Raw genomic sequence first — 57,671 nt, 5'->3', positions numbered from 1 at the left:
GCGAGCGTGACCGCCGCGCTGTTGCCGACCGAGAGCCCCACCACCCCGATGCGCGCCCCCAGCAACCGGCGCTGCTGCGGCCGCTGGATCTTGCCGCGATTGCGGTCGGTGCGCACCAGCCGAAACTCCTCGCGCGGCAGCACGTGCACCAGGCGTCCCGACCACGGGTACCAGACCCACGAGCCGTAGGCCCACGGCTCGGCCCCGGCCAGCTGCTCCTCGATCCGGCGCTCCAGTTCGGCTCCGGCATAGCGGTGCTGGGGCTCGCGGCAGCCGATCAGTTCGGCCAACTGCGCGGTGATGGTGTCGTGCACCGCGTTCACCCGGCCCGATTCCAGCAGGTCGGTCATGGCCGCGTAGTCGTCGGCGCGATGCGGCTCGAACAGCACCGGCCGCCACGCGTCGGTCTCGCCGTGCCGCGCGGTCGCCAGAGCCGCTGGCACGTCCGGGCTTTCGCGCCGCGCCGCCGGTGCGGCGTCGAGATCGTCGGTCACCAGTAGCGGGAACTCGTCCCGCATCCGCGCCACCAGTTCGGTGTACTCGCCGGCTCCCGCGGCGGTCCGGTGCACCAGGATGACCACCTCTTCGGTGTACCGCTCGACGTAGCAGCGCGTCCCGGCCACGGGCGCGAACCCGAACCGGCCGTGGAAGTGATCCTGCCCGTCCCGGGTGCCGGAGGTGCCGATCATGAGCCGGGCGCCGAGGTGATGCGCCGCCCCGATCGCGACCGCGTTCAGATATGCCCCCAGCCCGAGCTTGCGCGCGCGCTGCTCGACCACCAGCCTGCTGTGTTCATAGGTGTCGCCGACCGCCGCGCCCTCCGCGGTCAGCAGCTGCTCGTACCGCGCCGCGCCCAGGTGGGCGCGGGACTGGAACAGCGCGCCGGTGTCCGGGGTGGAGAGCCGGATATAGCCGAGCACGGGTCCGTCCGGGTGCCGCCGCGCCACGAAATGCCAGGCACCGTAATCTAATTCCTGGTCGTCGACGTGGGCCCCCGCGTCGTCGCGGAACTCCGGCCGCCGGCCGTTGTCGTAGAGGATGCGGGCCCGCAGCTCACGTAACCGTTCCACCTGATCGGTGGACCCGGTTCCGTGGCGGGGTACGTGGAATGCGGAAACAAACCACTGCGGATCAGAATTGCGGTTCCGGATATCGCATCCGTCGACAGGCATACGAGATCCGCCAGATACCGACACGTGTATGGATCCTTTCCCGGAATTTGCTGGATGTACCACACCCGCGCAGGAGCCGTCGCCGGGTGTGGCAATGCCATCGCTAAACTGAACAGGAAGACAACGTGATTCGCGCGCCCTCGCGACTGACAATCAACGTTGCTGAATAGTAGCTGTGATGGGAATGGAATGACTAACCGGACAAATTGCCATCGGATAACAATGGCAATTTGTCTAGTTTGTTCAGTTCTGGACCGTCATCGATTCCGGGGTTCGAGCCAGGCCAGGGCGGCCGCGGTCAGAGCGGTGACGCCGGGGCCGATGGTGGGCTCGGCCAGCGGGGCGAAATTCGGCGAGTGGTTCATCGGCAGCTCCTGATCGGCCGTGCCCCGGCGCTGTGCCGCCGCCACTTTCGCCGGATCGGCCCCGCCGAAGAACCAGAAGGACAGCGGCGCACCGGCGGCCTCGGCCAGGATGCCGACGTCCTCGCTGGCCGGGAAGGCGTCCATGTCCAGCACCTGATCGGCCCCCAGGGCCGCGCGCAGCCCGCCGCATGTCTTGTCCAGTGCGACAGCGTCGTTGAAGGTGACCGGTAATCGGGTCAGGGTCTCGATGGTCGGGGTCCGGTCCGCGCCCGCGGCGGCGGCCTCACCGTGCACGATGCGCCGCACGGCCTCGAGCACCCGGGCGCGCGATTCGGGGGAGTAGGTCCGCACACTCAGCCCGAGCTCGGCCTGATCGGCGATGATGTTCTCCTTGGTGCCCGCGTGCAGGGTGCCGACCGTGATCACGACCTGATCGGTCGCGGCCACTTCGCGCGAGACGATGGTCTGCAGCCGCAGCACCGTCGCCGCCGCCATGACGATCGGATCGATGGTGGTCTCGGGCCGGGAGCTGTGCCCGCCGCGCCCGTGCAGGGTGATGCGCAGGCTGTCGTTGGCGGACAGGATGGCGCCGGGCCGGGTGGCGACCGTGCCCGCGGCGATCGGCAGGACGTGCTGCGCGAGCACGATTTCCGGCGTGCCGAAGCGGTCGAACAGGCCGTCCTCGACCATCGCCTGTGCGCCCCGGCCCACCTCCTCGGCGGGCTGGAACACCCCCAGCACGGTGCCGGACCACCGGTCCCGGGCGGTCGCCAGCGCGTCGAGCGCGCCGAGCAGGCACACGATGTGCATATCGTGCCCGCAGGCGTGCATGACCGGTTCGCCGCTGCCTGGGTCGGTGGCGGTCGAGGCGTAGGGCAGCCCGGTCTGCTCGCGCACCGGCAGCGCGTCCATGTCCGCGCGCAGCAGCACCAGCGGCCCGGGGCCGTTCGCCAGCCGGGCGACCACGCCTGTCCCGCCGAGCTTCTCGGTCACTTCGCACCCCAGCGCCTTGGCGCGCCGGGCGATGATCGCCGCGGTGCGATGTTCGGCGAAGGACAGCTCGGGATGCGCGTGCAGATCGCGGTACAGGTCCGCGAGATCGGCGGTGACGTGGGCGACTCGACTCTTGATCGACGACACCTCGCCAATGATCCACGGCCCGAAGCTGATCATGGCGATTTCTCAGTTTTCCCTTCAACCGTTGTGGAACCTCGTGATGACCAGGGGCCTGCCCGCGGGCCACGTGGGCGATCCGGACAGGCCCGCACGGGCAGCAATGGAACCGCAAGGGCCGCAATCCTTCCGAACGAAACCCCGTGGTCCGGTGCGCCGACGCCTTAGCCTGTGCATACAGGGTGTGATCGTTCCGGGCGAGTGAAGCGGGGTTCGATGGACAGGGTTTTCCCGCTGGATCAGCCGCACACCTCCCGAATCTACGATTACTTCCTGGGCGGCAAGGACAACTACGAGGCCGATCGCGAGGCCGCGGCCGAGATCCTGCTGGCCTGGCCGGACATCCGCACCGCGGCCCGGGCCAATCGCCAGTTCATGCACCGCAGCACGCGCTTTCTGGCCGAGGCCGGCATCAGGCAGTTCCTCGACATCGGCACGGGCATCCCCACCGAACCCAACCTGCACCAGATCGCGCAGGAGACCGCACCCGATGCCCGGGTGGTCTACGTCGACAACGACCCGCTGGTGCTGGCACATGCCCGCGCGCTCATGACCGGCGGCGCCCCGGGCACGACCACCTACATCGAGGGCGACGTCACCGATCCGCAATCCATCCTGGCCGCACCGGAACTGGGCAGGCTGCTGGACCTGTCCCGGCCGGTCGGAGTGAGCATGATCGCGCTGCTGCACTTCGTCGAGGCGGACGTCGACAAGATCGTGTCCGACATCCTGGCCGCCCTGGCTCCCGGCTCCTACCTCGTGATCTGCACCATCACAGCCGATTTCGCCCCCGCGCAGGTCGTGGCCGCCCAGGATGTCTACCGGGTCCGCCGACTACCCGCGCAGGTCCGCACCCGCGCCGAGGTCACCTCGTGGTTCGGCGGCCTCGAGCTGGCCACGCCGGGTGTGGTGCCGCCGCACAGATGGCGTCCCGTCGAACCCACCGACATCTCGCCCGCGCACGACGCCAGGGTCTCCTGCTACTGCGGCGTGGCGCGCAAACCGTGAACCTCGGCGCGGCGGCGCGCTGACATTTGTCATGGCCGAACCATGACGAACCGGCCGTACTTCGGTGACTGCGCGTACTACTGACGCCGAGCCGAATTCGCGACCGTTGATGGCGTGACCATCACCGATCAACGCCATTTCCAAAATCCACCGCCGAGCGCCGACGTCATCGTCGCGCACGGCCTGCGCCGCACCTACGGCAGCGGCAAGAACGCCTTCGAGGCGGTGAAGGGCGTGGACCTGCGGGTCGGGGAGGGCGAGGTCTTCGCGCTGCTCGGCACCAACGGCGCGGGCAAGACCTCCACGCTCGATCTGCTGGAAGGACTCGCCGCGCCGACCGGCGGCGGCGTGGAGGTCTTCGGCCTCGACCCGCGGCGCGACCGCGCCCAGGTCCGCGCCCAGGTGGGAATCATGTTGCAGTCCGGGGGTTTACCCGCGGAGCTGACCGTCACCGAGACCCTGGAGATGTGGCGCGGGACCTGCAGCGACCCCACCACCGTGGACGCCGTGCTGACCCTGGTGGATCTCGGCGGCCGGGCCGGGGTCCGGGTCGGCGCGCTCTCCGGTGGCGAGCGCAGGCGCGTCGATCTGGCCTGCGCCCTGCTGGGGCAGCCGCGCCTGCTGTTCCTGGACGAGCCGACGACCGGGCTCGACCCCGAAAGCCGCCGGGACACCTGGCGATTGCTCGCGGACCTCAAGGCCGCCGGGGTGACGATCGTGCTCACCACGCACTACCTCGACGAGGCCGAGGCCCTGGCGGACCGCATCGCGATCATGCACGGCGGCGCGGTCGCCCGCACCGGAACGCTGCGTGAGATCGTCGACGGCCACCCCGCCCGCATCGTCTTCGATCATCCCGGACTGCCGTTGCCGCACCTGCCGGGGGCGAGCGTGGACGCGGGGGCACGCGTCACCGTGTCCACCCACGATCTCCAGGGCCATCTGCTCACGCTGCTGGGCTGGGCTCGCGATCACGATGTGCGCCTCGGCGGACTGGAAGCCCGCGCAGCCTCGCTCGAGGCGGTCTTCCTCGACATCGCCGACGAATCGGCCCCCGCCGCAACGCCCGAACCGATCGGAGCCACCCGATGACCGCCACCTCGACCGCCGTCACCTCGGCCCCCGCCTTCCGGCGCCGGCCGCTCGCCGCGCTGGCCAAGGCCGAATACCTGCAGTTCCGCCGCAACAAGACGCTGGTCTGGATGGGCGTGCTCTTCCCGGTGGGCACGTCGCTGGCCACCTACTTCCTGTTGATCAGGGACGGGGAGCCGACCGCGGCCATCGCGGCCTCGACCCTGGAACTGATCACCCTGGTGTCCCTGCTGTTCGTGCAGTACTACTCGGTGCTCTCGATGATCACCACGCGGCGCGGGGAGGGCGTGCTCAAACGACTGCGCACGGGGGAGGCCGCGGATTGGCAGATCCAGACCGCCCCGGCCGTTCCCGGCGCCCTGCTGACCGTGGCCTCGACCGTCGCGGTGGCGGCGGTGGTCTACGCCACCGGTGCGCCGGCTCCGGTGAACGCGGCGGCGATGGCGCTGGCCCTGATCGCGGGCATCGTGCTGTTCTCGCTGCTCGCGCTGGCGACGAGCGCGGTCACCAAGAACGCCGAAGCGGCACAGATCACCTCGCTCCCGGTCATGACGGTCGCGATGCTCGGCATGGGCTGGCTGCGCGGTGCGCTGCCCGATCAGCTGGCGGCGGTGGCGGATTGGACGCCGTTCGCGGCCATCTCCGACCTGGTGTACCTCGGCGCTTCCGGGCGCACGGCGACCGCCGACAGCGCCGCCGCGACGCTCGACTTCGCGGGCACCTGCGCCGAGCTCGGCCGCCCGTTTGCCACACTGGCGATATGGACGGTCCTGGCGTTCGCGCTGACTCGCAAGAGCTTCCGCTGGGACGACCGCGGCTGATGGGCGTGCGGTCCTGGTGGCGGGGACTCTCGGCCGCCGCGAAGTTCCGGCTCTACAGCCGGGTCATCCTGCAGGTGGGCCTGGTCGTGGTGATCGTCGCGATGGCGGTCACCGCGGGGTCCTGGTGGTCCGCGGGCCTGATCGTGGCCGCGGGTGTCGCGGCCATCGCCGTGGTGGAGATCCAGCCGGACTTCGCCCCGGCCGCCGCGCCGCCGCCGCGCCCGTGGATCGTGCCGGCCGCCACCGCGATCCTGACCGGACTCTGGCTGGCCGCGATGGTGATCGCCCGCAGCGCGGACGAGGATCGGACCGCGACCCAGGCCGGAGTGGCGGGGATCTACATCGCCATCCTGGCCATGTTCTCGGTGATCTCCTTCGCCCGGCACCGGTGGTGGGCGGTGCTCGGGGTGAGCGTGGCGACCGGAATCGCGTTCGGCTCCACGCCCGCGGTGATGGCGGGCTTCGCGCTGATGACCTTCCTCTGCGGCGGATTCGTGGTCGGCACGACGATTCTCACGGTGTGGGGGCTGCGGGTCGTGGAGGAACTGGACCGCGCCAAGGCCGTGGAATCGGAATTGCGGGTCGCCCAGGAGCGTTTGCGCTTCGCGCGCGACCTGCACGACGTCGTCGGGCGCGGCTTCTCCGCGATCGCGGTGAAGAGCGAGCTCGCGGCGGTGCTCGCGCGTGCGGGCGCGGGCGAGCGCGCCGCGGCGGAAATGGACGAGGTCAAATCCCTCGCGGTCGAATCCATGGGCCAGATGCGCCAATTGGTGCGCGGCTACCGGGACATCGATCTGCGCGGCGAGGTCGCGGGGGCGCGCTCGCTGCTGTCGGCCGTCGGCTGCGAACTCGTCGTCGAGGGCGATCCGGCGAAGGTGCCCGCGCGCCTGCACGAGGTCGCGGCCTGGGTGGTGCGCGAGGGCACCACCAATATCGTGGAGCATTCCCGCGCGAGCACGGCGATCCTGGCGCTGGGACGCTCGGGCATGTCGCTGCGCAACGATCGCCCGCAGGGCGTACCGGGTGAGCGTTCGGGACTGCGCGGCCTCGCCGAACGGCTCGCGCCGGTCGGCGCGACCCTGACCGCCGAACTGCGGGACGATCGGTTCGTGCTCGAAATACAGTGGGAGGAAATGTGATTCCCGTCTTCCTGGCGGACGACGAGACACTCGTGCGCGCCGCGCTGGCCACCATGCTCGGCCTCGAAGCCGATCTCGAGGTCGTGGATCACGTCGGTTCGGGCGAGGAGCTGCTCGAGGTGTGGCGGTTGCGCGCCGACCGCGGCGAACCGGTCGCGGTGGCGGTGATCGATCTGCAGATGCCCGGCATCGACGGCATCGAGACCGCGATCGAACTGCAGCGGCTCACCCCGGGCGCGGGCACCCTGATCGTCACCAGTCACGGCCGGCCCGGATACCTCAAACGTGCTCTCGCAGCGGGTGTTCGGGGTTTTCTGCCCAAGACGACATCGGCCGCGACCCTGGCCGAGGTGATCCGCACGGTGCACCGCGGCGGCCGCTACGTCGATCCCGAACTCGCGGCCGAGGCCATCAGCGCGGGGGACACCCTGCTGACCGCCCGCGAGGCCGATGTGCTGGAATACGCCATCGACGGTGCGCCCGTGGAGGATATCGCCCGGCGCGCGCATCTGTCGCCGGGCACCACGCGCAACTATCTCTCCTCCGCGATGGCGAAACTGGGCGTTTCGAACCGCTACGAAGCCGCGCTCGAGGCGCGCAAGAGGGGCTGGATCTAGGCCGGCGGAAGGCGCTGTTGCAGTTGCAATTTCATTTGTAGCTTGCAGGTGTCGTTGTCGAGGACGTGCGGTGCCGAATAGCCGACGAGTTGTGCCATAAAGGGATTCGTGGGCAGAAAAGTTGCCCGGCGAGGATGACACTCGGGGGACGGTCCGTTGCGGGCCGTTGTCCAGATCGCCGGCAAGGGCACAGGAGCCGGCGGCCAACGTTCGTGTATGGAGGCGAGACCAGAGTATGAGGGCATCCGAAGAGGAGCGGCAGATCAGCGAGCTCGTCGACCGGCTGGCCGGCAAATTCCCCTACCTGGCGGCGCGCGTCGTCGGCGAGGAAGTGCGCGGAATTCACCGCGAATTCGACGGCCACCGGGTCCGGGAATTCATACCGCTGCTGGTGGAGCGGATCGCGGAACGACAGCTGAGCAGGCGGGTGTCGTACCAGCCGTCGGCGAAGATGGGCGATCCATTATGGGGTGCGTTGCGGCCCTCGTCCCCGATCTTCCTGTGACACATCGATTCGCGGCTCGCGCCGGCGCCGTGTACCCGGAATCCCGGGTACACGGCCCGGGTGCGCGCTACCGCCGGATCAGCCGAAGGTCGGCGTGATCAGCAGTTCGGCCCCGCTCTGCGAGGTGTTGGCGAACCAGCAGAACGCCTGGGTGCCCGAGGTGTCGACCGGCGTGCCGTAGAAGACGTTGTTGCCCACCTTCGGGGCGTCCTTCTTCCACCACGCGGCGGCGACCTGCGGGATCACCTTGTCGGTGACGGCGGTGTTGTAGTTGAAGACGTAGCCCAGCACCCAGGTCACCCCGCTCTTGTCCACGGCCGTGGTGAGCCCGACGATGGTGTTCCCGGGCTGGGCGTACGCGGTGACCGTGCCCGCGCCGTCACCGGTCAGCTTGAACCCGCTGTCCTGCGAAATCTCGGCCCGCCACGCGAGCGTCGCCTGCGAATTCGCCCACACCAGACTGAAATCGGCGGTCACGCCGATCGGCGCGGTGAAGGAGATGTCGTTCACCCCGACCGTCACCTTGCCCGGATACGACTGTTTGCCCGCGGGCGGCTGACTGCTGCTGGCGACATTGGTGATGACCAGCGCGATATCCGAACCCGAGTTCCAGGTCGAGTTCTTCGACAGCGTCAGGGTCAACCGGCCGTCGTCATCGTCGAAGGTCCAGCCCGGATAGTTGATGGTCATCTTGCTGATATCGGCGTCGGAGAAAAACGACGGCATATTGATCGTCAGCGTCGCGCCCGAACTCAGCGCGACATCGTGACCGGAGGTATTGGTGAGCGTGAGCTCCAGGGTCGCGGTTTCCTTCACCGCGATGGTGCCCACGCCGGTCGCCTTGTTGACCACTTTCAGCGTCGCGCGCCGGGGCCGGTCCCATGCGGTCTGCTTGGCCGCGAACGCCGCGATGACCCCGTCCGGGGTTTCCTGGTTATGCCGCAGCGGCAGGCCGATGCCCAGCGGGAATTGCAGTGACACACCGCTGAAGTCGAGTTCGGTGGTGCCCTCGGCCCGCTGTTGGATGTACATGAACCGAATGAACAGCACCAGCGCGTATTTGGTCGGAATGTAGAGATCGAGCAGCAGACCCGCGATGGCGCCGGTCACCGGCTTCTGGACCCAGAAGCTCAATTCCAGGCCCGCGCTGATGGAGAGCCCGCCCTTGATCGAGCCGCCCTTCCACACCCGGCCGTGGACCTGCGCCTCGTCCTTGAAATCGAAGACCACGTCGGCGCCCGCGAGCAGCCCGACGACCGCGCTCACCCCGGCGGAGACGCCGATGCCGAATCCGCGCAGGCCCTGGGGTGCGCCGGCGGTGAGGTCGAACGCGCCGTTGCGCGCGATCTGCCCGGCGATGTCGACGCTGAGCGGGTTGGGCTCGGCGCTCTCGAACGAACCCTCGAGCGCTTTCACATAGGCGACACCGTCCGGGCTGTCGAGGAACTCGACCGCGCCGTCCACCGCTTTGTCCAGGACGGCCTTGTGTTTGAGATAGACCTTCTGGCAAGCCTGTACCAGTTCCACATTGGTCGGTGTGCGTTTCGGAAACAGCTCTTCGGTTCCGACCGGACGGATTCCTTTTTTATCGAGCTTGGCGGCCCTGGCCAATTCTTCTTTGAATGCCTTGTCGAGAATACGAGTAGTAGGAGTGGACATGAATTTCCTCCTGGAGCGACTCATGACGCAGCCCCCCGGTGCACTATGCGCGTGCATGCTCCTCCGCGCCCGGGACCGGGTGTATTTCTGCCGACGTACGGCGCTCTCCGGTAGCGGGGTTTGTATCGATCGGCCCGCACTCGGTTCCCGCGCAATATGCTACTACCGCTTTCGCTCGATAGCGGTCCTATTGCGATGAATTCTTCTGCGCCGCCATGTATTTCGAATTCGCTAGAAGAATGGATAGAGCCGACTGGTCTCGATTGGCAATGCGAAAGTGTCGGCGGATTTGCGGTGGCGCGACGAAGATCGTTTCCGATCCCGTTGCTACAGGGGTGCGCCCGGCCACCACCGGTCGTACAGGTCGCTGCCGGAGGTCAGTCCGACGACCTCGATCCCGCAGGACGTGCGGTTGCCGCGATCGAAGTCGATCAGGAGCAGCCCCCTGTCGTTGCGCGTCCCCCAGATGATTCGCCCGGTGCCCGAGGGGCGCTGCCACTTCTGGTCGCCCTCGACCCGCATGCCGTTCAGCGGCTGCACGAGATATCTCTGGTCCACGCTCGTGCAGTTCATGGTGAGTCGCTCGACCGGGGCCGCGTCGCCGGTGCAGCTCACCCAGAACCTGTCGGGCAATTGCTCGGCGACGCTCACCGGTTGCAGCTCGCGATTCACCGCGGAACATCGTATGCCCTTGTAGCCCTGCACATCCTGGGTCTGCGGGAGCAGTCCGGTGAAGTAGGCGACCGTGTGCTGGTAACTGCCCCACGAGGTCGTCGCCGTGTTCTTCGCCGACGTGGTCATCGACGCGGCCGCGGTGGTGGAGGCGATCGGCGGCGCGGCGGCGGGTTCGCCGGACGGCTCGTGGCGCACCACGGCGATGGCCGCCGCGATTACCGCCGCGGCGATCGCGAGGCCGGCGAGAGCGATGGGCAGCCTCCGGTTCGGAAGGGGCGCTGCGGGATTCGGTGGTGAACCGAGCAGCGCCGCCCGTGTCGCGGCCGCCAGCGCGCCACAGGAGGAGAACCGCTCGCCCGGGTTCTTGGCCAGTGCCCGTCCCAGGACCGCGTCGATCTCCGGCGGCAGCGCGGGCACCCGGTCGGTGGCCCGGGGCGCGGGTGCGTAGAGGTGCCCGCGTACTACGTCATCGACCGTAGTCCCCGGAAAAGGCTTTGTGCCCGTAAGTAATTCGAACAGGGTGCAGCCCAGGCCATACACGGCGGTGCGAGCGTCGAGCGCCACCCCGGCCAGTTGCTCCGGCGCCGCATAGGCGACCGTCGCGGGCGTTGCGGCCGGTCCCGGGTTTCCCGCGATCCCGAAGTCGGTGACGAACACCCGGTCCCGCTGTCCCGCGGGTGATTCGATCAGAATGTTCGCCGGCTTGATGTCCCCGTGCAGCACCCCGGCGGCGGCGGCCGCGTCCACGCCCCGCGCCACCTGATCGACGATGTCCACCACCCGGGCGGTCGGCAGGGCGGCGGGACCGCGCCGGATCAGGGCGGCGGCGTCGACGCCGTCGACGAATCGCATGGCCACCCAGGCCCGCCCCTGGTCGATGCCTCGATCGTGCACCGCGACGATGTTCGGATGATCCAGCCGGGCAACGGCTTCGGCTTCGCGCAACAAGCGCGCCCGCGCCGCGGCGTCGGACGCGGCGAGCACCTTCAGGGCGTCCCGCCGCGGCAGCCTGGGATGGCCGGCCAGGTAGACGGATCCGGACTCACCGAGCCGGGATTCCACCGTGTATCCGGCGAAGACCATGCCCGGTAGCAGTTCGGCGGTCATTCCGGATCACGCTGCAGCAGCACGAATTGCGCGGCGATCTTCTGCCGGGCGTTCGACTCGTCGCGGCTGTGGACGAGCGCGAGGTACTTGCCTGCCAACAGCCAGCACGAGTAGTTGTTGGAGGTATCGACCGAAGCGAGATTCCGGATGCACTTGGCTTCGGGGACCCCCTGCGGCGCGGCGACCTCCTGAAAGCCCTCGTCGATACGGAAGTTCTCGACATAGGTCCGGCGGGCCACCGTCGCGGTCGCGTAGCGAAACAGGCTGGAGCTGCCGGCGAAGGCCATTGCTTCGGCACGATCGGTTCCGGGACGCGGCCCGCGCAACTGCACCGCGTGCGGACCGTAGACCACCCCGTTCGGCTGGCCCACCGATTCCCAGCCGGCATTCTCACCGATCCCGCTCTGCAATACCGCGGGCATCGGCCAATTCCCGGGGTCGTCGGCCACGAGCCGGCTGAGCATCCGGTCGCGATCGGCGCGCAGTGCCGCGATGTCACCGGCAGGGGTTGGACGGAAGTCGGCCAGGCGCGTTCGCTGCGCCTCGAACGCGCGTCCGGCGAGCGCGGCCATCGCGTTCACGTCCGTGCCGGTGTGCCCGACCAGCAGGCTGATGACGAACGAATCCTGCGCCATGGTCGCGGCGAGTGTCGGCACCGTGGGCCGCCAGTGCGCGTGCGCCTCCGGATGACCCGGAATCGGCACCGCCGCGTTCTCGGTACTGACTCCGGCGTCGGCGGCGTCCATCTCGTCGGCGGCCTGTCGCGCGGCGTCCGAATCCGGGAAACGCAGCAGGATGACGGTGAGCAGTCGACCGGTGCCCACGACCGGCGCACCGCCCTTGCTGTCCATCGCCACGGTGCTGAAGCCGGCGAGCATCCCGCGCTTGGTCAGCACGTCACGCACCGGTGTCGAGAGCATGCCCCGGGTCTTGCTCGGTGCCGAAATCGGTTGCGCTCCGCCGCCTGTCGGTCCGAAGGCCAGTGCCGGGTCGGCCGCGGCGGGATCGATCGTGGCCTCGCCCATGCGCACCGACTCCACGACCCGTCCGCGGGCTTCGTCGGGCTCGGTCGGCTCGGTCAGCGGCTCGATCGCGTAGTAACCGATGTCGAGGCCGGTCATGTCCACGGTCGCAGGCCGCGGCGACCCCGGTACCACGGCGCACCCGCACAGCAGCGCCGCGAGCGCGGCCGCGATGACCGCGGGTGCTTCGGCCCGGCGAATTCTCCGGGGCGAGATCCTCTTACGCCGGTACATCGATCCACCATCTGTCGTGTAGTTCGGCACCGGAGGTCTGGCTGGTGGCGCGCAGATAGCAGAACGCGCGGGCGGGATTGTCGAAGAAGACCTCGATGTATCCGGCGGTAACGTTCCTGACCGTCGTGTAGGTCCCCCACCGCGCGAAGCCGGTGCCGGTCGGCCGCGTCCACTTCTCCTCGCCTTCGACGACGTCGAGCGCGGGTTCCGGTGTCATGGCCGATCGATCGAGGTTGCAGTACACATCGAAGGCCAGCATCGGGTCGTTGTCGCCGCTACAGGCGATGTTGGAGACCTTCGGTGATTTGTCGAACGGGGCGTTTCGCGTTTCGAACTTGGGCCGGCAGAGGGTCAGTTCCCCGAAGCCGATGAGGTCCGGCGAGAACGGCAGTAGATCCGGGAACGCTTCGGCCACATACGTGTACGCCCCCCACTGGGGCGACGCCACCGGCGGAGCGGTCGTCCGCGGCAGGTTGGGCGCCGCCGCGGTCTCCTCACTGTTCAGGATCAGGGTCAACGTCCCGGCGACCACGAGCACGACCGCCAATACCGTGGCCCCGAGCAGGTGGTAGCGCGACGGCGGTGGTGCGCCCGAGGGGTCCGCGGCGATCGTCACCGGACGTGCGGTCCCGGTGGAGGGACCGGTGAGAAGCCGCCCGCCCGTGCCGATTCGGTGGTCCGGTCCCGTCTCGGGGTCCGCATCGTGCGCCGGGCCGGGCAGTCCCGCGGCGGCCCACGCCGCGTCCGCAAGTGCCCGGCAGCTCTGGTACCGCTGATTCGGATCCTTCGCCATCGCCTTCGCGATGACCGCGTCGAAACCGGCCGGTATCAGCGCGTTTCGGTCCGTGGGTCGGGGCGGCGGTTCGTGCAGGTGCGCGTAGATCACCGCGCCCGCGTTGCCGCGCGCGAACGGCACCGAGCCGGTGAGCATCTCGAACAGCGTGCAGCCCAGCGCGTACACGTCCACCCGATGGTCGAGTGGTTCGGCGCGCAGCTGTTCGGGCGCCGCGTAGCCCAGGGTGGCGGTGATCCCGCCGTCGGCGCCGATGGTCGCGGAATCGTCGGCGGGGCGCGCGATGCCGAAGTCGGTGACCAGCACCCGGTCCGGGCCGTCGGCGGAGGGGGCGACGAGGATGTTGGCGGGTTTCACGTCGCGGTGCAGCAGTCCCGCGCGATGGATCTCGTCGAGCCCGCGGGCCGCCTCGGTGAGCACGTGCAGCATGCGCGGTGGCGGCAGCACGTCGGCCCCGCCCTTGATCAGCGCCGCGAGATCCACGCCGTCGACGAACTGCATCGCGATCCAGAGGTGTCCGTCGTACTCCCCGCGATCGTGGACCGCGACCAGGTTCGTATGTTGCAGCCGCGCCGCCACCTCGGCCTCGCGCAGGAACCGCGCGCGGAACTCCTCGTCGCCGCGATGGCTGTCGGCGAGGACCTTGAGCGCGTCCATGCGCGGCAGCCGCGGATGCCGGGCCAGCAGGACGGTTCCCATGCCGCCGCTGCCGAGCTTGCGTTCGATCCGATACCCCGCGAAGGTCGTGCCTGCCTCGAACACCGCGGGCCTCCCCTCCCACCTCGTCAGCAGCGCGGCAACCATCTGGCTACCTGTAAAGCGGTGCTGTACAACGATTTACGTCGCGACTATAACAGCGCGGACCGGTCGGATCGGCTATCGCGCGGATGGGCCCGGCGACCGATCGGCCACGGCTCCGCTGCCGGGCGGACGGCGCGCGAGCCGGGCGCGGTGACAATCGGCGGGCGGATCGGTGGTGAGAAAGCACACAGCACGGTCCCCAATGCCGACTTTAGACTGTTTGCGAGTTTCGGTCGCGACGATCGAGCCGGGGTGGGGCGCGTAGCGTGCGGGTCCCTTCATCGCGTGTGGGCCTTGTTATAGGAGTGGATCCAGTTTGAGCAGCGCCTTTCGCCGCCGCATCTCGCCCACCGAACGGCTCTACCTCTCCGCGCGGGAGGTGCACCCGCACTTCCTGATTCAGGTGGTCGTCGAGGGCGGCGGCGCGCTGGACGCGGACAAGTTGCAGCACGCCGTCGAGGTCGCCACGCGGGTTCATCCCGGTGCGCGGCTGGTGCGCTCGGGTACGGACTGGATCGCGCGGGGCGCGGTGCCGCGGGTGCGGGCGCTGGCGAACACCGTGCTCGACTTCGATCGGCTCACCGAGGACGCGGTGCTCGGCGGTCCGATCAGCCGGCCGGACTACGTGTCCGAGGCGCCGAACTGCGAGGTGGTGCTCCTCACCGCCGATCCGGTCACGGTGATCTTCCGGGCCTTCCACGGCGTCATGGACGCCAAGGGGCTGCAACTGTGGGCCGCCGACGTGTTCCGGGTGCTGCGCGGGGCCGCCCCCGAGGGCGCCCTCGACGCCACCACCGATCAGGAACTCGCGTTCCGGCTCGGCATTCCCGGCTCGCCGACGTCCATGGTCCCGAACTTCCGGTCGCCGATCGGGCACGGCGCGGCCATCGCGGGGCGTCCGTTCCTGCTGCGGCACCGCGCGCTGCCCGGGGTCAGTCCTGCCATCGTGGCGCGGATCGGCGAGATCGTCGCCGCAGCGACCGGTTCGCGCGCCCGCCTGATGATTCCGGTGGATCTGCGCAGGCATGACGCCGAATTGCGCTCGACCGCCAACCTGACGCTGCCGCTGTTCCTGGACACCGAACCGGGCGAGGGCTGGCGTGAGATCAACGCCCGCATGCTGGCGGGGCTGATGCGCCGCGACGAACTCAACCAGATGAAGAACCCGGGCCTGGAGCAGGTTCCGGCGCCGATCGCCAAGGGCATCATTCGCACGGTCGACAAGCTCGGCCGCCGCACCGGCCGAAACCTGTGCTCCGCCATCATCTCCCACGCGGGCAAGGTGACCCTCGGCGATTTCGCCGGCCCCGACTTCACCCCCGCGTCGCTGGTCGCCATCCCGGCGCACACCGGCCTCGCGCCGCTCAGCTTCGCCATCGTGGAATCCGAGCACGCCACCGGGATCACGGTGTCCTGCCGCAACGGCAAGGGTGTGGCGGAGCGGTTGGAAGCGCTGCTCGACACCATCGCGAAGGGGCTCGGGGACGCCGCCGCCGAAGCGCTCACGAGCGCCGGGCCGGTCGAAGCCGCCGACCTCGAAGCTGCCGACGAGGGAGCTGTCGACCTCGAAGCCGCTGATCTCGAAGCCGCCGACCAGGGAGCCGCCGGCCACGGAACTGCCGACCAGGGAGCTGTCGAACCCGCGGGCATCGATGCCGAAACGGGCGCGGGTACTCCGGCGCTGCACCTCGACGACGCGGAGCTGCTGGACCCGGTGAGCGCCGTGCTCGACACCGCCGAACACCCTCGCCTCACCGGTCTCGAGGCCACCCTGGTGGAGTTGCTGCGCGCCCAGGTCGCCGCCCGGCCCGACGCGGTGGCCATCACCGGTCCCGAAGGCTCGCTCACCTACGCGCAGGTGGGTGAGCGCTCGGCCGCGATCGCCGCCGCCCTGCGCGATCACGGTGTCCGGCACGGCGAGACCGTCGCCATCCTCGCGGGCCGTACCCGGGCGGGTCTGACGGGCCAGTGGGGGATTCTGGAAACCGGTGCGGCGTTCCTGCCGCTGGATCCCAAACATCCGCCCGAGCGCATAGCCCAGGTCCTGGACGATTCCGGGGTGCGCCTGTGCCTGGTCGAGCGGCGGTACGCCGAGCTGGCCGAGCCGACCGTTCCGGTGCTGATTCTCGAGGAGCTGCCCGAAAGCGGTTCCGCCCCGGTCGATGTCGGCGTCGAACCCGGTGATGTCGCCTACGTGACCTATACCTCCGGCTCCACCGGGCGGCCCAAGGGCGTACGGGTCACCCACGACGGGGTCGTGCACTACCTGCGCGCCGCGCTGGACTGGTACCACCTCACCCCGGGGACCAGGTACGCGCACTATCACACGCCCGCCGCCGATATGGCGTGCATGGCCATGGTCTCGCCGCTGATCGCCGGCGGTGCGGTGGTGCTGGTCCCGGGCGAGATCAACCACCTGACGCTGTCGGACATGCTGGGCACGGACGGCGCGGACACCCTGTTCCTCACCCCGAGCCTGGCCGAAGTCGTCCTCCGGCAGGACATTCGGCCCGTCGGCATGCGCACCGTGGTCCTGGGCGGCGAACAGCTCAGCCACGATCTGCTGCGGCGGGTGCGCGAATTCTTCGGCCCGCGAGTGCGATTGGTCAACAGCTACGGACCCACCGAGGTGAGCCTGGTCTGCATCTCGCAGATCCTCACCGGCGTCCCCGCGCGCGACGCGACCGCCGTGCCGATCGGCCTGCCCGCACCCGGCACCACCGTGTACCTGCTCGATGCCCAGGGCCGGCCGGTCCCGGACGGCAAGGTGGGCGAACTCTATCTGGGCGGTCCGCAGGTCGCGGCCGGCTACCTGCACCGGCCCGAGCTGACCGCCGAGCGGTTCGTCACCGTCGGCGGCGAACGCACCTACCGCACCGGCGATCTGGTCCGGCGGCTGGGCGACGGCACCTTCGAATTCGCGGGCCGGGTGGACGATCAGGTCAAGATCCGCGGCAACCGGGTCGAACCCGACGAGATCCGCTGCGTGCTCGAGACGCATCCCACGCTCGCCGCCGCGGCCGTCGTCGGCCGCCGCCGCGCCGAGCACAGCGATCACGTGCTGGACGCCTTCGTGGTGACCGCCCCGGATGTCCCGCAAGGGGAGCCGGGGGATCAGGAGCTGCGGGACTTCCTGGGCGCGCGGCTGCCGGTGTACATGATTCCCCGGGCCTTCCACCGGCTGCGGGTGCTACCGCTGACCAGCAACGGCAAGACCGATCGGCTCGCGCTGGTCCGGCTGGCCGAGGGTGGGTCCGAGGCCGCGGTCGAGGTGCGCTCCGATGCCGCGGACGGAAGCGCGATCGTGCCCGAGGCCGTGCCCGCGAGCTCGTACGAGATCGTGCCGACCCCGAATCCGAACTCGCAGCCGGACAACGGTTCCGGCGCGGACCCCGAGGACTTCCTGCACGAGCAGGTCGGCGGCATCTGGGCCCGCATCCTGCGTCGCGAGCCCGCCGAGCTCACCGCGGACTCCGACTTCTTCGCGCTGGGCGGCGATTCGCTGGCCACGGTGGAGATGCTCGCGCAGGTGTCGCGCCAGATCGTCGGCCCGGCCGCCGAACAGGCGTTCGTGGCCCAGGTGGAGGGCCTCATCCACCACCTGACGCTGAACCGGGTGGTCGAGGCCGTGACGGTGGCGAGAACAGGAGTGCAGCGGTGATTTTCATCGGTAGCGGCTCGCTGCTGTGGCGGGCGGTCGATCACACCCTGGCGGCCGGGCGTCCGGTGGATCTGGTGGTGGTTCCGCCCGGCCAGGAGACCTCGGCCGGTGCCCGCGCGGTCCCGCTGCTGGCGGTCACCGATGTGAACACCGCCGCCGACCGGCTGGCGGCGGCGTCCTCGGACCGAATCGTGTTCTCGGTCAACAACGCCACCATCCTGCGGGAACCCTTGCTGGCCGCGGGTTTTCGCATCTACAACATCCACAACGGCCTGCTGCCGCGCCACCGCGGCCTGCCCGAGGCCGCGATCGCGCACGCGATCCTCAACGGTGACACCGCCTACGGGGCAACCCTGCACGAGATCGATGCCGGGGTGGACACCGGTGCGGTCCTGGATACCGAGAGCTTCCCGATCGCCGACACCGACGGCTTCCAGGACATCATGCTGCGGGGCCTGCGCGCCTGCACGCTGCTGTTCGAACGCAATCTCGAGGTCATCGCCGCCGGTCGCGCCGTCCCGGTTCCCCAAATCGAGGGGGGCGGCGGCTATTACGGCCGCAAGGCGCTGGACGATCTGCGCGAGCTGACCGGCCACCCGGATTTCTCGCGGGCCACCGACCTGGGCATCTTCGCCGCGTTCTACCCCGAACTGGCCGCCGCGAGCCGCGCCGGCTGAACACCGGCGCGGCCCGCGGACGGGTCCGGCCGGACCTCGTTGTCCGGCCGGTGTCGCAGGGCTTCAGCCGACGGCGGTCGCGTTCCGGGTGGACGCGACGAAGTCCGAGATCCAGGGCAGAACCGCGCCGCGAACCTGAACGGTCCTGGGCAGCAGGCCATTGGCGGCCAGCAGGTCGGCGGCGTGCTGCTGCTCGTCCAGGAACGATTCCGAGACCGGGTCGATCCCGAACGGGCGTCCGCGCAGCGCGGCCTCCCACGCGTCGAGATCGGCCGTGCCGCCGCGCGCGACGATGTCGTCGACGAAGTACTGCGCCGCCGCGCGCGGATTCTCGGTGATCCAGGCGTCGGACTCCTGCAGTGCGGTCAGAATCGCCTCCAGGGCTTCGCGATTGCCCTCGGCGAAGTCACGGCGGGTGAACCACAGCGACGGGTGACTGAACAGCGATTCGGTGTCCACGAGCGTGTGCAGCTCGGCCTGCGCCTCGATGGCGGCCAGCCCGGGGTACGCGCCGACCCAGGCGTCGAGGTCGCCGTTCAGCAGCGCGGCGCCGCCGTTGACATCGGTGTCGACCGGCTCGATGTCGGCCCAGCCCAGGCCCGCCCGCTCGAGCGCGAACAGCAGCAGGGTGGTCTGCCAGGAACCGTGCGCGATGCCGACGCGCTTGCCCTTCAGGTCGGCGACGGTCTCGATGCCGTTGCCCGCCTTGGCGACCAGGCGGCCGTTCTCGATGCGCGGTCCGGAGATGCCGAGGTAGACGATGTCGCGGCCGTTCGCCAGCGCGGTGACCGGCGGGGTGAAGCCGGTGCCGATGACGTCGTAGCCGCCGTCCTCGAACAGCCAGTCCGAATGCAGCGACGGCAGTGCGGTTTTCACGTCGGCGCGCGAGGTCTCGGGCAGCGCGCGCAGGTCGACCCATTCCACGTCGGGCAGGGTGCGTTCGACGATGCCGCGGTGCCGCAGCACGAACAGCGAGTTGTTGTGCGGGAAGTAGCCGATGCGAACGGTCACGGGGAGTTCCTTCGGGGTGGGAGTGATGGATCAGATCAGGCCGCGGCGGCGGGCCTCGTCGGCCAGCCCGGTGCGGCCCCACTGCACGGCGAGGTTGGAGGCGTCGAAATCGACGGACCCGCCGAGGGTTTCGCCGATCGCCTGGTACTGCGCGCCCTCCTCCAGCAGGACGACGAGCTTGGCCAGGTCGAGCAGCCCGCCGCGGCCGATCACGTTCGCGCCGCCGTTGGCCTCGAAGATGGCGATGAGGTCCGGGTCGACGGTCAGGCGCTGGAGAATGAAGTCACCCGCGCCGATGCTGCGGTCGATGTGCGGCGGGATCTCCCGGGACAGGGTCAGTCGCTGCACGGCCGCGTAGCGAATGGGCAGGGTGCGGTGGGTCTGCGCCCAGCCGCCCAGCCACGGCGAATGCACGTGCACGACGGAGGTGATCTCCGGGTGGGCGCGGAACACCTTGGCGTAGCCGGTGACGAATCCGGCGGAACCGCTGCCGGACAGCACCTTTCCGTCGAAGGTCGCCACCACCGGTCGCACGGTGCGGTCGTCGGCCCAGGGGCCCGGCTCGTTGAGCGCTACGGCGATGTCCTCGCCCGGCACGCGCTCGACGAAGTTGACGGTGCCGTTGCCGGTCACGGTGCCGCTCTCGCGCAGCACCCGGAACGCCTTGTCCGCGTCGCGGGTCACGGCGGCGACGAATTCGGCGGCGGTGTCCGAGAGGACGGTCTCGACGGTGGTCATGATGTCTCCTGATTCGATGTTCGTGGTGTGCTCAGCGCGTAGTGGACAGCGCGGCAACGGGTTCCGGTGCGGTCAGCCGCGAACGGCCCAGCAGGGGCAGCACTTCCTCGCCGACCCGGTACGCCTCCTCCAGGTGCGGATTGCCCGCCAGGATGAAGGCGTCGACGCCGAGCTCGGTCAGCTCGTCGAGGCGCTGGGCCACCTGTTCGTAGCTGCCGACGAGGCCGAATGCCGGCCCGCCGCGAATGAGACTGAAGCCGCACCACACGTTGGGTTGCACCTCCAGATCCCGGTAGCCGGTGATGGTTTCGGGCACCCAGCCCTTGATGCGGGCCGCGCCGACCGAATCGCCCTGTGCGGCGCGATTGGCGGCGTCGCGGTCCACGAACGCCCAGCCCTTCTCGATCTCGGCCCAGGCGGCCTCCTCGGTGTGCCGGGCGACGATGTCGATGCGGACCGCGAACTTCGGGGTGCGCCCGATCCGGTCGGCGTGCGCGCGGACGCCGTCGAACTTGGCCCGCAGGTCCGCGAAGGGCTCGAGCCAGGACAGGTAGTAGTCGGCGTGCCGTCCCGCGGCCTGCACCGCCGCGCCCGAGGACCCGGAGAAGTAGACCTCCGGGAAGGGCTGCCCCGCCAGGCCCGGCGGCAGCGCCGCCTCCTCGCCCCGGTAGAAACGTCCGTCGTGCGTGTAGGGCTCGCCGTCCCACACCCCGCGCAGCACGTCGAGGAACTCGCTGGTGCGCGCGTACCGGTCGTCGTGGGAAACCTTGTCACCCCACCACAGTTGGGCCGGTCCGCCGCCCCCGCTGATGATGTTGTAGACCAATCGCCCGCCGGTGGCGCGCTGCAGGCTCGCAGACATGCGCGCGGCCTGCACCGGGTGCAGGAAGCCGGGCTGGAAGGCGACCATGAACCGGTAGGTGGTGGTCTCGCGGGCCAGTGCGGCCGCGATGGCCCAGGGATCCTCGGTGACCGGGAACGAGGGCAGCAGTCCGCCCAGGAAGCCGGCCGATTCCGAGGCCCGGGCCACGGCGGCGACATGGTCGATGTAGCCGTAGCCGTCGAGTTCGCCGCCGCGAATGGCGGGCGCGATGTTGCCCGGGCCGTAACCCCCGGCGTGCCCGCGGTTGTAGCGGCGCGGGGTGCGCAGCGAGGCGTGATCGCCCTCCATGCCGATGCGCCAATAGATGTCGATGGTCATGCCGTGCCCTTCCGCCGGTGAGGGGAGCGCTCCGTGCTCGTGCCCGGACGCCGTGCTGGATCGATCACGCGGGCGCCTCGGTCAGGACGCGTCCGGCCGGATCGGCCAGATGCAGCAGGTGTTCGCCGGTGCGGTGCACCTCTTCGATATGCGGATGCCCGGACAGCGCGATGCTGTCGATCCCGGCGGCCGTGTACACCTGAAGTTGCCGGGCTACCTGCTCGTAGCTGCCGACCAGGCCGATGGCCTGCGGGTACCCGAGTTCGCCGAATCCGGCCCAGCGGCCGTCGCCCAGACTCAGCGAGGTGGCGTCCGGACCCGTCGGATGCAGTTCGCGCCATTGCCTTTCGACCCTGGCCCAGGCTTCGGTCTCGGTCTCGCGGGCGATGATCGGCAGCTCCAGCCCGGCCCGGACCGTGCGGCCCTGCGCGCCGGCGAGGCGGCGCAGCTCGGCCAGCGGCGCGGCGAAACCGTCGGGTGCTTCGGTGAAGACGTGAACGTCGGCGTGCTTCGCCGAAAGCTTCAGCGCGGCAGCCGAAGTCCCGGACAGGTACACCTGCGGGAAGGGCAGTCCGGACAGGATCCCCCGGAAACCGCCGTCGATGACGTCGTAGAACTCGCCCGCGTACTCGAAGCCGGTGCCCTTGAATCCCGCGCCCGGAATGGGATCCGAGTTCCAGACACCCCGGGCGACGGTGAGGAATTCCGCCGCCCGCGCATACCGATCGTCACCGACGACCCGGTCCCCGCGCGCCCGCTCGTCGGCGATGTCGGTGTCGACCGCGAGCCGCCACCCCAGCCGCCCGGCCGAGAGCCGCTGCAGCGTGGCCGAGATCTTGGCCGCGTACACGGGCGTGCCGAAGGCGGGCTGGAACTCGACGACGACCCGGGCGTGCCGGGTGGCTCGCAGCGCTCCCGCCGCCACGATCCAGGACTCCTCGCCCAGTGGATCGTAGGGCGCGAGTACGCCGTCCAGGCCGTTGAGTTCGGCGGCGTCGATGATCTGGTGCAGGTCGTCGAACGGCCCGAAATTGCCGGGCCGCACATCGGTGGCCGGGGTGATGGGGCCGGGCCCGCCGAAGCCGCCGCGTTGCCGCAGTTCCGGATTCGCGCGCCGGCCGTCGCCACGGGCGGGCAGCCGCCACAGGTATTCGGTCATGCCGGCACCCGCTCGGCGGCGACCAGAGCGCGGGCCTGCTCGAGGGGCTCGTACGCGACCCAGGCGTCCAGGTCGAAGTCCGCCGCCAGGAAGCCGTGGCTGTACAGGAACTGCTTCTGCACCCCGAGCAGTTCGACTCGCTCGGCCGTGAGCGAGGGGTGCAGGCCGCGATGGAACTCGGTGCCGTAGGCGGCCACCACACCGTCGGGACCGGAGAGGGTTTCGCGCTGGAGCACCTCGCGGACGCCGTCGAGATTGCCCGCCGCCCAGTCCGCCGCCCGCAGGCTCTGGGCCAGGAAGCCGACCACCACTTCGGGTTTGGTGTCCAGCAGTTCCTGATGCACCGTGATCGGGCGCGGCGTGCCGTTGTTCACCCGCAGTCGCTTGGTCTCGGAGGCGTCCAGGTCGATGGCGACCCGCAGGCCGTGTTCGACCGCCACCTCCTGGGCACGGGCGCCCTTGACGTAGATGGCGTCCACCGCACCGTCGAGCAGTTCCCGCACGCCCCAGGTGATGTCGCGACGCCGCTCCTGAACCTCCGTGCGCACCTGCGGGTCCCGCTCCACCCCGACCTCGGTGACGCGCACGTCGGCCAGGGTGAGCCCGGCCGGGCGCAGCGCGTTGGCGAAGCCGTGCAGCGCCATGGCGCGCGGGAAGCTGCGCGCCTGATCCTGCGCCCACGCGGGCACCGCGACGCGCAGCCCCGCCAGGTCCGCGGCCGCGGAGACCGGCGAATCCGGGCCGACCAGGATGGCCTGCGATTCGTCGATCCAGGTCAGGCCGATGAGCCGGGTGGGCGAACCCTGTGCCCGGGCGGCCAGCGCGGGCACGTTGCCGCCCTCGCGAATCAGGCCGGACAGCTCGTGCGAGAAGTGGAAGCCCGCCAGCTCGGGCCCGGCGTCCTGGAGCACCCCGAAGTCGAGGCCGCTGTGCGCGGCGGTCTCGCCGAGCCAGCCGAGGCTGTGCGCCAGGCCGCTCGCGGTGGGAACGGGGCAGCGCGTGTACCAGAGGGTGTCGGTCATGAAGTGCTCCTGGGGGTTTCGGGAATGCGGTCCACGCCCAGCTGGGCGAGGAAGTCCGCGCGATAGCGCAGGGCCGCGGGGTCGGTGCGATCACGCGGTCGCGGCAGGTCGATGTCGGTGTCGACCGCGAAGCGGCCGTTGTCCAGCACCAGGACGCGGTCCGCGAGCCGCACGGCCTCGTCCACGTCGTGGGTGACCATGAGTACCGCCGGGCGATGCCGGGCCACCAGATCGCCCACCAGATCCTGCATTTGCAGGCGGGTGAGGGCGTCGAGCGCGGCGAATGGCTCGTCCAGCAGCAGCAGTTCGGGTTCGCGGACGAGAGCGCGGGCCAGGGCCGCGCGCTGGGCCTCGCCGCCGGACAGGGTCGCGGGCCACTGGCGGGCCTTGCCGTCCAGGTGCACCTCGGCCAGCGCGCGCAGCCCGGCCTCGCGTACCTGGCGGGAACGGCGCTGGCCGACAACGACATTGGCCAGCACCCGCTTGGAGGGAATGAGGCGCGGTTCCTGATAGACGGTGGTGCGGGCGGCGGGGACCAGTACCTGTCCGGCATCGGGAAGCTCGAGTCCGGTCAGCAGCCGCAGCAGCGTGGTCTTGCCGGTGCCGCTGGGGCCCAGCAGCACCACGAATTCGCCGCGCCGGATGGTCAGATCGATGCCGTCCAGCACGACCTTCTCACCGAAGGCCTTGTGCAGTCCGGTGATCGATACCGCGACCGGGCTCTCGACGCGTGCGGTCACCGCGGTCATCGGATCGCCACCTGACGCCGCCACGGCATGGCGTACCGCTCGGCGATGCGGACCAGGCCGTCGAAGATCAGGCCGAGCAGCGCGTAGAGCACCACGCACAGCACCATGTAGTCGGTGCGGTTGTACTCCTGGGCCAAGGTCACCAGGTAGCCCACGCCCTCGTTGGTGCCGACCTGTTCGGCGGCGATCAGGCCGGTGATGCTGATGGACAGGCACACCCGCAGGGCCATGAGCACGCCCGGCAGCGCCGAGGGCAGGATGACCTCGAGCACGAGCCGTATGCCGCTGAGCCCGAACCCGCGCGCGGCCTCGACCACCTTGCGGTCCACGTTGCGCACGCCCAGATACGTGTAGGCGTACATGGGCGCGACGGTGGCGACCGCGATCAGCAGCACCTTGTACAGCTCGTCGATGCCGAACCAGGCGATGAACAGCGGCACCAGCGCCAGGAACGGCACCGCGCGCAGGATCTGCATGGTCGAGTCGACCAATTCCTCACCGAGACTGGACAATCCGGCGGCGAAGCCGAGCAGCAGGCCCGCGCCGACGCCGAGCGCGACCCCGAGGGCCGCCCGGGTGAACGAGGCGAGCGCGAAGTCCACCAGCTGGCCGGTGCCGAGCAATTCGGTGAAGGCCGACCACACCTTGGGCGGTCCGGCCAGGACCCGCGGGGACAGTGCCCCCGTCGCCGAACCGATCCACCAGCCCGCGAAGATCAGCGCGGGCAGCAGGAACCGCAGCGGAATCGACAGCCATGCGGGCCTGCGCTTCTCGATGCGGGCGCGGGGCGGGGCGAGCACGAGTTCGGGCTCGGTGGGGGATGCGGAGCCGGGCGCGGCGGGTGCGGTCGTGCCCGAATTCGCGGCGACGAGGACGGCCATGTCAGCTTTCCTTCAGTGCGGCCAGCTGCTCGGGGGTCAGCTTGGACTTCAGGTCGTAGAAGATGTCCGCGGCGGTGATCTTGCGGCTGATGACGCCGTTGTCGGCGAACTGGTTCACCACGTCGGCCAGATCAGCGGCGTCGGACTCCTTGGGCAGGTGCGGCTGGGTCGCCTCCGAGCCCACGCGCACCGCGTCGGCCAGGCGGGCGCCGCTGAGCGCGCGCGGCCCGGTCTTCTCGAAGACGTTCTCGAACTCCGCGGGGTTGGCGCGCTGCTGAGCCGAAAGTCCCTGCAGCACTTCGAGGTACTTGGCCGCGACGTCGGGCCGCTTGTCCAGGACCTCGGTGCGGAACACCACGACGGTGTTGTCCTTGGAACCGATGCTCTGCTCGGTGGCCAGCTCGACGCCGCCGTTGGCCTTGGCCTCCTGGTAGGGCACCAGGAACGAGGACCAGGCATCGACCTTGCCGGTGGCGAACGCCGAGGCGGCGTCCTTCTGCTGCAACGGAACCCGGGTCACTTTGTCGGCCGGGACGCCCGCCTGGGCCAGCGCCTTGAGCAGGATGTACTCACCTTTGCCCGCCGGGTTCACCGCGACGCGCTTGCCCGCCAGGTCCTTCACGGCGCGAATGCCGGAGTCCGGGTGGGCGATGATGCCGCTCTGGTCCTTGCCGGCCGGATCCTGCACGGCCACGATGCGCACCGGGACGTCCTTGGACAGCGCGCCGACCACCGGGCTGAAGGCCGCGCCGGACACATCGAGTTCGCCGGTGTTGAACAGCTTCAGCATGGAGCTGAAACCCGGTGTGGTGGTGACCCATTCGATGCGCGCACCGAGCGGGGCCAGAGCCTTGTCGAAGGTGCCGTCGCGCTTGCCGATCGCGAGCGGGCCGGAGTTGCCCGGGTCCACGACCTTGAGAACGAGCTCCGGCTTGGCCGCGTCGTCGGTGCTCGCGCCCGATCCACACGCGGCGACGAGAGCGACGACGGGGGCCAGCGCGAGCGCGAGCCGCCAACGGTTGGGCCGACGTGTGCGGAACATCGTGGGGGCACCTCTTCCGGTTCGAGAATCGGCCGCGATATCGGCCGATGTCCAGCGACAGTAGGGATCTCGAGCCGCTACGGCGAGGTAATGCTTTCCGAGGATCGGAAGGCTTGACACGGGTGGGGCACAGCCGTTACACCGCGTGCGGGCGCCGGTGCTCGTGATGAAAGCGCTGATCCTCGAAAGAGTTCTGCGCGCGCTGAGGCGAATACTCCCACCGGCGGCCTTTCCGGATAATGGAAAGCGCGGTCCGGAATCTCGCTGCGGGCGTGCTACCGTCGCTGACGTGGAAGCCCCCGGTGTGCAAACCATCGCCCGTGCCCTGTCGGTGCTCGAATGCTTCCGGGCCGGCGACGAGCGCGGCGTCTCGGAGATCGCGCGCCAGCAGGGGCTGGCCGTGAGCACGACGCACCGGCTGCTGGCCGCCTTGGTCGCCGCGGGATTCCTGGAGAAGAACGAGGAATCCAGTCGCTACCGAATGGGCGGGGCGCTGGCCGAATACGGCCAGATCGCCTACCGCCAGCACCGCATCTATCTCGCCGAACCGTGCCTGGAACAACTGGCCGCCACCACCGGCGCCAGCGCCTCGGTCGCCATCCGGCACAGCATCCACGCGGTGTTGTTGGGCACCAGCCGCTGGCGCGAGACCGACGGCCATCGCCTCCAGGGCGTGCGGCTGCCGCTGCACGCCAGCGCCCTGGGCAAGGCGTTGCTGGCCTGGTCGGAGGCGAGCGACGAGGAGCTCGCGGCCCTGCCCTACGACGAGGGCACCGATCGCTCGGTCTCGGGCCCGGCCGAACTGCGCGCCGAACTGACCCGAACCCGCGAGCGCGGCTACGCCTACAACGACGGCGAACTCGACCCCGAGTTCCGTACGATCGGCCTGCCGATCCTCGATCCGGTCGGCCGCTGCCGCTTCGCCCTGGGCCTGCGCGGCCCCACCGCCCTGATGATCCCCGAGCGAGTGCCGTTCCTGGTCGAACTGGCCAAGGTCACCGCCGCCGAGATCGGCACGCGCTTCGCCGCGGCCGCCGAGAGCTGACCTCGCTCCTCGGTAGTGCGCGGAAGCGGCACTCCGCGCTCGACATTCGGGCGGTCGGCAGCGACTATCGGGGGATTCGGTGCGGGCTTCGCCGAGGAGTGAAGCTGACCATGCTCCTGCAATGCGCCGAATCTGCTCTCCGCGTAGTGTATTCGCGGGCCGGGATCGCTGGACCGGGGGATTCGGCGCAAGCTTCGCCGTAGCGGCCGACGGCCCAAACGTGTCCCGCTCGTACACGAACGCGGCGTCCACGCGGCTCTGAGGCCGCGTGGACGCCGGTCGGGTGCCGCCGTCGATCCGGTCAGCCGCGCGCGTGGGCGAGGCGGGTGACCTCGGCGATGAAGCGGTCGATCTCCTCGCAGGTGTTGTAGAAGGCGAAGGAGGGGCGGACCGTGGCCTCCACGCCGAAGCGGCGCAGGATGGGCTGGGCGCAATGGTGCCCGGCCCGCACCGCTATGCCCTTCTCGTTCAGGGCCGTTCCGACTTCTATGGGTTCGTAGCCGGCCAGGGTGAACGACAGCACGCTCGCCTTGTGCGCGGCGGTGCCGATGAGGCGCACGCCCGGGATCGCCGCCAGCCGGGGTGTGGCGTACTCCAGCAGGCCGTGTTCGTAGCGGGCGATGGTGTCGATGCCGAGTGTTTCGACGTATTCCACGGCCGCGCCCAGGCCGACCGCGTCGGCGATGTTGCCGGTGCCCGCCTCGAAACGGCCCGGCGGCGGCTGGAACAGCGAGCGATCGAAGGTGACGTCGCTGATCATGTTGCCGCCGCCCTGCCAGGGCGGAAGATCCTGGAGCACTTCGGATTTGCCGTAGACCGCGCCGATCCCGGTCGGGCCGAAGAGCTTGTGGCCGGAGAAGACGAAGAAGTCGGCGTCCAGGGCGCGGACGTCGATCCGGGTGTGCGGGATGGACTGCGCACCGTCCACCACGGTGACCGCGCCCGCGCGCCTGGCCTCGGCGACCACATCCGCGATGGGCGTGATGGTGCCCAGTGCGTTCGACACATGGGTCACCGACACCAGTTTCGTGCGATCGGACAGCAGCCGGGTGTACTCGTCCATCCGCAGCTGGCCGGTGTCGTCCACCGGAATGACCTTCAGCACCGCGCCGGTCTCGGCCGCCAGCAGCTGCCACGGCACGATATTGGCGTGGTGTTCGAGGTGCGAGACGAGGATCTCGTCACCGGCGTGCAGATTCTTGCGGCCCCAGGTCTGGGCGATGAGGTTCAGGCCCTCGGTCGCCCCGCGCACGAAGATGATCTCCTGTGCCGAGCCCGCGCCCAGGAAGCGCGCCACCGCCTCGCGGGCGTGCTCGTACGCGTCGGTCGAGCGCGCCGCCAATTCGTGTGCGGCACGGTGGATGTTGGAGTTCTCGTGCTCGTAGAAGTGGGTGATGCGGTCGATGACCGTGCGCGGCTTCTGCGTGGTGGCGGCGTTGTCGAACCACACCAGCGGGTGCCCGTTCACCCGTTCGCCCAGGATGGGGAAATCCCGGCGGACGGCGTGCACGTCGAACGGCGGATGCCGATCCGGCACCGGATCGCCGGCCCGGTCCCCGAGGAAGTAGAACTGTGACCCGGCCGGTGCCGCATCGGCTCGCGGGCGCTCGAGGAAGTAGAAGCTCGGCCCGCCTGCCGCTGCCGCCGGTGCGCTGAAACGCGACGGGGTCAGCGGGATATCGAGCGAGGGCAGTTCGGGCAGCCAGGGATCGGTGTGCACCGGGGCCGCGGTGGTCCCGGACTCCCAGCCCGGCACCGCCGGGGCGGGGGTGGCCCCGCCGGGCGGCACCGCACCCCGAGGCGCGCCCGGGGTGCGCGGCGTGCCCGCCGTGGCAGGGACGGAGATGCCCGGACTCGGCTGCGGCACAGCGCCTTCCGGCACCGCGCCGCCTTCCGGCACGGTCGGTTCCGGCGCGTGCGGGAGCGAGCTCGCCCCCGCCGCCGACAGGGGAGCCGCCACGGGGGCCGACGCGGCCGAGGGCAGCGCCCCCGGCGATCCGGGCACACCGGACGGCCCCGCCGGGGTGCTCGGCGCACCCGGAACATACGGGAGCGGCGGCGGCTCCGGAGCCGGTCCGCCCGGCCCCGGGACGCCCAGCCCCCCGAGGCCCGGCGCCGCCGACGGCAGCGCCGAGAAGAACTCCCCGGCAAGGCGATTCAGCGTCGCCTCGTCCGGGAGCAGGGCGCCCCACCCGGAACCGGTGGCGGCCACCGGTTCCGGGGAAGCGGGCAGATCAGCGGTAGGTCGGTGCATAGTCATGGAACCTGTTCACCTCTGCGCCCTCGAGCACCGCCACGGCGTCGTCGGTCAGGATCGCCAGGGAGCAGTACAGCGAAACCAGATACGAGGCGATGGCACTGCGGTCGATTCCCATGAACTTCACCGACAGGCCGGGACCCTGTTCGCCGGCCAGTCCCGGCTGGTACAGCCCGACCACGCCCTGCCGTTCCGCGCCCGGGCGGATGAGCAGGAACTTGGTCTTGCCGCCGGTCACCGGAACCTTGTCCGACGGGATGATCGGGATGCCGCGCCAGGTGATGAACTGCGAACCGAACAGGCTCACCGTCGGCGGCGGCACACCGCGCCGCGTGCACTCTCGCCCGAAGGCCGCGATGCCCTCCGGGTGGGTGAGGAAGAAGCCGGGCTCCTTCCAGACCTTGGCGATGAGATTGTCCAGATCGTCGGGCGTGGGCGGGCCCGCGATGGTCGAGATCCGTTGCTTCTTCGGCGTATTGGCGATCAGCCCGTAGTCGGGGCTGTTGATCAGCTCGCCTTCCTGATGCTCCTTGATGGCCTCGATGGTCAGGCGCAGCTGCTGGGAGATCTGGTCGTGCGGGCTGGAATACAGGTCCGAGACCCGGGTGTGCACGTCGAGGATCGTGTGCACGGCCTTGAGCCGATACTCGCGCGGATCCTTCTCGTAGTCGATGAAGGTCTCCGGCAGCGGGGACTCGTCGTAGTTGTCGCACTTGATGTCGACGGTCTGCTCGTGCGTCACCCGGTTGCGCCGGTAGATGCCGGCTTCCACCGGCACCCAGCTCAGCAGATGGACCAGCCACCGCGGGGTGATGGACTCCATCTGCGGAACGGTCTTGGTGGCATTGGCGAGTGTCCGAGCAGCCTCGTCGCCCAGTGCCACCGGTTGCGGCACGGTACTTGTCATGAAAACCGCCTTCAATTAGGCAAATTGGGGGTTACCGACGGGACGGAATACTAACTCCGGGATCCGCCGCTGTCCTGATGAACAGAACGGCGGGCGTGTCCTGGAAGTTTGCTGGCAAAGGCGCGATTCGATGCCGTTCGTGCCTTCGATGTGAACGGGTGCACACCGCGATGTAGACACCGCGAGCTAACAGTGAGGAAACCGTAATTGCGCGGTAACGAATTCGGGGGAGGCGCGCACGGAAACCGCTGCGGCCGCGCGCCTCAGCGCACGCCCACGAGCACCGCGTCGGTGATCGAGCGCCACGCGACCCCGGCTTCGGCGAACCCCGCCGCCCAGACGTGGTCGAGATGCCAGTCCAGGGTCTGCGGCACGCCCCGCGGCCGGTTGTCGAGAATGGCGCGACTGGCGGCCAGCTCGTTGCTCAGCCGCGGATCATCGGCGATTCCGGCCCACCACTGTTCCCAGTCCGGCACGCCCTCGGCCCGCACCCGCTCCTGATGCCCGCGCTGAATCCGCTCGTCCAGCGCGTTCAGCAGCGGGGTCCGCGGATCGGGCATGTGGTCGGCGTTGAGGAACAGCCCGCCCGGGCGCAGCAGCGCCGGCAGGTCCCGGTAGAGCCTGGCCAGGTCGTCGGGCTGCATCCAGTGCGTGGCGGTCGCGGTCGCGATGACGTCGAACGGCTCGGCGGTCAGCGCACTCGACCACGCCGGATCTTCCAGGTCCGCCACGACGAAACTGACGCGCGGATCATCGGCGAAGGACCCGCGCGCCATCGCCAGCAGCGTCGGATCCCGATCCACCGCAACCGAACTCGACTCGGGCAGCCGGGCGAACAGCCGCCGGGTGATGGTGCCGGTCCCGCAAGCCAGATCCAGCACCCGCGGCGCCTTCCCGGCGCTCGCCTCGACCAGATCCAGCATCACCCGGAATCGCTCCTCGCGATCGGGCATGTACAACTCCTGCTGCCGATCCCAACTCTCCTGCCACGCTTCCCAATTCACGCCTTCTCCAGTGGTCTGATCAGCGGCTTCGGACCGGACGCAGACTACGCGGCGGACCGGGCGCGGCGTCCCCGCGACACGCGCTCGCGGCGCGCCGGAGCGCGCGGGGGAGGGGGTGTGGTTGTCGGCGGCGGTACCACTTCGCTATATTCGCCTGCGCAGCTGGTTCGCCGGAGGCGGTATCGAGGAGCCCCTGATCCGTCCGAAGGCGTCGAAGCCCGGTGGTGCGTTCGCGTGCCGCCCGGGTGAGAGGGAACCCGGTGGAAATCCGGGACTGTCCCGCAGCGGTGAGTGGGAACGACAGCCGTCATTCCGCACTGGGCGCGATGCCTGGGAAGCGATGGCCGATAGGACCAGCCCCGGCACGAGCACCGGGGCCGACCCGGGTCACGGGTCGATGCCCACGAGTCCGAAGACCTGCCGTTGCGCTGGATACGTCGTATCCGGCGGTTGTCGCCTCGTGGATCGGGTGGCACGCCGAGCGGGACCGGGCGTCGCACGACGCCGCGCAATGGGCTCCTTCAGCGTGCACTCGCAATGAGGTGGCCATCGGCATGCTGACCATGGAGCTCACCAATGACGAACTCGGACAACACTTTCGCAGCCGTGCCCGGCTGCGCCCCGACCGCCCGTGTCGCGCCGCTCGCGGCCGCTCGCGCCTCGGTCGTGCAGAGCCTGCGGATCCATTCCGGGGCGCGGGTGCCCTTCTCGGTGGAATTCAATCCGCCGCGCGACGCCGCCGGAGAAGCGCGACTGTGGCGCACGGTCCGCGAGTTCGAGCGCATGCATCCGGCCTTCGTCTCGATGACCTATGGCGCGGGCGGCTCCACCAAGGACCGCACCGCCCGCATCACCGGCCAGCTCGCCCAGCAGACCACCCTGCTGCCGGTGGCGCACCTGACCGCGGTCGGGCACAGCATCGCCGAACTGCGCGCGCTGGTCGGCTCCTACGCCGACTGCGGCATTCGCAACATCCTGGTGCTGCGCGGCGATCCGCCGGGCGATCCGCTCGGCGCCTGGGAGCGTCATCCCGACGGGGTGGCGTACGCCGAGGAACTGGTGCGCATCGTGCGCGACCTCGGTGACTTCAAGGTCGGGGTGGCCTCGTTCCCGCAGGGGCATCACCGCTCACCGGACCTGGCCACCGACACCGCCCACCTGGCCGCCAAACTTCGCGCCGGCGCGGACTACTCGATCACCCAGATGTTCTTCGACGTCGAGCACTACCTGCGCCTGCGCGACCGGGTGGCCGCGCACGACCCGATCGAAGGCGCCAAGCCGATCATTCCCGAGCTGATGCCGATCACCTCCCTGCGCACCGTGCAGCGGGCGGTCGAGCTGTCCGGTCGCGAACTCCCGCCGGCGGTGCTGGCACGGCTGCGGCGGGCCGCGGGGGACGGTCCGGAAGAGAACAAGGCCGCGGTGCGCGCCGCGGGCATCGAGATCGCGACCGAGATGGCGCAGCGCCTCATCGACGAGGGCGCGCCCTGCCTGCACTTCATCACGCTCAATTTCGCGAAGGCGACGACCGAGGTGCTGACCAATCTCGGCTACCGCGTGACCGCGGCTCCGCTCAGCGCCTGAGAAACCGGCGGCGGGTCCGGAAACCCGGACCGGGCCCGGCAACCGGCTGGCTCTGAGATCTGCATTACGCTAGCCTAACCTAAATCGGATGAGGTTAGGCTACGTTTACTACGTAAGTGTGTGCTGATCAGCGATTACGTTCCGAGACCGGCCGCAGATGCTGAAAGCCTGCCGCTATTGCTCGCGTGTCGCGCGGTACCCGTCGCGATTTTCGGGTTAGCCCACCCTAATAAAATAGGTTACCCTAACTCGCGAATGTGGATCTGCGAGAGGGTTTCTGATGGTGGTTGCTCGTCCCGAGACGAGTCCGGGTACCGATGTTGTCGAACCAGCTGTTTACGAGCTGACCGCCCGGCCCATCGATATCGAACGTGACACCGAGACCGCGCACCGGTGGCTCATCCACCCGAAGTCGGCGTACTGGGGGATGCTCGAGAGCACGCCGGCCGACGTCGAGGATCTGATCCGCGTCGCCGAGTCCGACCCGGATCCGCGATTCGGCATGTGGATCGGCGCGTTCGAGGACGAGCCGCAGTTCCTCTTCGAGCTCTACAACCCGCAGACCAGCGATCTGGCCAAGCCGGACACCGGCTACGAGCACGCGGCCGGTGACATCGGCATGCACCTGCTGGTCTCCAGCAGTGAGCGCCGGCTGCCGGGCTTCACCGGCAACGTCATGCTGCACATCATGCGCACCGCCTTCTTCGAGTGCGGCGCCGAGCGAGTCGTGGTCGAGCCCGATCACCGGAATCTGCACGTGCAGAAGCTCAATGCCGCGGTCGGCTTCCGGGTCGTCGGTGATTTCCCGGTCGCCGACAAGATCGCCCGCCTGAGCTACTGCACCCGCGCCGACTTCATTCGGCTCACGGACAACGGCCGGTCCCTGGCGACCGACCTCCAGCTCGCGAACTCCTGAGAAGGTAGTGCTTTGACCAGCCCCGAAGCTTCCGCGCACCTATCCGCGTTCTGGCAGACCTACGAGACCAGAATCGCGACCAAGATCCTGGCCGAGTTCTGCCACGAACGGTTCGTGCATCCGGTCGAGTTGACCCCCGGCGTCTACGTGCTGCACTCCGACGACGGCCTGACCGAATACGGTTTCCGCGCCGAGGTGCTGTCGCTGGACAGCTGGTGCATCGACGAGTCGTCGCTGCGCCGCACCCGCGACGGCGAGTCCGCGCGCATCGACGCCACCCAGCTCATCATCGATCTCAGCGGCTCCCTGGGCATTCCGCGCGACGCGCTGCCGGAATACCTCGAGGAGTTCACCAACACCCTGATCATGAGCGCGAATCGCCCCGACGAGCGGCGCATCGCGGCGGCGGAGCTGGCGGTCGCGGACTTCCAGACCATCGAGCGCACCATGACCGAGGGGCACCCGTGCATCGTGGCCAACGCCGGTCGCCTCGGTTTCAGCGCGCACGACGTGGAGAACTATGCGCCCGAATGGGGTTCGCGGTTCGCGCTGACCTGGGTCGCGGTCCGGCGCGAGCACTGTGAGTTCGCCGCGGTCGAGGGCGTGGACTACGACTCGGTCGTCGCCGCCGAACTGGGCGCGGACACCCTGGCCCGCTTCGGCGCGGTACTCACCGGGCGCGGCCTGGATCCGGCGAGCTACTACTACATGCCCGTGCACCCGTGGCAGTGGATCGAGAAGATCGCCCGCGTCTACGCCGTCGACATCGCCGAGCAGAAGATCGTGGAACTGGGCACCGGGCCGGACCTGTACCAGCCGCAGCAGTCCATCCGCACCCTGTTCAACACCACCCGGCCGGCCCGGCACTACGTGAAAATGGCGCTCTCCATTGTCAATATGGGGTTCACCCGCGGCATGTCCGCGGACTACATGCGCAACACCCCGCTGATCAACGACTGGATCCGCGGTCTGGTCAGCGGCGACGAATACCTGAAGTCGCTCGACTTCGACATGCTCTACGAGGTCGCGGCGATCGGCTACCGCAGCCCCAGCTTCACCGCCATCACCCAGCCCGGCTCGGAATACCGCAAGCTGCTGGCCGCGCTGTGGCGTGAGAGCCCGGTACCGCTGGTGCGCGAGGGCGAACAGCTCACCACCATGGCCGCGCTGCTGCACGTGGACCACCACGGCGATCCGTTCGTGACCGCCGTCGTGCGCGAGTCGGGCCTCGAGGCCCGCGAGTGGCTGCACCGCTACCTGCGGTCCTACCTGCACCCGATCGTGTACCTGCTCTACAAGTACGAGCTCAAGTTCTCGCCCCACGGGGAGAACCTGATCCTGGTGCTGGACAAGGGCGTTCCGGTGCGCGCCATGCTCAAGGACCTCGGCGAGGAAGTGTCGATCTTCGGCGCGCCCGCCGATCTGCCCGAGTCCTGCCACCGCGCCCTCGCCGAGGCGACCGACGACATCCGCAACATGGGCGTGCTCTCGGACGTGTTCGACGACTTCCTGCGGCATCTCGCGGCGGTCTTCCACTCCAGCGGCCTGCTCGCCGACGAGGACTTCTGGGCCGTGGTCGCCGAGAGCGTGATCGGCTTCCAGGACCTGCACCCGGAGCTCGCCGAGCGCTTCGCCAAGTGGGACATGTTCGCGCCCACCTTCAAGGCCATTCACATGAACCGCCTGCAGCTGACCAACAACCGGCGCATGGTGAACCTCGGCGACTCGTACTCGACCCTGGTCGACGACGCGCACGAACTCGTGAATCCCATTGCCGCGCATCGGCCCGAGCCGCTGCTGCTGGAACTGCGGGACGAGGTGTCGGTCTCGTGAGCGAGTACACCCCGGACGTGGAGATCCTGCGCGACGCCCACGGCATCCCGCACATCACCGCGACCACCGCCGCGGGCGCGCTGTTCGGTCAGGGCCGGGCCTGCGGGCTCGACCGGGCCTGGCAGCTCGAGTTCCTGCGCCTGCGCGCGGAGGGCCGCACCGCCGAGGTCTTCGGCGCGGACACCGTCGGCTGGGACCGCTTCGCCCGCCGCGCCCAGCTGGAGGCCGCCGCCCGGCGCATCTACAACGCCTCCAGCCCGCGCACGCGAGAACTGGTGCGCGCCTACGTCGATGGCGTCAACAGCACCCTGGACACCGCCGAGGCGATCGAACTGACCGGGCTCGACCACCGCCCCGCGCCGTGGCAGCCGTGGACGCCCATCGCGGTGTTCATCATCCACAACGTGCTCTTCGGCCGATTCCTCACCAAACTCTGGCGGGTGCACGCGGTGCGCGCGCTCGGCCCGGCCGCGCTGGCGCTGTTCGACTGCGAGGGCGTGGACGACACCACCGTGAACGTGCCCGGGGTACCGGACGAGGCGTTCCTGGCCGAGCTGCTGGAGCTGATCCCGGCCGTGGCAGCCGTCGCGCCCGCGCCCGAATCCTCCTTCGGCGACGCCATTTCCGGCAGCAATGCCTGGGGCGTGGCCGCCGCCCGCACCGAGACCGGCGCCCCGCTCATCGCTGGCGACCCGCACCGGTTCCTCGAACTGCCCGGCATCTACCAGCAGTTCCATTTGGCCGCACCGGAATTCGACGTGGTCGGCTTCTCGTTCGCCGGCGTTCCCGCGCTGCCGCATTTCAGCCACACCCGCACCGTCGCCTGGGGCATCACCAATGCCATGGGCGATTACCAGGACCTGTACGTCGAGAAGCTCACGCGGACCGCGGACGGCGTCCTGGCCGACACCGCTTCGGGCACACAGCCCGTCGCCACCCGGTTCGAGGAGATCCGGGTGCGCGGTGGCGAGCCGGTGCGCGTGGAGGTCATCACCACCGGCAACGGCGGGGTCGTCTTCGGCGGACCCGAGGAAGCCTTCGCGGTGAGCCTGCGCACCCCCATGCTCAGCGATCCGGACGTCACCTTCGACGCCGCCATCGACCTGCTGTTCGCCGCGAACGTCGGCGACGTCGAGCAGGCACTGGCCGGCTGGTCCGAGCCGGTCAACCGCATCGTCATCGCCGACACCACCGGCAATCTCGCCCATCACGTCGTGGGTGCGATGCCGGACCGGGCCGACGAGAACTACTGGCTGCCCGTCCCGGGCTGGGACGCGCGCTATCAGTGGCGCGGCTACCGCCCCGCCTCGGTGCTCGACGAGTCCTTCGACGCCCGCGTCGAGGGTTACTCGGTCATCGCCAACCAGCGCATCGCCGACTCGAATCCCTTGCAGCCCATGACCACCGAGTGCGCGCCCGCCTCCCGGGCGGATCGCATCGACGCATTGCTGGCGGACGCCGCGAACGTCACCGCGGCGGACTGCGAGCGCATTCACGGCGACGTGCAGTTGGACGGGTCCGACGTGATCACCGAACTGCTGGGCGCGCTCACCGGGCTCGGCGCCGAGGCCGAAGCTGTGCGCACCCGCCTGGTGAACTGGGATCGCGCCATGCACGCCGACAGCACCGACGCCTACGTGTACGCCGAAGTGCGCGCGAACTTCGTGCGCGGCCTCACCGCCGCGCCCGCGCTCGCGGGTTTGGCTGCCCCGCACCCGTTCACGCCCACCTTCAACCCGTGGTTCATCGCGGGCACCCGCATCGGCGCGGCCCTGGACGCGGTCGTGGCCGGCGCGCCGGCCCTCGGGGTGGACGTCACCGGCGCGCTCACCGCCGCCGTGGAAGCGACCGCGGCCGCGCTCGCCACCCGGGAGCAGATCCCGACCTGGGGCAGCGCGCACCTGTTCGCGCCCATCCACGGTTTCGATCTGGTCGGGGCGGGCGTCAAGCATCCGGAACTGAACGCGGCGATCCGCCCGGCGATGCTGCCCCTGGGCGGCGACGCCGAGACCGTGTTCGCCAACGCCAGCGCCGTCGGCTTCTCGCACCTGTGCAGCGTCGGCTCGGCCGCCCGCTACGTCTGGAACCTGGACGATCGCGACGCGGGCCGCTGGATCGTGCCGCTGGGCGTCAGCGGCGCGCAGAGCTCGCCGCACTTCCAGGACCAGTCGCCGCTGTGGGCCCGCGGGGAGCTGATCGACATCGTCAGCGACTGGAAGATCCTGCGGGAGAACGCGACCGGGTACGAGGAGTTCGGCCGGGCGCCCGGCTCGGACGCCTTCGAACCGGTCACCCCGGCCACCGCCGCCTCGACGTTGGGAGCGCTATGAAATCGCAGACCGCCGCCCGCCTGGAGCTGCTCAAGCAGCGCCTGGCCGCCGCCGGGCTGGCCGCCGAGGGCGCCGCCCCGGCCGCGAGCGCCACGCCCGTCGTGCCCGAGGGCACGCTCGGCGTCGCCGAGCGCCGCATGTGGAAGATCTACGGCTTCGACCCGGAATCGTTGTCGCACAACATCGGTCTCGTGCTGGACTTCGAGGGCGGCTACGGCCTGGACGAGGTCATCGCCTCCTTCGAGACCATGGTCGCGCACGCGGCCGTGCTCGGCTCGCTCATCACCGTGGCCGAGGACGGCACGCCCCGCCGCGTGCGCACCGAGATCGCGGGCCGCTGGGCCGAGCCCGGTGCGGTCTGGGAGTGGGGCACCATCCCCGCTGCCGCGCAAGGGGATTCGGATATCCGGTCGGCCGCCGACACCTTCACCAAGTCGCCCTTCGACCTGACCCGCGAACCCCCGCTGCGGGCCCGCATCACCCGCGGCGCCGACGATCGGGTCACCGTGGCGCTGGTCGTGCACCACCTCGCGGTGGACGACACATCGTGGCCGCTGCTGCTGGGCACCCTGGTCTCCGGCGCGTGGCCCGAGGCCGACGATCGCCCGGTCCGCTCGACCGCGCCGGTGACTCAGGACGATGTGGCCCGTGCCCTGGCACACGCCCGGAACACCTGGGCCGCCGAGGGTATCCGCTTCCCGCTGGACGGCACGCTGCCCGACATCAGCCCCGAGCAGAGCTGGCTCTCGCCCATGGACGAGAGCGCGGGCATCCGCTTCGAGCGGCCCGTCCCGGGCTCGGACATCGCCGCGCTCGAGGCCGTCGCCCGCGAGGTCGGCGCCACCCAGAACGCGCTGCTGATCGGCGTCTGCGCGCTCGGCGTCTACGGACTCACCGGTGAGGCCGACCACGTCCTGCTCATCCCGGCCGACAACCGCCGCCAGGGCGAAGGCCCGGCCACCGTCGGCTACACCGGCAACATCGTGCCGATGCGCTTTCGCTTCGACCCGGAATCGACCGTCCGCGAAGCCCTGCGCACCGCGGCCTCGGTCGTGTACGGCTCGATGGAATTCGCCGGCGTCGACTACGGCACCGTGCTCACCGCACTGCGCGGGGCCGGCGGCCGGTTCCCGGTCGCCGAGATCATGGCCTCGGTCCGCAATGCCCCGTTGCGCGGCATCCCGGTCCCACCGGACCGGACCGTCACCTGCGAGTCGGTGTTCCACGGGATCGGCAACTACCCGCTGACCCTGGCCTTCGAACTCGGGGCCGACGACAGCGTGCACCTGGAGATCGATCATCAGCCAGGTCCCGTCGACGACGCCCGCGCCCAGCGAGCCGCGGACATCACCACCGCACTCGTCGCGCGCATCCCCAGCGCACTGGATCTCCCACTCGCCGACCTGGTCGGCGCCGTGCGCGAACCCCAACTCGTATAACCGCCCTCGCCCGCCGGGCCCGCCACCCCCGGCATGCGCCCCCTCCCGCCGCACCGAACGTTATGAGGTCTCCCGTGTCACCTGAATTCGATTCCCCCTGGGACAGAGCGTCCAAGTTCGCCCAGCCCGGAACCGGCTGGACCGCGGTCGGCGGTGGGCTCGCGCAACTCGCGGCGGCCGTCGAAGGTCGGCACCACAACTCCCCGCTGCCCTCGGGTCAGCCCGCCGAGATGCTCGCCGCCGTCGCGGAATCCCTCGGCCCGGAGCAGATTCCGGCCGACGGCATCGGTGAGGCCGCCGCGCTGAACCACCTCGCGGACCTGATCGCCGCCTACGGCCTGGACCTCACGCACAAGCTCACCGCCGCGCACCTGCAGCCGCCGCCGCTGACCGTGGCCGTGGTCGCCGACGCGCTGGCCAGTGCCACCAATGCCTCGCTGGACACCTACGATTCGGGCCCGGCGACCCTGGGCATCGAGCAGTGGACCATCAAGGCGCTGGCCAAGCTGGCCGGTTTCACCGAGTCCGCCGGCGGCGTCTTCGGCCCGGGCGGTTCCTACTCGAACCTGCTCGCGCTGCTGGTCGCCCGCGACTACGGCGCCATGCAGAACGGTGTGGACATCCGCCAGAACGGCGTCAGCGCCCTGGCTCGTCCCGTGGTCCTGTGCTCGCGCGTCGCGCACTTCTCCATCCACCGCGCCTGCGCCGCACTGGGATTGGGTGAGGCCGCGGCCATTCCGATTCCGGTCGACGCCGATCACCGCATGATCCCCGAGGCCCTGGACGAGGTGCTCACCGAGCTGCGCGCCAGCCACACCCCGGTCGCCATCGTGGCCACCGCGGGCACCACCGACTTCGGTTCCATCGACCCGCTGCCGGAGATCGCGGACATCGCCGCCAAGCACGGCGTCTGGATGCACGTCGACGCCGCCTACGGTTTCGGCTCGCTGTTCTCCGACGAGCTGGCCCCGCTGCTGACCGGCATCGAGCGCGCCGACTCGATCACCCTGGACCTGCACAAGGTCGGCTGGCAGCCCGCCGCCGCCTCGGTGCTCCTGCTGGCCGATCAGCAGCGCTTCGCCTCGCTGAACCGCTCGGTCGCCTACCTGAACCCCGACGACGACGTGGAGGCCGGTTACGGCGGTCTGCTGGGCCAGACCCTGCAGACCACCCGCCGCCCCGACGTGCTCAAGGTCGCGGCTACCTTCCTGGCCTACGGCCGCAGCGGCATGGGCAAGATGCTGGACCAGTGCCACGAACTGGCCAAGTACGCCGAGGGCCGCATCGGCACCGAACTCCAGCTCGAGCTGGTCGCGCCGGTCACCCTGACCACGGTCGTATTCCGTTACCTGTGTGAGGATCTGGACCTGGACGCGGTCAACGGCGAGCTGCGGCGTCGCCTGATCAGCTCGGGCAAGGCCCTCATCGGCCGCACCCAGGTGCGCGTGCGGGGCGAGGGCGAGCCGCGCACCTGCGTCAAGCTGACCCTGCTGAACCCGGAGACCACCGAGCAGGACATCGACGAGCTGTTCGACGAACTGCTGCGTGTCGGTTTGGAAGTGGAGTCCGAAGGCTTGCAGAGCGTCGGCGACGAAATGGTGAAGGCCCATGAGTGAATTCGAAAAAGTAGACATCCTCGCGATCGGCGCGGGCCCGTTCAACATCGGGCTGGCGGCGATGGCGTCGACGGTCGACGACGTCGACATCCTCGTCGTCGACTCGGTGCCGGAATTCCGCTGGCACACCGGAATGATGTTCGAGGAAGCCAAGCTTCAGGTCAGCTTCCTCTCGGACGTGGTGTCGCTGGTCGATCCCACCCATCCCATGACGTTCCTGGCCTACCTGGCCGATGTGGACCGGCTGTACCCGTTCCTGGTGCGTGAGGACTTCTTCCCGACCCGCCGCGAGTACGAGGCGTACCTGCTGTGGGTGGTGCGCCGCCTGAACACCCTGCGCTTCGGCACCACCGTGAACTCGGTGGTGTGGAACGAGGAGCAGGGCCACTTCGAGGTCGCGGTGACCACGAACGGCGCGGTCTCGACCATCGTCGCCGGGCACGTGGTGGTCGGCGTCGGCACCGAGCCGACCATCCCGCCCGCGCTGGCGACCGCATCGCCCGCGCTGATCCACAGCTCGGAGTACCTGTTCAACCAGGAGGCCGCGCACAAGGCCGGTGCGGTGACCGTGATCGGCTCCGGACAGTCCGGCGCGGAAATCGTCGTCGATCTGCTCGAGGCCAATTTGAACGGCGGTCCGGCCGTCCAGTGGTGGACGCGCACACCGTGGTTCGCGCCGCTGGACTTCACCAAGCTGTCGCTGGAGATGACCACCCCCGCGTACATGGACTACTTCCAGAGTCTGCCCGAGGAGACCCGGGACAAGGTGCGGGCCGGGCACTGGCAGTTCCACAAGGGCATCTCGACCGACACCCTGGCGCGACTGCACGATCTGCTGTACCGCCGCGAGCTCAAGGACAAGTTGCAGCCGGTTCGCCTGCGCAACGGCGTCGCGGTCGAGGGTCTGGACACCCTCGACGACGGCCGCCTGCGCATCCGCGGCCGGCACCGCGACACCGGCTCGCTGCTGGCGCACACCGCCGACATGGTCATCGCGGCCACCGGCTACAGGGCGCGCAGTCAGCACTTCCTGGCGCCGATCAACGAACTGCTGCACCGTGATTCGCAGGGCCGCCCGGTCGTGGCGAACAACCACTCGGTCGACGCCGACAACGGCCTGTCCGGAAAGCTGTTTCTGGCCAACGCCGAATCGCACGCCATCGGCGTCTCGGCGCCCAACCTGGACATCGGCGCGGTGCGCAACGCCAAGATCCTCAACAGCGTGGCCGGCCGCGAGGTCTACCGCCTGCAGCGCAACACCGCGTTCACCAGCTTCGGCGTCGGTGACGAGGAAGTGCTCGAATAGCACGCCGCACAGCCCCCGGCGTGTGTCCCCACCTGCCGGATCCGGGTTCTCGGTGCGTAGCGTCGTGAACCCGCCCGGCAGCAAAAATCTTCAGCCCCAAGGAGTTACCTCATGTCCGACCAGATCACCGATGTGCTGAACAGCATTCTCGAAGAAGACCTCGATCTCTCGCTGGCCGACGTCACCCGCTCGTCCCTGCTGGTCGAGGACCTCGGCGTCGATTCGGTCGCCTTCGCCATCGGCGTGGTCGCCATCGAAGAGCGCCTCGGGGTCAAGCTGACCGAGAAGGAGATGTCCGAAGCGGCGTCCGTCGGTGACCTGGAAGACCTCATCCGGTCCAAGGTCGCCGCGTGAGCACCGCGGTCGTGACCGAGACCTACGACGAACTGCTCGCCCGCGTCTTCGACGAGCGGGTTGTGGCCTGGACCGAGAAGGCCGAGCAGGACAAGCGTTTTCCGCGCGAGCTGCTCGAGCACCTGGGCCGGGAAGGCGTGTTCGCCCGCAAGTGGGAGGACCGCAAGCTCACCGACCTCGGCAAGCATTTCGCTCTGGCCCAGCGCCTGGGCGCGCTGAACTCGGCGGGCATCGGCGTCGGTGTGAGCCTGCACGATTCGGCCATCGCGATCCTGCGCCGCTTCGCGCGCAACGACTTCCAGCGCGAGCTGGCGAACAAGGCGATCGACACCGAGGTGGTGCTGTGCATCGCGGCCTCGGAGGAATCCGGCGGCTCGGATCTGCAGATCGCGCGCACCATGATCGAGCCGGAGAACGGCGGCTACCGCGTCGTCGGGCACAAGAAGTTCGTCTCGCTCTCGCCGATCGCCGACTACATCGTCGTCGTGGGCCGCAGCGCCGGGGACGGCGAATCCGCCGATCACGGCAACGTGGCGCTGGTGCTCGTGCCGACCTCGCAGGTCGAGATCGCCACGCCCTACGAAAAGCTCGGCGCGGGTCCGCTGGACACCGCCGCGGTGACCATCGACACCTGGGTTCCGGAGGAGGCGCTCATCGCGCGCCCCGGCACCGGCCTGGCCATGATCAGCTGGGGCCTGGGCCACGAGCGGTTCTCGGTCGCCGGTCAGATCGCCGGGGCGTGCGAGGTCATGCTCGGTGTCACCCTGGCGCGCATGATGAACCGCACCCAGTTCGGCAAGCGCCTCTACGACCACCAGGCGCTGCGCCTGCGCGTCGCGGATCTGCAGGCGCGCGTGGACATGCTGCGCTACGCCCTGATCGGCGTCGCCACCGAGGGCAAGATCAACCTGCGCACCGCCGCCGCCCTCAAGGCCACCGCCGCGCACTTGGGGGAGGAGGTGGCCTCGGAATGCCTGCACATCTTCGGCGGCATCGGCTACCTCGACACCGGGCTGCCCATCAACCGCTGGTTCCGTGACATGAAGCTGGCGCGCGTCGGCGGCGGGACCGACGAGGTGCTGTGGGAGCTGGTCGCGGCCGCCATGAAGCCCGACCAGGAGCGTTACGACAAGATGTTCGAGAATCAGGTGGAACTGCCGTGAGTGATTCGGCCGCAAGCACTTCCGTGATCGAGCTGACCGGTCCGGACCACACCTACCTGCACCTGGACGGCAAGGGCCGCCCGATGCACTGGGCCATGGTGCTGGAGCTGGACACCGAGGGTGACCGGCTGACCGCCGCGCAGGTGCGCGCCCGGGTCGCCGAGCGCATCGGCCTGTTCGACCTGTTCCGGGTCGGCATCGCCGAAGGTCGCTGGCGCGCACCGCGAGTCGTGCTCGCGGAGAATCCGGACCTGGACCAGCACGTCGCCGGGGCCGACTACGCGACCCCCGAGGACCTGCGCCGCCGCCTGGCGAAGCTGCTGGAAACCCCGCTGGCCCGCCCGAACCCGCTGTGGCACCTCACACTGTTCACCCCGAGCGGTGACGGTCCTCAGGTCGTCGCCCTGCGCGTGCACCACGCGCTGTCCGACGGCATCGCCGGTGCGGCCTTCGCCGCGCTGCTCGCCGACGGAACCCCCGACGAGCTCAAGGAATTCGAGCGCTTCGCCACCAGCCCGCGCTTCCGCACCCCGCCGATCGATCCCGAGGTGCTGAAGGAATCGAAGGCCGCGTTCGCCGAACAGCACGCCGGTGGGCGCACGGGCCGCGGCTGGCCCAAGCTCACCAAGTCCGGCCGCCGCGAGGTCGCCCTGCTCAGCGTCTCCACCCGGGACCTGCGCCGCGCCGCCCGCAAGCACAACGCCTCGGTGCACGAGTTCGTGCTGGCCGCGATCGGAACCACGCTCAGCACCATCCCGCCGAGCACGGGCAAGCCGGCCGAGGTCATTCGCGTGACCCTGCCGGTGACCAACGATCCCGAGTTCCGGCACACCGGCAACGCGGTGCTGGTCTCCCCGCTGAACCTGCTCGGCAGCGAGACCGACATCGGCCGCCAGATCGAGCGCGCCCGCAGCGAATTGGCGACCATCGAGAAGCGCCGCCCGGAGCTGGCCTCGGCCATTCCCGACGGCGGCCCGCAGGCGCCGTGGCCCGTGCAGCGGCTCATCGCCAACGCGGCCATGGCCCACATGAGTCCCGATGTCCACATCGGCATCAACCCCGGCTTCTCCCGCATCCGCGAGGTGCTGGGCAAGCGCATCACCGAACTCACCGCCCTGTCGCCCCTGGCGGGCTACTCGTTCTCGGTGACCTCGCTGATCCTGGGCAAGAACACCTCGTTCGGCGTCGTGATCGACCCCGCCGCGCTGCCCCCGGGTTACGCCGAGAAGTTCGTAGAGCATTTCGAGCGCGTGCTGCGCGAAGAATCCCCGGCCGCGTGAACACGGAAGAGATGACACAGCAATGAGTAGAGTGACCGAGCTGCTGTTCGAGCAGCCCGCTTCCACCACCACCGGCCTGTGGAGCGGCAGCGATGTCGCCGAGCCGGTCCTGGCGACCTGGGAACAGGTGCGCGCCGAGGCCGCCCGCATCGCCGGTGGCCTGGCCGCCGCCGGGGTCGAGCACGGCAGCTCCATCGCCATCCTGGCCGGGGAGCCCCGCGACGTCGGCCCGCTGGTGCAGGCGTCCTGGATGCGCGGTGCGGCGTACACGATGCTGCACCAGCCGACTCCCCGCACGAATCTCGAGGTCTGGCTCGAGGACACGCGCGCCGTGGTGGCGATGCTGGACGCCAAGGTCGTCGTGCTCGGTGAGCCTTTCACCGCGGCCGTCGGCGGTCTGGATCTGGGCGCGCCGATCGTCTCGATCGAGGCGCTGGCCGCGAACGAGCCGGTGGCGCACGTCGAGGTGGCCGAGGACGACATCGCGATCCTGCAGCTGACCTCCGGGACCACGGGTGTGCCCAAGGCCGTGGCGATCTCGCACGGCAACATCCACCAGAACCAGCTCGCCATGATCACCGCGGCGGGTTTCCGCCCCGATGACGTGGTGGTCAGCTGGCTGCCGCTGTACCACGACATGGGCATGATCGGGATGCTGCTGACCCCCATGCTCGCCCAGGCGACCGCAGTGATCACGACCCCCCTGGCGTTCCTCAAGAAGCCGCTGGCGTGGGCCGAGTACATTACGAAGTTCCGTGGAACCTTCACCGCCGCACCGAACTTCGCGTACTCCCTGCTGGCTCGCCGCCTCAAGCGCGCCGAGGCCGGTGCGTTCGACCTGTCGAGCATGCGGGTCGCGGTCAACGGCGCCGAAGCGATCGACGAGAGCACCCTGAACGAGTTCGTCACCGAGGCGGTGCGTTTCGGCCTGGCTCGCGAGGTGATCATGCCCGCCTACGGCATGGCCGAGACCACCCTCGCGGTGTCCTTCGCCGCCGTCGACGAGGTGTTCACCGTCGATCAGATCGACGGTGAGGGCTCCGAGCGTGACGGTGTGGTGCGCCGCGAGGGCGTCGAGAACGGCCGCGCGCTGGCCAAACTCGGCCCCCCGGTCCCCGGCATCGAGCTGCGCGTGGTCGATGATTCGGGCCAGGTCCTGCGCGCCGATCGCATCGGCACCCTGCTGGTGCGCGGCGACGCGGTCACCAAACGCTACCTGACCCAGGAGGGTTACACCTCGGCGATCGACGAGGACGGCTGGCTCTCGACCGGCGACCTCGGCTACGTGACCCCCGACGGCCAGGTCGTCGTCACCGGCCGCAAGAAGGACGTCATCATCGTCGCGGGCCGCAACATCGCCCCCACGGTCGTCGAACGCGCCGCGGGTGGCGTGTCTGGCGTGCGGCCGGGAGGCGTTGCGGCCGTTGGCGTTCGCCTGCCGTCGATGGCTCGTGAAGGCATCGCGGTCATCGCAGAGTCCGACGCGGCCGACAACGCCGACGAGGCCGAGCGGATCCGCAAGGAGGTGGCCCGCGCGGTGTACGACGATGTCGGCATCGCGCCGGCGGTGGTCACCATCGTGCACAAGGGATCGCTGCCGAAGACGCCGTCGGGCAAGCTGCGGCGGTCGCTGGCTACGAGTTTGATTCCGGCCTGATTCTCTGAGGTCGGTCGCTGTGGGCCGGGTCGGAATTCCGACCCGGTCCATTGGTGTTTCTGAATGGGTGGTGGGTCTGAATATTGTTGTATCACAATGGAATTGGGCTATGTCTGCTCGCTATTGAGGGGTAGAATGGGGGTATGAATTCGGGAGGGATGACCGCTATCGCGCAGGGTGTACACGCACTCGATGCCGCGGCGGAATCCTTGCTCGAATCGCCCTTGTTTTCGGTGGGCGATGATGAGCTCATCGAGGTTATGCAGGACATCGAAGCCATCACGCGCAAACTCGACGCGATGAAGCAGCATCTCGTGCTCGAAGCGGTGACGCGGGGGTTGCCTGTTCGGGCGGGGGTGAAGAGCCCGGTCCGGTTTCTGCAAGAGACACTGCGGCTTTCACCCGGCGAAGCCGCTGCGCGGGTGCGGAATACCGAATTGCTGTCGGCGGTGTCCGAGGGCACGTTCACACGGCCGCCGGTGTTGGCGTTGGTGGCGCAGGCGCAGCGGGCGGGTGAGATCTCCACCGACCACATTCGAGCTATTCACGAGGTGATCAAGCAGATCCCCGCCGCAGCGGGTCCCAAGGCCGTGGATTTCGCCGAGGAACAACTGACCGCGTTCGCGCGTGAAGGTGATCCGAAGGGCATCACCACGCTCGGGGTGCGGATCTTGCAGTACACCGATCCGGATGGGTCCTTGACCCGGGATCGTGATCAGCAGGCGCGGCGGGGGTTCACGATCGGGCATGCGCGTGCTGATGGGATGGCTCCGGTGTCGGGGTGGGTGACCCCGCAATTCCAGGCGGTGTTCACGCCGGTGCTCGAGAAGCTCGCCCGTCCTGGCATGTGCAACCCCGATGATCCGCAAAGCCCGTGGTCTGCTGCCGAACTCGGGATCGACACCGCAACCGACACCGGCGACCAGGACAGTGACGTTTCCGGTGAGAGCCCGGTGGCTGCTGCGCGGGCGGTGCTCGAAGCTGCTGCCAAGCGTGATCATCGCACTGCTGCTCAACGCAATCATGATGCGGTGATCGCGTTCCTGCGCCCGGACATGGGGCCCACAAGGCTCGGAAACCACCGGGGGCTTCCCGTCTCGACCGTGATCACTATGACTATCAACGATCTCGAGCAGCGCACCGGTATGGCGACCACCGCCACCGGCGGCACCCTCTCGATCGCCCAGGCGGTTGAGCTGGCGGCCAACGCGACCCCGTATCTGGTCATCATCGACGCGAACGGTCGCCCGCTGCACTTCGCCCGCGGGGAACGCCTGGCCACCCCCGAACAGCGGTTGGCACTCACCGCTGTCGAAAGAGGCTGCACGCGCCCCGGGTGTGACGCACCAGCCACCCGCTCGGCAGTCCACCACATCCAAGAATGGGCGGATGGCGGCGAAACGGACATCGAGAACCTGACGTTTGCATGCGATGCCTGCCATGCCCAGGTCAATTCTGGTCCGAACGGCTGGAAAACGATAGTGATGCCGGATGATTCGGAGCATCCGGGCAAGACCGGGTGGATTCCACCACCGCATATTGATCCGGCTCGTAGACCTCGGGTGAATTTCCGTCATCACCCGCGTGTGCCGAGTCCTTCGGGGATCCCGGGTATTCCGGCGCGGCGACTCTGCTAAAGCCCTGCCTCGCAGCCGAAACCCAAAGCCAAACCTCAAGAGCTGAGAGCGGCATCGGTGTTCACTCCAGTGGCCGACGTAGCCGAGACCCACACGCGCCGTGCGTCTTCCGGCGGGGTTCGGGAGGACAAGCAAGTACAACGAGGCAGTGCTGGTCACTTCGCCTGCCGTACCCGACTTCGGCTCCCCGGTTGGGAGCGCTTTCGCCCTCTCAGCGTGGCTGGATGGCCGTGGGAACCTTCTCGAGACATACAGACACAAGATCCGTCATCGTTGAATGCTGGTACTGCCTTAGAGGGTGATTGTGGTGAGCGGTAATCCATTTGGCGGTTGGTTGTACCCCCACCGGTGGTGGATCCCGTTTATCGGCCCGGTAGGGCTGGTACCGCCGTCGAGGCTCCCAACCCGCCCCCGCTGGTCCTCCGTTATCCAGGCGTCTTTCCCCAGCCAGGCACCCAACCGAAGTCGAGGCACCCAACCCGCCCCCGCTGGCACTCCGCTATCCAGTTGTCTTTCCTGCGGTAGGGCACCCAACGCGACGATCCCCTCCCACCTACAGCAAAATGGCCCCCGCAGCCCCGCTGCGAGGGCCACGTGCCCTACCTACCCCCACTCAACCCGATCACCGCCGCTGCTCCGCCGCATGCCGATACCCCCGAACCGCAAGCGGCCCGAAAACAACGATCAACCCAACGGCCCAGAGCACTGTGATAGCAAGAGGTTTGGCAACCGCCCCACCCTCGGTCAATCCCCGAATAGCATCGATCGCCGGCGTCATCGGCTGATGCCGCACCACCGGCTGCAACCAGCCCGGATATTCCGTAACCGGCGCGAACCCGCCGTTGAAGAACAACAGCAGCAGAAACAATCCTCCCAACTGCTGCACCGCCTGTTTGCCCGAAGCGACTGTCGCCATGGCGATCACCGGCACCGCGATACCGATGGCGAAGATCATCGGAACGAGGATCGCGCCCAGCGCGGCCAGCACGCCGTGCTCGAAACGGAAGCCCAGCGGGATGGCAACCAGGAACAGGATGATCGTCGCGGGCCCGGTGCGCAGGGCCTCTGCGAGCAGCCGCCCCGCGATGAAACCGGCGCGCGGAACCGGGAGCGTCCAGGTGCGCGCGAGCAGACCGGTATCCCGCTCCTGAATGAGGGTGATGGCGGTGGCAAGCGTGCCGAAGAGCGCGCCGACGAGCGCGACGAGTCCGGCATTGCCGTACACGCTGTCGCCGCCACCCATGGAGGTGACGGTTTTACCCAGCACCAGCTGGAACATCAGCAGCATGAAAGCCGGAAAGACCATGGATTGCACGATGATTCCGGGATCCCGGGACCACGAGCGCAGTAGTGCGCTCGCGTGCACCAGGGATTGGCGCACCAGGGACACCGAGTGCCGGGCGGGCCACGTCGATGCGGTGGGCGTGGTCGTGGTCTGGGTCATCGGCCCACCTGTGCTCGGCCCGCGGCCGTGATCGCGAGCAGGCCCGCGGAGAGGAGTCCGGCCGACCACAGCAGGGCGGCGGTCAGGTCGGGATCGGTGCCCGCGGCCAGTCCGCGCAGGGCGTCGGCGAATGCCGAGAGCGGCTGGTTGCGGACGAAGGGCTGAATCCAGTCCGGAAAGCCCGCGGCCGGAACGAGACCGGTGGAGGCCATCACCAGGATCAGCTGCGGAATCATGAGGATGCTGGCCACCGAGACCGAGTTTCGCGCCACCGTGCCGACGGCGTCGGTGAGCATGCTCAGGGCCAAACCGAAGACCACGACCAGGGCGATGAAAGCCGCGGTGTCGATCGCTGAACCGTGGAAGCGGAAGTCCAGGCTGTACCCGATTCCCACACCGCCGGCCAGGGCCAGCAGCATGCGCACGATCACCCAGGCCATTCGGCCCAGGAATGGCGTGATGCGGGGGATGGGCAGGGACATCATGCGCTCGTGCACTCCGGCGCGAGCGTCGTGCCCGGCGACTTCGGTGGCGCTGATGGCGGTGAACAGTCCGGCCTGCAACAGGATGATGGGCGTGAGGAATTGCGCGTAGTGCCCGCCGCCGAGTTCGAATTGGCGATGCAGTGGCACATAGAAGCAGACGAAGAACACCACGGGGCCGAAGACGGCGAAAATGCCGTCACCGGAACGGATTGCGGCGAGAATCTTCTGCCTGGCCAGGGTCGCGGTCGCGGTTCCCAGGCCGACCGAGGCGCGCGCGATCGTGCCCGCTCGCGTGACGGTGGCGGGTTCGGCGGTGAGAGTGGACATCAGCGCGACTCCGTGAGCTGGAGGAATACCTCGTCCAGCGAGGGCTGGCGCAATCCGATGTCGACGACATCGATGTTCGCGCCGCGCAGGCGAGTGATGACCTCGGAGACCGTGGCCATGCCCTCGGGCGCGCGCACGACCAGTCGCGGATGCGCTGCCGCGCCGGATGCTGTTCCCTCGGAAGGTGATTCGACGATTTCCAAGCCCTCGAGCAGTGCGAGGGTGCGTTCGGTGTCCGAGCGCTCGATGAGCGTCACCTCGCATACGGCCGCACCGATTTGCTGCTTGAGTTGTCCCGGTGTGCCCGCCGCGACCACGGTGCCCTGATTGAGCATGACGATGTGGTCCGCGAGCCGGTCCGCTTCCTCCAGGTACTGCGTGGTCAGCAGCACCGTGATGCCCTCGGCGCGCAGTCCGGTGACGGTGTCCCACACCGAGGCTCGGCTGCGCGGGTCCAGACCCGTGGTCGGCTCGTCGAGGAACAGGACTTCGGGCCGGGTCACCAGTGCGCTCGCGATGTCTACTCGGCGCTGCATGCCGCCCGAGAGTGCGCTCACGCGCCGATCGCGTACCGCGCCCAGATCGAATTGCTCGACCAGTTCGTCGATTCGGGTCTTCAGCGCGTGTCCGCGCAGGCCCGTGAGCTTGCCGAAGACCGCGAGGTTCTCCACCGCGGTCAGTCCACCATCGAGTGCGGCGTATTGCCCGGTGAGAGAGACGAGTTCGCGCACGCGCGCGGCATCGGCTACCACATCGTGACCGCAGATGCGGGCGATGCCGGAGGTCGGCCGCTGCAGGGTGGACAGCAGGGTGACCGTGGTGGTCTTGCCGCTGCCGTTGGGGCCGAGCAGGCCCAGCACCTCGCCCGGGGCCACCTCGAACGATATTCCCCCGAGTGCCTTGACTTCTCCGTAGGCCTTGACCAGGTCGCCGACCTCGATTGCCGGCGTTGTCCCCTGAATGCCGCGCTCCGCCCCCGGTGTACCGGCGTCCGGCGAGGTCACGACGCCCGCGCCACGGTCGGCACGAACCGCGGTAGGGCGTTCGGTGAATGGATCCTCATCGGCATGTCGATTCCCTCCTCGTGAGCCCCGTTCGGGACTCGATTCTTGTTAGGCAAGGCTAGACTAACCAATCAGTGCGTGCTGTGACCCGGCTCTCCATGGGTCACCCAGGTTGGAGGCCCTCACATGCGGCGATGGGTACACCACTTAGGATTGACTTACCTAAGTCCCTTGGTTAGCGTGATGCTTGCCCGCTCGAGCTACGCCCCGCGATCGCTCCACCGCGCGGGTGAGTGCCGCTCTCGCGTTCGTGCTCGTTTCGCGAACGCCCCTGCGGCGCATCGTTTTCGCTCGCCGTCCAGAAGGGCTGTCATGCCAAAATTCATCAAGGTCGCCATGGTGGCCATTGCCGCCGCCATCCTCGGACTCGGCTTCGCGCAGCCGGCCTCGGCTGACATCTCCATTCGCGATTCCCAGGCTTCGGACCTCTACCTGCGCGATGGCACGCCGAGCCTGCACCAGATCGAGAAGGCGTTCGCCGCGTTCTGGAACCCGAACATCGGCATCGATCCCAAGATCGAGGTGAGCTACAACGGCGCGGGCGCGCGTCCCGCGCTCGAGCGGGTCATGCAGGCGAGCACCAGCTATGACTTCTTCTCCATCCAGGGTCGCGCGATCGGACCGGTTCAGGTGTCCGGCGACAGCCTCTCGGTCACGGTCGAGGGTCTGATGGCGGGCTTCCCGGCCACCAGCACGAAGTACCACTTCCTGCGCGATGGCGGCCTCTGGAAGTTCGATTGGAAGGCCACCTGCGCGGAGATGCAGTGTTCGGGCAATCCGAGCTTCGGCTACTGAGCCACCTGATCCAGGCACGTCGGAGCGACCCCCCGAATGCGATTCTTCCGGGGGGTCGCTTCGTGTGTGGAGCCATACGGAAGTGAATTCGACTGTGCGACAGTTACTCAGGACCGCGTCATGATCGGCGTGCGCGGCATTACCAAGCGTTTCGGCGATACCGTGGCGGTGGACGAGGTGTCCTTCGATGCCGAAGCGGGCGGGATCACCTACCTGCTCGGGCCCAATGGCGCGGGCAAGACCACCGTCATGCGAATGATCGCCGGGCTGGCGCGGCCCAGTGCGGGCGTGATCACCGTCAATGGCCGGTCACTGCGGGATTACCCGAATACCCTGCGCGAGATCGGGTTCGGACTCGGGGCGTTCGCGCGCAATCCCGATCACACCGCGACCCAGCATCTGCTGTGGCAGGCGCGGCTGGGCGGGCTGCCCAAGTCGGTCGTGGCTCCCGCGCTGGAACGTGTGGGGCTCGAAGGGGTGGCGAAGCGGACCGTCGGCGGCTTCTCCTACGGCATGCTGCAGCGGCTCGGCATCGCGTCCGCGCTGCTGGGTGATCCCAAGACGGTCGTGCTGGACGAGCCCGCCAATGGTCTGGACGTCGAAGGCATTCTGTGGCTGCGGGAGCTGGTCTCCGGACTGGCGGCCGAGGGCAAATGCCTGCTCGTGGCCTCGCACAATCTGACCGAGGTCGAAATCACCGGAACGAGGGTCGTCATCATGGGCAGGGGCACGGTGCTGTCCGATACGACCAAGGATGACCTGGTCGCCAAGGGCACCGGCCCGCGCAGGCTGGAGTCGGCCTACATCGAGATCACCCGCGGCAGTGTGCAGTACACCGCGACGGGAGGTGCTCGGTAATGGTGCTCACCTATCTGGCGCAGTCCGTGCGCAGTGAAGCCGCCAAGCTCTCGCGGCGCAGTTCGCTCTGGTACGCGGTGGTTCCGCTGGCCCTGGTGATTCCGGTGGCGATCAACTTCGGCATCGCCAAGGCGACCGAGTCGAATACCTTCCGCGGTGCGGGCGGCATGCACACCAACAATGCCGCCTACTGGATCCTGATCTTCTCCACGTTCATCCTGATGTCCGGCGGTGTGACGTCGCTGTGCGCGGAGGTCAAGGACCGCACGATCGAGACGGCCTTCGCGATCCAGCCCCGCCGCTGGCTGCTCCCCGTCGCGAAACTGATTGTCTTCGGTGCGGTTTCCGCTGTCACGTCCTTCGCCGCGACGTTCATCATGCTCGGCGGCTTCCCCCGCCTGTTCCCCGAGATCTGGGGCAAGGTGGACGCCTTCTCCGGCGATGGGATCCGCCTGCTGATCTGCGTCCCCCTCTTCGCGGTGCTCGTCACCGCCCTGGGCCTCGGCGTCTCGGCCCTGCTCCCCAAGCCCGGCCTGGTCGTCATGGCGGTCCTGCTCTGGAAGTTCGGCGTGGAGGTCTTCGTGACCCTGATCCCCGGCGACCCGGGCCTGCTCCTGCAACGCCTGTCGCCCTTCAAGAACGGCGAGCTCGGCGTAGGCCAGCTCTCGACCATCGAAAGCTATTTCGGCGGCCAGAACGGCTCCCTGGCCTACTTCGCCATCCTCTGCGTGCTGATCTTCGCCTTCGGCACGGTCCGCCTCTCCCTGTCGGACACCAAGAACACCTGACATCGGTTATGAAAGCTCTCCCGTGCCCCAGCGGCGCGGGAGAGCTTTTGCGTTGCAATGCAATCGCGCCGGCTTCAGGCTCACGTACCGGGGGAGTTCGACAGCGGGCTGCGCCGGGTAGCCGGTGCGCGCGGGACCGGACCGGCCTCGGTGGTTGCCGATGGTGCGGTCGGCAGGTCGTCCCGTATCCGCTGTCGGAGTAGGCGATACGAACGGTGCGTGCCTACCTCGGAAACGACACCGCCCGCCGGAACCCGAGGGTTCCGGCGGGCGGTTGTGGTCGGTAGCCGGTCAGCCCTGGTCGGCGGTGGCCAGGCGCCAGCCGGCGGCATCGCGCTGGTGGGACCAGAACTCGGCGAAGCGGCCTTCGGCGGCCAGGAGCTCGTCCACCGTGCCGTCTTCCACCACGCGGCCGCTTTCCAGGAACAGGACCCGGTCGGCGCCCGCGATCGTGCTCAGGCGGTGGGTGACCACGATCCGGGTGCGGGTGCGGGGGTCGTCGGCGATCGCGGTGACCACGGCGGCCTCGTTCTCCGCGTCCAGGGCGCTGGTGCCCTCGTCCACGAGCAGGATCGAGGACGACTTCAGCAGGGCGCGGGCGATCGAGACGCGTTGGCGCTCACCGCCGGACAGGGCGGCGCCGGCGTCGCCGACCAGGCTGTTCAGGCCCTCGGGGAGACGGTCGGCGAATTCGTCGACGCGGGCCAGGCGCAGGGCCGTGGCGAGTTCGTCGGCGGTCGCGTCCGGATTGCCCGCCAGCACGTTCTCGCGGATGGTGCCCGCGAACAGGTACGGCTGCTGGAACACCATGGAGGTGTCGGCCGGGCGCTGGGCCGGGTCCAGGCCGCCGCGATCGACGCCGCCCACCGTGACGCTGCCCGAATTCGGGGTCTCCAGCCCGGCGACCAGGGACAGCAGGCTGCTCTTACCCGAGCCGGACGGGCCGACGATGGCGGTGATCTCACCGGCGCGGAATTCGATGTCCAGGCCGTCGAGCACCGGCGGCGCGGCATCGTCGTAGCCGAATCGCACATCGCGCAGCGCGACTCCGGCGGCGGTGTTCGCACCGGTGCGCTCGTCGGCGGCCGCGGGCCGCTCCGGACCGGGCGCGTCGATGACGGTCCGGATGTCGCGCAACGTGTTCCGGCTGGTCTCGATGGCCGGGGCCAGATCGCCGATGGCCGCGAACGGCTCCAGGAAGCGGACCACGACCACGATGAGCGCGATGGCCTCGGGGGTGTCCACGGTGCCGCGCACGGCCAGCCACGCGGTGGTGCCCGCGAGCAGGATGAGCGCCACCTGGCTCGCCAGGCTGAACAGCACCTGACCCGGAATGTTGAGCAGCAGCAGGCGCACGGTCGCGCTGTGCTGGGCGTCCAGCGCGGCGCCGGTCTGGCTGCGGGCGGGCTCCACCCGCCGGGCCGCGCGCAGGGCGGCCTGGGTGCGGGCGAACTCCAGAATGCGTTCGGTGAGAACGCTGTTGGAGTCGGCGGCGGCCTTGTCCGCGACGCGGGTGATGCGGCCGGTGGCCCACAGCGCGCCCAGCAGCAGCGGCACGGTCAGCAGTGCGACCACACCCAGCTGCCACGAGATCGGCAGCAGAGCCAGCCCGATCACGATGGGGAGCAGGATGCCCTGAATGATCGGGGTGACCAGGTAGCCGACCAGGCCGACCAGATCCGGTCCGGTGGTGGCGATGGCCCGGCGGGTGATCGCCGAGTTGTCCTCGCTGAACCAGCGCAACGGAATTCGCGCGACCTGGGTCGAGACGTCGCGCTGCGCGCGGTTGAGAATGCCGAAGCCCAGGTCGAATCCGATGCGCGAGGCGATGGAATCGATGATCCAGCCCGCGAGCACGGCCACGGTCAGCGCGCCGACCCAGCGCCAGGCGTCGGCCGGGGTGTCGCCGAACAACGCCGACACCAGCGGCACCACGAGTACGACCGCGATGGCGCGCACGATGGTGGAGGTTCCGATCAGGGCCAGATATCCGGCCCAGCGCCGCTGATCCGCGGGCGGCAGCAGGCTCAATACGGTGCGCATCATCGCACGGTCTCCTTCGCGTCGGCGGCGGCGCCGGCATTCCACAGCTGCTGGTAGCGCCCGTCGACGGCGAGCAGTTCCTGATGGGTACCCGACTGGGTCACCCGGCCCTGTTCGAGCACGACGATGCGGTCTACGTCGGTGATGGTGCGCAGGCGATGCGCGATGACCAGCACGGTGCGACCCACCGCGAGCCGGTCCAGCGCCTGCTGCACAAGGTATTCCGACTCCGGATCGGCGAAGGCGGTCGCTTCGTCCAGGATGAGCACCGGGGTGTCGGCGAGCAGGGCGCGCGCGATGGTCAGGCGCTGCTTCTCGCCGCCGGACAGCGTGGCCGCGGAGCCGAGCACGGTGTCATAACCTTGCGGCAGGCGCAGGATGCGTTCGTGCAGTTGGGCATCGCGGGCGGCCTGCTCGATGGCCGCGTCGCTCGCGTCCGGCACCGCCAGGGCGATGTTCTCGCGCACGGTCCCCGCGATCACCTGTGCGTCCTGGAACACGAAGCCGATGCGGGTGTACAGCTCGTCCGGGGTGAATTCGGTGATGTCCCGGCCGCCCACGCGGATCGCGCCGCCGTTGATGTCGTGGAAACGCGCCAGCAGTGCCGCGAGGGTCGACTTGCCCGCACCGGACGGGCCCACCAGTGCGGTGATGGTGCCGGGCTCGAGGGTGAGCGAGATGTCCTGCACGACCGGCACTCCGGGGCGGTAGCCGAAGGTCACGTCGTCGAACACGACATGGCCGGGCTGGTTCTCGGTGCTCGTGCCCGCGGCGCGCACGTCGAGTTCGTTCTCGTCCAGTGCGACCTGGATGTTCTTGGCCGCCAGCCGGCCCTCGCGCAGACCCGACAGGCCGTAGCCGATGCCGAGCAGTCGCGAGCCGAACGTGGTGCCCAGGAACAGGAACGGCAGCAGATCGACCGGCTCGAGGCTGCCGCCGACGATGAGCGCGGTGCCCACGGTCAGGGTGAGCCACAGGAAGGTGACCGGGCGGGTGATGAGGTCCATGACGGACTTCTTGCCGACGAAGGGCCGCTGCCAGTTGTCCAGGAAGCCGATGTACTCGTCGAGGCTGCGCCGGAACGGGGAAGCGGCCGAACCGCCGAATACGCGAATCACGGACTGGCCGTCCAGGTACGAGGTGGCCTCGCCGTTCATCCGCTCGGCCCAGCGCTGCGACTGCATGATCTTGGGGCCGGAGGACGCCATCATGGTC

46 protein-coding genes and 1 riboswitch (2 of these 47 cut by a window edge) are annotated in these 57,671 nt (G+C 69.2%); of the genes, 24 read left to right on the top strand and 22 right to left on the bottom strand.

The genetic code is table 11. The features are described from left to right. Both ACFVBH_RS05790 and ACFVBH_RS05785 read right to left on the bottom strand, forming a co-directional pair. Positions 1–1,070, bottom strand: the 5' portion of a protein-coding gene (locus ACFVBH_RS05790; protein ID WP_379000135.1) for a ThiF family adenylyltransferase. It extends 700 nt beyond the left edge of the window; 1,070 of the gene's 1,770 nt are visible here — the first part of the coding sequence; it begins with the start codon at positions 1,068–1,070; its stop codon lies off the left edge, out of view. Positions 1,071–1,429: 359 nt separating this feature from the next. Further along, on the bottom strand, positions 1,430–2,710 hold the full coding sequence (locus ACFVBH_RS05785) for an amidohydrolase (protein WP_354990256.1): 1,281 nt from the start codon (positions 2,708–2,710) through the stop codon (positions 1,430–1,432). 216 nt (positions 2,711–2,926) lie between these two features. Between ACFVBH_RS05785 and ACFVBH_RS05780 the strand changes: the two genes are divergently transcribed. From ACFVBH_RS05780 to ACFVBH_RS05755, 6 genes are all read left to right on the top strand, one after another. Further along, on the top strand, positions 2,927–3,718 hold the full coding sequence (locus ACFVBH_RS05780; RefSeq protein ID WP_354990257.1) for an SAM-dependent methyltransferase: 792 nt from the start codon (positions 2,927–2,929) through the stop codon (positions 3,716–3,718). Positions 3,719–3,838: 120 nt separating this feature from the next. Further along, positions 3,839–4,810, top strand: a complete 972-nt coding sequence (locus tag ACFVBH_RS05775; RefSeq protein ID WP_379001605.1) for an ABC transporter ATP-binding protein — start codon at positions 3,839–3,841, stop codon at positions 4,808–4,810. Continuing rightward, positions 4,807–5,631 carry an ABC transporter permease gene (locus ACFVBH_RS05770; protein WP_379000132.1) on the top strand — a complete coding sequence of 275 codons (825 nt, stop codon included), beginning with the start codon at positions 4,807–4,809 and terminating at the stop codon, positions 5,629–5,631. Before ACFVBH_RS05775 ends, ACFVBH_RS05770 begins: the two co-directional genes overlap by 4 nt. Next, entirely contained in the window at positions 5,631–6,770 is a 1,140-nt protein-coding gene (locus tag ACFVBH_RS05765) for a histidine kinase (protein WP_354990259.1), read from the top strand. Before ACFVBH_RS05770 ends, ACFVBH_RS05765 begins: the two co-directional genes overlap by 1 nt. After that, positions 6,767–7,387, top strand: a complete 621-nt coding sequence (locus tag ACFVBH_RS05760; protein ID WP_354990260.1) for a response regulator transcription factor — start codon at positions 6,767–6,769, stop codon at positions 7,385–7,387. The genes ACFVBH_RS05765 and ACFVBH_RS05760 overlap by 4 nt, the downstream gene beginning before the upstream one ends. Positions 7,388–7,622: 235 nt before the next feature. Then, positions 7,623–7,892: a three-helix bundle dimerization domain-containing protein gene (locus tag ACFVBH_RS05755; protein ID WP_354990261.1), complete on the top strand. Its 270-nt coding sequence runs from the start codon at positions 7,623–7,625 to the stop codon at positions 7,890–7,892. Positions 7,893–7,970: 78 nt separating this feature from the next. Here ACFVBH_RS05755 and ACFVBH_RS05750 read toward each other — a convergent pair whose 3' ends face one another. The 4 genes from ACFVBH_RS05750 to ACFVBH_RS05735 form a co-directional block, all read right to left on the bottom strand. After that, the gene (locus tag ACFVBH_RS05750; protein ID WP_379000129.1) at positions 7,971–9,551 is read right to left on the bottom strand and encodes a hypothetical protein; all 1,581 of its coding nucleotides are present in this window, start codon (positions 9,549–9,551) and stop codon (positions 7,971–7,973) included. Between the two features lie 327 nt (positions 9,552–9,878). Then, positions 9,879–11,333, bottom strand: a complete 1,455-nt coding sequence (locus ACFVBH_RS05745; protein WP_379000127.1) for a serine/threonine-protein kinase — start codon at positions 11,331–11,333, stop codon at positions 9,879–9,881. Next, the gene (locus tag ACFVBH_RS05740) at positions 11,330–12,454 is read right to left on the bottom strand and encodes a hypothetical protein (protein ID WP_379000125.1); all 1,125 of its coding nucleotides are present in this window, start codon (positions 12,452–12,454) and stop codon (positions 11,330–11,332) included. The genes ACFVBH_RS05745 and ACFVBH_RS05740 overlap by 4 nt, the downstream gene beginning before the upstream one ends. A 121-nt stretch (positions 12,455–12,575) precedes the next feature. After that, the gene (locus ACFVBH_RS05735; protein ID WP_379000123.1) at positions 12,576–14,144 is read right to left on the bottom strand and encodes a serine/threonine-protein kinase; all 1,569 of its coding nucleotides are present in this window, start codon (positions 14,142–14,144) and stop codon (positions 12,576–12,578) included. 355 nt (positions 14,145–14,499) lie between these two features. Between ACFVBH_RS05735 and ACFVBH_RS05730 the strand changes: the two genes are divergently transcribed. Further along, positions 14,500–17,844 (top strand): non-ribosomal peptide synthetase, encoded by a 3,345-nt coding sequence (locus ACFVBH_RS05730; RefSeq protein ID WP_379000121.1) that lies wholly within the window; start codon positions 14,500–14,502, stop codon positions 17,842–17,844. Further along, positions 17,841–18,521: a formyltransferase family protein gene (locus tag ACFVBH_RS05725; protein WP_379000118.1), complete on the top strand. Its 681-nt coding sequence runs from the start codon at positions 17,841–17,843 to the stop codon at positions 18,519–18,521. The genes ACFVBH_RS05730 and ACFVBH_RS05725 overlap by 4 nt, the downstream gene beginning before the upstream one ends. A gap of 63 nt (positions 18,522–18,584) precedes the next feature. Here the strand turns inward: ACFVBH_RS05725 and ACFVBH_RS05720 are convergent, their stop codons facing one another. The 8 genes from ACFVBH_RS05720 to ACFVBH_RS05685 form a co-directional block, all read right to left on the bottom strand. Next, positions 18,585–19,532 carry an ABC transporter substrate-binding protein gene (locus ACFVBH_RS05720; RefSeq protein WP_379000116.1) on the bottom strand — a complete coding sequence of 316 codons (948 nt, stop codon included), beginning with the start codon at positions 19,530–19,532 and terminating at the stop codon, positions 18,585–18,587. A 30-nt stretch (positions 19,533–19,562) separates the two neighbouring features. Next, a complete protein-coding gene (locus ACFVBH_RS05715) occupies positions 19,563–20,270 on the bottom strand; it encodes a class II aldolase/adducin family protein (RefSeq protein ID WP_354990269.1) in 708 nt (235 codons plus the stop codon). A gap of 31 nt (positions 20,271–20,301) precedes the next feature. Further along, a complete protein-coding gene (locus ACFVBH_RS05710; protein ID WP_379000113.1) occupies positions 20,302–21,471 on the bottom strand; it encodes an LLM class flavin-dependent oxidoreductase in 1,170 nt (389 codons plus the stop codon). A gap of 64 nt (positions 21,472–21,535) precedes the next feature. After that, complete coding sequence (locus ACFVBH_RS05705; RefSeq protein ID WP_379000110.1) at positions 21,536–22,630, bottom strand: LLM class flavin-dependent oxidoreductase; 1,095 nt, start codon at positions 22,628–22,630, stop codon at positions 21,536–21,538. After that, a complete protein-coding gene (locus tag ACFVBH_RS05700) occupies positions 22,627–23,652 on the bottom strand; it encodes an ABC transporter substrate-binding protein (RefSeq protein WP_379000108.1) in 1,026 nt (341 codons plus the stop codon). The genes ACFVBH_RS05705 and ACFVBH_RS05700 overlap by 4 nt, the downstream gene beginning before the upstream one ends. Further along, positions 23,649–24,401 (bottom strand): ATP-binding cassette domain-containing protein, encoded by a 753-nt coding sequence (locus ACFVBH_RS05695; protein WP_354990273.1) that lies wholly within the window; start codon positions 24,399–24,401, stop codon positions 23,649–23,651. Before ACFVBH_RS05695 ends, ACFVBH_RS05700 begins: the two co-directional genes overlap by 4 nt. Then, positions 24,398–25,282 (bottom strand): ABC transporter permease, encoded by an 885-nt coding sequence (locus tag ACFVBH_RS05690; protein ID WP_379000105.1) that lies wholly within the window; start codon positions 25,280–25,282, stop codon positions 24,398–24,400. Before ACFVBH_RS05690 ends, ACFVBH_RS05695 begins: the two co-directional genes overlap by 4 nt. Before the next feature lies 1 nt (position 25,283). Then, positions 25,284–26,324, bottom strand: coding sequence for an NrtA/SsuA/CpmA family ABC transporter substrate-binding protein (locus ACFVBH_RS05685; RefSeq protein WP_354990275.1), 1,041 nt, complete (start codon positions 26,322–26,324; stop codon positions 25,284–25,286). 289 nt (positions 26,325–26,613) lie between these two features. Between ACFVBH_RS05685 and ACFVBH_RS05680 the strand changes: the two genes are divergently transcribed. Then, positions 26,614–27,369 (top strand): IclR family transcriptional regulator, encoded by a 756-nt coding sequence (locus tag ACFVBH_RS05680; protein WP_379000103.1) that lies wholly within the window; start codon positions 26,614–26,616, stop codon positions 27,367–27,369. Positions 27,370–27,670: 301 nt separating this feature from the next. On the opposite strand, the gene ACFVBH_RS05675 is transcribed toward ACFVBH_RS05680, so the two are convergent. The 3 genes from ACFVBH_RS05675 to ACFVBH_RS05665 form a co-directional block, all read right to left on the bottom strand. Beyond that, entirely contained in the window at positions 27,671–29,602 is a 1,932-nt protein-coding gene (locus ACFVBH_RS05675; RefSeq protein ID WP_379001603.1) for a family 2A encapsulin nanocompartment cargo protein cysteine desulfurase, read from the bottom strand. 1 nt (position 29,603) lies between these two features. Then, the gene (locus ACFVBH_RS05670) at positions 29,604–30,533 is read right to left on the bottom strand and encodes a family 2A encapsulin nanocompartment shell protein (RefSeq protein WP_379000101.1); all 930 of its coding nucleotides are present in this window, start codon (positions 30,531–30,533) and stop codon (positions 29,604–29,606) included. 263 nt (positions 30,534–30,796) lie between these two features. Next, positions 30,797–31,537, bottom strand: a complete 741-nt coding sequence (locus tag ACFVBH_RS05665) for a class I SAM-dependent methyltransferase (protein ID WP_379000099.1) — start codon at positions 31,535–31,537, stop codon at positions 30,797–30,799. Positions 31,538–31,742: 205 nt separating this feature from the next. Further along, positions 31,743–31,977, top strand: a riboswitch (cobalamin riboswitch). Between the two features lie 136 nt (positions 31,978–32,113). Between ACFVBH_RS05665 and ACFVBH_RS05660 the strand changes: the two genes are divergently transcribed. The 12 genes from ACFVBH_RS05660 to ACFVBH_RS05605 all read left to right on the top strand — a co-directional run bounded on the left by ACFVBH_RS05660 (position 32,114) and on the right by ACFVBH_RS05605 (position 48,652). Next, on the top strand, positions 32,114–33,121 hold the full coding sequence (locus tag ACFVBH_RS05660; protein ID WP_379000096.1) for a methylenetetrahydrofolate reductase: 1,008 nt from the start codon (positions 32,114–32,116) through the stop codon (positions 33,119–33,121). 280 nt (positions 33,122–33,401) lie between these two features. Further along, positions 33,402–34,037, top strand: coding sequence for a GNAT family N-acetyltransferase (locus ACFVBH_RS05655; RefSeq protein WP_379000094.1), 636 nt, complete (start codon positions 33,402–33,404; stop codon positions 34,035–34,037). A gap of 12 nt (positions 34,038–34,049) precedes the next feature. Beyond that, positions 34,050–35,870 carry an IucA/IucC family protein gene (locus tag ACFVBH_RS05650; RefSeq protein ID WP_354990387.1) on the top strand — a complete coding sequence of 607 codons (1,821 nt, stop codon included), beginning with the start codon at positions 34,050–34,052 and terminating at the stop codon, positions 35,868–35,870. Beyond that, positions 35,867–38,200, top strand: a complete 2,334-nt coding sequence (locus ACFVBH_RS05645) for a penicillin acylase family protein (protein WP_379000091.1) — start codon at positions 35,867–35,869, stop codon at positions 38,198–38,200. The genes ACFVBH_RS05650 and ACFVBH_RS05645 overlap by 4 nt, the downstream gene beginning before the upstream one ends. Beyond that, a complete protein-coding gene (locus ACFVBH_RS05640) occupies positions 38,197–39,639 on the top strand; it encodes a condensation domain-containing protein (protein ID WP_379000089.1) in 1,443 nt (480 codons plus the stop codon). Before ACFVBH_RS05645 ends, ACFVBH_RS05640 begins: the two co-directional genes overlap by 4 nt. Positions 39,640–39,701: 62 nt before the next feature. Continuing rightward, positions 39,702–41,255 carry a pyridoxal-dependent decarboxylase gene (locus ACFVBH_RS05635; protein WP_354990384.1) on the top strand — a complete coding sequence of 518 codons (1,554 nt, stop codon included), beginning with the start codon at positions 39,702–39,704 and terminating at the stop codon, positions 41,253–41,255. Further along, entirely contained in the window at positions 41,248–42,561 is a 1,314-nt protein-coding gene (locus ACFVBH_RS05630; protein ID WP_379000086.1) for a lysine N(6)-hydroxylase/L-ornithine N(5)-oxygenase family protein, read from the top strand. Before ACFVBH_RS05635 ends, ACFVBH_RS05630 begins: the two co-directional genes overlap by 8 nt. 111 nt (positions 42,562–42,672) lie before the next feature. Further along, a complete protein-coding gene (locus ACFVBH_RS05625) occupies positions 42,673–42,915 on the top strand; it encodes an acyl carrier protein (protein ID WP_354990382.1) in 243 nt (80 codons plus the stop codon). Then, on the top strand, positions 42,912–44,078 hold the full coding sequence (locus ACFVBH_RS05620) for an acyl-CoA dehydrogenase family protein (protein WP_379000084.1): 1,167 nt from the start codon (positions 42,912–42,914) through the stop codon (positions 44,076–44,078). The genes ACFVBH_RS05625 and ACFVBH_RS05620 overlap by 4 nt, the downstream gene beginning before the upstream one ends. Further along, complete coding sequence (locus ACFVBH_RS05615; protein ID WP_379000082.1) at positions 44,075–45,358, top strand: wax ester/triacylglycerol synthase domain-containing protein; 1,284 nt, start codon at positions 44,075–44,077, stop codon at positions 45,356–45,358. Before ACFVBH_RS05620 ends, ACFVBH_RS05615 begins: the two co-directional genes overlap by 4 nt. A gap of 22 nt (positions 45,359–45,380) precedes the next feature. Beyond that, positions 45,381–47,015 (top strand): long-chain-fatty-acid--CoA ligase, encoded by a 1,635-nt coding sequence (locus ACFVBH_RS05610; RefSeq protein WP_379000080.1) that lies wholly within the window; start codon positions 45,381–45,383, stop codon positions 47,013–47,015. Between the two features lie 143 nt (positions 47,016–47,158). After that, a complete protein-coding gene (locus ACFVBH_RS05605; RefSeq protein ID WP_379000078.1) occupies positions 47,159–48,652 on the top strand; it encodes a DUF222 domain-containing protein in 1,494 nt (497 codons plus the stop codon). Positions 48,653–49,274: 622 nt separating this feature from the next. Here the strand turns inward: ACFVBH_RS05605 and ACFVBH_RS05600 are convergent. The 3 genes from ACFVBH_RS05600 to ACFVBH_RS05590 are packed head-to-tail and all read right to left on the bottom strand — an operon-like array spanning position 49,275 to position 51,912. Beyond that, positions 49,275–50,096: an ABC transporter permease gene (locus ACFVBH_RS05600; RefSeq protein WP_379000075.1), complete on the bottom strand. Its 822-nt coding sequence runs from the start codon at positions 50,094–50,096 to the stop codon at positions 49,275–49,277. After that, entirely contained in the window at positions 50,093–50,908 is an 816-nt protein-coding gene (locus ACFVBH_RS05595; protein WP_354990376.1) for an ABC transporter permease, read from the bottom strand. Before ACFVBH_RS05595 ends, ACFVBH_RS05600 begins: the two co-directional genes overlap by 4 nt. Then, the gene (locus tag ACFVBH_RS05590; protein ID WP_379000073.1) at positions 50,908–51,912 is read right to left on the bottom strand and encodes an ATP-binding cassette domain-containing protein; all 1,005 of its coding nucleotides are present in this window, start codon (positions 51,910–51,912) and stop codon (positions 50,908–50,910) included. Before ACFVBH_RS05590 ends, ACFVBH_RS05595 begins: the two co-directional genes overlap by 1 nt. A 372-nt stretch (positions 51,913–52,284) precedes the next feature. On the opposite strand from ACFVBH_RS05590, the gene ACFVBH_RS05585 reads away from it, so the two are divergent. The 3 genes from ACFVBH_RS05585 to ACFVBH_RS05575 all read left to right on the top strand — a co-directional run bounded on the left by ACFVBH_RS05585 (position 52,285) and on the right by ACFVBH_RS05575 (position 54,413). Further along, complete coding sequence (locus ACFVBH_RS05585; protein WP_354990374.1) at positions 52,285–52,767, top strand: hypothetical protein; 483 nt, start codon at positions 52,285–52,287, stop codon at positions 52,765–52,767. Between the two features lie 120 nt (positions 52,768–52,887). Beyond that, entirely contained in the window at positions 52,888–53,625 is a 738-nt protein-coding gene (locus tag ACFVBH_RS05580) for an ATP-binding cassette domain-containing protein (protein WP_354990373.1), read from the top strand. Next, positions 53,625–54,413, top strand: a complete 789-nt coding sequence (locus ACFVBH_RS05575) for an ABC transporter permease (protein WP_379000070.1) — start codon at positions 53,625–53,627, stop codon at positions 54,411–54,413. Before ACFVBH_RS05580 ends, ACFVBH_RS05575 begins: the two co-directional genes overlap by 1 nt. Before the next feature lie 291 nt (positions 54,414–54,704). Here ACFVBH_RS05575 and ACFVBH_RS05570 read toward each other — a convergent pair whose 3' ends face one another. Together ACFVBH_RS05570 and ACFVBH_RS05565 are read right to left on the bottom strand one after the other, a co-directional pair. Beyond that, positions 54,705–56,459, bottom strand: coding sequence for an ABC transporter ATP-binding protein (locus tag ACFVBH_RS05570; RefSeq protein ID WP_379000068.1), 1,755 nt, complete (start codon positions 56,457–56,459; stop codon positions 54,705–54,707). After that, a protein-coding gene (locus ACFVBH_RS05565) for an ABC transporter ATP-binding protein/permease (protein WP_379000066.1) crosses the window boundary here: on the bottom strand, positions 56,456–57,671 show its 3' end. 1,400 nt of this gene lie beyond the right edge of the window; 1,216 of the gene's 2,616 nt are visible here — the last part of the coding sequence; its start codon lies off the right edge, out of view; it ends in the stop codon at positions 56,456–56,458. The genes ACFVBH_RS05570 and ACFVBH_RS05565 overlap by 4 nt, the downstream gene beginning before the upstream one ends.

Source organism: Nocardia sp. NPDC057668 (genome assembly GCF_042799795.1).
GTDB lineage: Bacteria > Actinomycetota > Actinomycetes > Mycobacteriales > Mycobacteriaceae > Nocardia.
Note: the sequence above shows the minus strand (reverse complement) of the source record. Positions and strands in the feature narration are given on the sequence as shown.

What these genes read in the sequence shown, in the direction of transcription:
- ACFVBH_RS05785 (WP_354990256.1), bottom strand. Translation starts at nt 2,710, where the DNA reads ATGATCAGCTTCGGGCCGTGGATCATTGGCGAGGTGTCGTCGATCAAG.
- ACFVBH_RS05780 (WP_354990257.1), top strand. Translation starts at nt 2,927, where the DNA reads ATGGACAGGGTTTTCCCGCTGGATCAGCCGCACACCTCCCGAATCTAC.
- ACFVBH_RS05770 (WP_379000132.1), top strand. Translation starts at nt 4,807, where the DNA reads ATGACCGCCACCTCGACCGCCGTCACCTCGGCCCCCGCCTTCCGGCGC.
- ACFVBH_RS05765 (WP_354990259.1), top strand. Translation starts at nt 5,631, where the DNA reads ATGGGCGTGCGGTCCTGGTGGCGGGGACTCTCGGCCGCCGCGAAGTTC.
- ACFVBH_RS05755 (WP_354990261.1), top strand. Translation starts at nt 7,623, where the DNA reads ATGAGGGCATCCGAAGAGGAGCGGCAGATCAGCGAGCTCGTCGACCGG.
- ACFVBH_RS05750 (WP_379000129.1), bottom strand. Translation starts at nt 9,551, where the DNA reads ATGTCCACTCCTACTACTCGTATTCTCGACAAGGCATTCAAAGAAGAA.
- ACFVBH_RS05745 (WP_379000127.1), bottom strand. Translation starts at nt 11,333, where the DNA reads ATGACCGCCGAACTGCTACCGGGCATGGTCTTCGCCGGATACACGGTG.
- ACFVBH_RS05740 (WP_379000125.1), bottom strand. Translation starts at nt 12,454, where the DNA reads ATGACCGGCCTCGACATCGGTTACTACGCGATCGAGCCGCTGACCGAG.
- ACFVBH_RS05715 (WP_354990269.1), bottom strand. Translation starts at nt 20,270, where the DNA reads ATGACCACCGTCGAGACCGTCCTCTCGGACACCGCCGCCGAATTCGTC.
- ACFVBH_RS05710 (WP_379000113.1), bottom strand. Translation starts at nt 21,471, where the DNA reads ATGACCATCGACATCTATTGGCGCATCGGCATGGAGGGCGATCACGCC.
- ACFVBH_RS05705 (WP_379000110.1), bottom strand. Translation starts at nt 22,630, where the DNA reads ATGACCGAATACCTGTGGCGGCTGCCCGCCCGTGGCGACGGCCGGCGC.
- ACFVBH_RS05700 (WP_379000108.1), bottom strand. Translation starts at nt 23,652, where the DNA reads ATGACCGACACCCTCTGGTACACGCGCTGCCCCGTTCCCACCGCGAGC.
- ACFVBH_RS05695 (WP_354990273.1), bottom strand. Translation starts at nt 24,401, where the DNA reads ATGACCGCGGTGACCGCACGCGTCGAGAGCCCGGTCGCGGTATCGATC.
- ACFVBH_RS05690 (WP_379000105.1), bottom strand. Translation starts at nt 25,282, where the DNA reads ATGGCCGTCCTCGTCGCCGCGAATTCGGGCACGACCGCACCCGCCGCG.
- ACFVBH_RS05685 (WP_354990275.1), bottom strand. Translation starts at nt 26,324, where the DNA reads ATGTTCCGCACACGTCGGCCCAACCGTTGGCGGCTCGCGCTCGCGCTG.
- ACFVBH_RS05670 (WP_379000101.1), bottom strand. Translation starts at nt 30,533, where the DNA reads ATGACAAGTACCGTGCCGCAACCGGTGGCACTGGGCGACGAGGCTGCT.
- ACFVBH_RS05660 (WP_379000096.1), top strand. Translation starts at nt 32,114, where the DNA reads ATGACGAACTCGGACAACACTTTCGCAGCCGTGCCCGGCTGCGCCCCG.
- ACFVBH_RS05655 (WP_379000094.1), top strand. Translation starts at nt 33,402, where the DNA reads ATGGTGGTTGCTCGTCCCGAGACGAGTCCGGGTACCGATGTTGTCGAA.
- ACFVBH_RS05640 (WP_379000089.1), top strand. Translation starts at nt 38,197, where the DNA reads ATGAAATCGCAGACCGCCGCCCGCCTGGAGCTGCTCAAGCAGCGCCTG.
- ACFVBH_RS05635 (WP_354990384.1), top strand. Translation starts at nt 39,702, where the DNA reads ATGAGGTCTCCCGTGTCACCTGAATTCGATTCCCCCTGGGACAGAGCG.
- ACFVBH_RS05630 (WP_379000086.1), top strand. Translation starts at nt 41,248, where the DNA reads ATGAGTGAATTCGAAAAAGTAGACATCCTCGCGATCGGCGCGGGCCCG.
- ACFVBH_RS05625 (WP_354990382.1), top strand. Translation starts at nt 42,673, where the DNA reads ATGTCCGACCAGATCACCGATGTGCTGAACAGCATTCTCGAAGAAGAC.
- ACFVBH_RS05610 (WP_379000080.1), top strand. Translation starts at nt 45,381, where the DNA reads ATGAGTAGAGTGACCGAGCTGCTGTTCGAGCAGCCCGCTTCCACCACC.
- ACFVBH_RS05605 (WP_379000078.1), top strand. Translation starts at nt 47,159, where the DNA reads ATGAATTCGGGAGGGATGACCGCTATCGCGCAGGGTGTACACGCACTC.
- ACFVBH_RS05600 (WP_379000075.1), bottom strand. Translation starts at nt 50,096, where the DNA reads ATGACCCAGACCACGACCACGCCCACCGCATCGACGTGGCCCGCCCGG.
- ACFVBH_RS05595 (WP_354990376.1), bottom strand. Translation starts at nt 50,908, where the DNA reads ATGTCCACTCTCACCGCCGAACCCGCCACCGTCACGCGAGCGGGCACG.
- ACFVBH_RS05585 (WP_354990374.1), top strand. Translation starts at nt 52,285, where the DNA reads ATGCCAAAATTCATCAAGGTCGCCATGGTGGCCATTGCCGCCGCCATC.
- ACFVBH_RS05580 (WP_354990373.1), top strand. Translation starts at nt 52,888, where the DNA reads ATGATCGGCGTGCGCGGCATTACCAAGCGTTTCGGCGATACCGTGGCG.
- ACFVBH_RS05575 (WP_379000070.1), top strand. Translation starts at nt 53,625, where the DNA reads ATGGTGCTCACCTATCTGGCGCAGTCCGTGCGCAGTGAAGCCGCCAAG.
- ACFVBH_RS05570 (WP_379000068.1), bottom strand. Translation starts at nt 56,459, where the DNA reads ATGATGCGCACCGTATTGAGCCTGCTGCCGCCCGCGGATCAGCGGCGC.